Source organism: Rhodoligotrophos defluvii, from assembly GCF_005281615.1.
Taxonomy (GTDB): domain Bacteria; phylum Pseudomonadota; class Alphaproteobacteria; order Rhizobiales; family Im1; genus Rhodoligotrophos; species Rhodoligotrophos defluvii.
This window is the reverse complement of the sequence record NZ_SZZM01000005.1, coordinates 113,536-168,847: the sequence shown is the minus strand read 5'-3', so window position 1 is coordinate 168,847 and position 55,312 is coordinate 113,536. Positions and strand designations below refer to the sequence as shown.

The following is a 55,312-nucleotide window of genomic DNA, read 5'->3' as shown; positions in this document are numbered from 1 at the left end:
CGAGAAGGGCTATCTCGACGGCTCCAAGATGTTCAACACCTTCAACATCCTGCGGGCGAACGATCTCTTCTGGTCCTATGTGGTGAGCAACTATCTGCTCGGTCGGGACCCGGCCCCGTTCGACATGCTCTATTGGAATGCGGATGCCACCCGCATGCCGGCCGCGCTGCACAGCTATCTCCTGCGGGAATGCTATCTGAACAACCGGTTGTCGAAGGGCGAGTTGATGTTGGCAGGCGTGCGGCTCGATCTCTCCGAGGTGAACATCCCCATCTACAACTTGGCGGCGCGCGAGGACCATATCGCGCCGCTCCCTTCCGTCTTCCGGGTGGGTCGATCCTTCGGCGGCACAACCCGCCTCGTCGTGGCCGGGTCGGGCCACATCGCTGGGGTGATCAATCCGCCGGATGCCGGCCGATATTCCTACTGGATCAGCGACCAGGATGCGGACAACCCGGAGGAATGGCTTGCGAATGCCACGGAGCACAAGGGCTCCTGGTGGCCGGACTGGGCGGCATGGCTCGCGGCCCATGGGGGGCCCAAGCTTGCGGCGCGGCAGCCTGGCGATGGTCCGCTGAAGCCGATCGAGGACGCCCCGGGTTCCTATGTCCTGGTCCGATCGGACTAGTTGCGGGAACAGGCGGCGGGATGGCCGGCCCGAGACGGTAATTCGAGGAGGCCACTCCAAACCGCGTCGAGGCCGGCCGACGCGAGATCGTCAGGTGTTGCGGCGGTCCTGACGCCTCGCGTTAACTCGTTGAAGTCGCCAGGCGCATCTGCTGGCCTGTATGGTCGGAAGGTGTGGCAACCCCGCCCAGCTGTTCAACAGAAACAGCCGGCTTTCGTAAACCGTTAAGCTTAATTCCGATCAGGAGGGCTCAGGCCGCGCTGCACATGACCCGATCGCGCCCGCTGCGTTTGGCTTCATAAAGCGCCTGGTCGGCGCGCTTCAGCAGGAGCTCGGGGGTGTCCTCCGGGGTATTGAGGCCGGCAACCCCGATCGACACGGTGATCGCCACCGGGATCCTGCCCTCGCCAATGAAGAAGGGGGTCTGGCCGATCGATCGCCGCAACCGCTCGGCAATGTTTCGGGCAACGGCTTCCGGCGTATCGGGCAGGATGACGATGAATTCTTCACCACCCACCCGGCACGGCAGGTCGAGATTGCGGATGGCGCTGCGCAGGCGGACCGCGCATTCGCGCAGGATCATGTCGCCAGCGTCATGGCCGAACGTGTCGTTGATGGATTTGAAATAATCGATGTCGATGGCCAGCACGCTCGACGGCCGTGCCCGGTGCAGCGATTTCTCGATGAGCGTGCTCAGATGCGTTTCCATATAGCGGCGGTTGAAGAAGCCGGTAAGTTCATCGGTGATGGCCATTTCCATCGAGCGCTGCAGGCCGCGGCGCAAGCTCTCCGTATAGCGCCAGCGCCGGACTTGGGTATTGACGCGGGCCAGCAGCTCGTTGGTGTCGATGGGGCGCGTGAGGTAGTCGTTCACGCCCATGTCGAGAGCGCGCAGAATACGGCTGCCGTCGTCGGGTCCATGCACCACGAGGATCGGCAGATTGCGGGTGGCCGTGAGGGAGCGCAGTTGTGAGCAAAGCCTCAGGCCGTCAAACTCGCGCTGGTCCAGGTTGACCATGACCAGGTCGAAGGCGCCGGAGGCTGCCCTGTTCACCGCCTCCTGGGGTGCCTGTACCAGTGTGACCCGATGATGGCCTGCCAGTCCCTGGCTGATGCGACCTGCGAGCAGTCCACTGTCGTCGACCAACAAGACCTCGCCGGGACGGTCCAGCACATGCGCGAAGCTTCCGTCGATGAAGCCCATCCGCTCGCTGGTGGCCGCACGTGCCATCAGCTCGTCAGTGAGCATCTTCAGCCGGACCAGATTGCGCAGCCGCGAGAACAGGGCCGTGTCGTCGACCGGCTTGGTGAGAAAATCGTCCGCCCCGGCCGCCAGGCCCCGCACCCTGTCTTCGGGCTGATCAAGGGCGGTGACCATGATGACGGGAATATGTCTGGAGCGTGGATTGGCCTTGAGACGCTGGCAAACCTCGATGCCATCCATGCTGGGCATCATGACATCGAGCAGGACGATGTCCGGCGCATACCGTTCAACCATCTCAAGAGCCTGAACGCCGCTCATGGCGGTCAGCGTCTCGAAATATTCTGCCGTCAGCTTTGCTTCGAGCAGTTTGACATTCGCGCGGACATCATCGACGACGAGCACCCGAGCGGTCATTCCCCGTCCTTCAAAAAGCTATCGATGGTCGCAAGAAATCCATTAACCGATATTGGCTTCGAAATATAGGCTTCACAACCGCCTTCGCGAATCCTTTCCTCGTCCCCTTTCATGGCAAAGGCGGTCACGGCGATGACAGGAATTCGCCGCAGATTGTCATCTTCTTTTAGCCATTTCGTTACTTCCAGACCTGAGACTTCCGGTAGCTGGATGTCCATCAGGATGAGGTCGGGCTGGTGTTCGCGGGCAATATCGAGTGCGGAGAGACCGTCGCGCGTCTGCAGTGTCCGGTAGCCATGCGCTTCCAACAGGTCGTTGAACAGTTTCATGTTCAACTCGTTGTCCTCGACGATGAGAACCGTTTTGGCCATCCGCCTCTCCAAACTCCTCGTCAACGCCGGGGCTTGGCTTTGACGTGCGACAGCGGCTTTCTTTGAACACCCCGGAAAGACGCCGAAGCGAAAAGCGTTGTGCCTTTCACTGCCGTGGGATGCATTATACAGTCCCGGGGTTATTAGCTGTTAAACGCCAAATCAGGCCGCTTTGAAGCACAAATCGCATGCGAAAGCCAGTCATGAGTGGGGAGGAGGCGGAGGCCTTGGCCCTGCGCGCGGTCGCCTTTTTGGCGGCGGAACCCGAGCGGTTCGGCCGCTTCCTCGCTCTGACCGGCCTTGGGCCGGCCGAGATCAGGACGCAGGTGAAAGACCCCGCTTTTCTTGGCGCGGTTCTTGACTATCTCTTGGGTGACGAAATTCTTCTGCTGGCCTTCTGTGCGGCTGAGAACGTTGACCCGAACCTACCCGGGGTGGCGCGCGTTCGCCTGCCCGGTGCTCCAGTTTCTGATTGATCGATGACCATTTCTCCTGAGACACAACAGCAAATCGCTGCCCTCACCCTCGCCCATCATAAGCCGTTGATCGTCTGCGACGTCGACGAGGTGGTCGTGCATTTCCTGCGCGCCTTCGAGGCGTGGCTCGACGAGCATGACTGCTGGCTCGATCCGGCCAGCTTCGCCCTCAACGGCAACGTGAAGCGCAGGTCCGACGGCCAGCCCATCAGCACCGAGGAGCTCTCCCATCACTTCCGGGAGTTTCTGGCCGCGCGCACGGCCGAGTTCGAGGAAATCGAGAATGCCTCCAAGAGCTTGCGGCATTTGAGCGAAATCGCCGATGTGGTGATGCTGACCAACCTGCCGCAGGCCTATTACGCGGACCGGCAGCGCAATCTGCGCGCGCTCGGCATGCCCTACCCAATCGTGGTCAACGAGGGCCCGAAGGGACCGGCCATGCAGCAGATCACGGCGGCGTCCCAGGCGCCGGTGATCTTCATCGACGACACGCCGACCAATGTGGCCTCGGTGTGCCAGACGCTGCCGGAGGTGCATGTGGTGCACTTCATGCAGGATCCGCGCTTCAGCCGCCATTGTGCTCTGATCGAAGGCATTTCGCTGCGGTCGGACAATTGGAACGAGACGGCCGACCACATCGCCCGCCTGATCGAGGTTGAAGGGCTCGACCGGTGAGCCCGGGCCGGCTGCGGATCGGGATCGATCTCGGCGGAACCAAGATCGCCGCGTTCGCTCTCGATGAAACCGGCCGGTCAATCATCACCTTGCGGCGCCCCACCCCGCGTTTCGATTACGGCGCCACCCTGCGCGAAATCGCTGACATGGTGGCTGCGATCGAGGCTCAGGTCGGCACCCGCGGCATGGTCGGCATCGGCATGCCGGGCTCGCTCTCCCCGCGTACTGGCCGGGTGCGCAACGCCAATTCGACCTGGCTCAATGACCGGCCTTTCGGCGCCGATCTCTGCCGTATCCTTGCCCGGGAAATCCGCTTCGCCAATGACGCCAACTGCTTTGCCCTGTCGGAAGCCGCAGACGGCGCGGGACAGGGCTTCCGCTGCGTGTTCGGCGTCATCATCGGCACCGGATGCGGCGCGGGGGTCGTGGTCGACGGCAGCATCCTGGAGGGCCGCCATGGCATCGCCGGGGAATGGGGCCATACGCCCCTGCCCTGGCCAAAGGCCGACGAATTTCCCGGTCCCGAATGCTGGTGCGGCCGGCGCGGCTGCCTGGAGACCTGGCTCTCCGGGCCTGGCTTTGCAGCCGATCATGAGCGGGTCACCGGCCAACGATCGGACGCGCGCGCCATCGTCGTCGCGGCCAGGCGGGGTGAGCCCGCCGCACAGGCCAGCCTCGCGCGCTATTGCGACCGGCTCGCCCGCGCCCTCGCTGTCGTGACCGACATGCTCGATCCCGATCTAATCGTGCTGGGCGGCGGCCTGTCGGAGATCGAGGAGATCTATGCGATGGTCCCGCGGGCGGTCACGCCGCACCTGTTCTCGGACTACGGCGATGTGCTGATCCTGCCGCCCCGGCATGGCGCCGACAGCGGCGGCAGAGGTGCGGCGCGGCTGTGGGATAGCTGACGGATCACCGCCCTCATCGGCGGCGATTGCCGTACTGCCGCCGGCAGCCTAGAATCATGACCGGGCAGGCGAAGGTCGGTAGCTTCCATGGCTGGGCTGATGGAAAGGCGGGGCGGCGCGGCAGGCCTTTGCCGCGACTGTTTCAGCGGCGTGCCGGCGCAGGATCGGCGTTGCCGGGCGTGCGGCAGCCCGCGAGTCCTGCACCATCCGGAGCTGCATGGGCTCGCCATTGCCCATATCGATTGCGACGCCTTCTATGCGGCCATCGAGAAGCGCGATGACCCCTCCTTGCGCGACAAGCCGGTCATCGTGGGCGGCGGCAGGCGCGGGGTGGTGTCCACCGCCTGCTATATCGCGCGGATTTCCGGGGTTCACTCGGCCATGCCCATGTTCAAGGCGCTCAGGCTGTGCCCGGACGCGGTGGTGATTCGCCCCAACATGCAGAAATATGTCGAGGTGGGCCGGGCGGTCCGCGGTTTCATGCAGGCGCTCACCCCCTTGGTGCAGCCCCTGTCGATCGACGAGGCTTTCCTCGATCTCAGCGGCACCGCACGGCTGCACGGCCACAGCCCGGCCGTGGCCCTGGCACGGCTTGCGCGGCGCATCGAGGACGAACTCGGCATCACCGTGTCCATCGGTCTCTCGCATAATAAGTTCCTGGCCAAGGTGGCCTCCGACCTCGACAAGCCACGCGGCTTCTCCGTCATCGGCCGGACCGAGACCATGAGCTTCCTCGCGGAAAAGCCCGTGAGCCTGATCTGGGGCGTTGGCAAGGCGATGCAGGCGCGGCTCGCCAAGGACGGGATCCGCAGCATCGGCCGGCTGCAGACCATGGAGCTTTCCGAGCTCATGCGGCGCTATGGCAGCATTGGCAGCCGGCTTTATCACCTGGCGCGCGGGCAGGACAACCGGGTGGTGGAGCCGCGGGGCGAGGTCAAGAGCGTGAGCAGCGAAACCACGTTCAACGAGGACATCGCGGATTTCGCGGCGCTGGAGCCGATCCTGTGGCGGATGTGCGAGCGGGTCTCGCAACGGGCGAAGGCATCCGATCTCGGCGGCCGCACCGTGGTGCTCAAGCTCAAGACGACCGATTTCAAGATCCGCACCCGCAATGCCCGGCTCTCCGAGCCGACCCAGCTCGCGATCCGCATCTTTCAGGCGGCGCGGCCACTGCTCAAGCAGGCGGCTGCGGGTCCGGCCTTCCGGCTGCTGGGCGTCGGCATCTCAGACCTCACCCCCGGTTCCGAAGCCGACCCGGTGAGGGCGCTGGATCCGGCCGCTACCCGACAGGCGGAGGCGGAGCGCGCCTTGGACAAGCTGCGGGCCAAGTTCGGCGCTGCCGCCGTCAACAAAGGACTTGCGCTCAGAGCCGCCAAGCGCCCATGAGGCGGCGATCCGCTAGACCCTTTGCTTGAGCATGATCTTTTCCGAAAACCGGTATCCACTTTTCGGGATCATGCTCTAAACCCGGTCAACGGGTGGGGCAGCCGTCCTGCGGGAGAAAATCGAGCTGGATGAGGTCGCCCTTCAGGGTGAAGTCGCCATAGTCGAGGATCAGGTCGGTGGCGACCGAGTTCTCGAACATGGTGAAGCTCACCTGGTGCTCCGGCATCTGCTCGCCGTCCGCATCCGGGTCGGGCGTATTCTTGAAGTAGCCGATGGTCACCGGCCAGGAGGCGAGCTTGGGTAGCTCCGCCGCGCCCTTGGCCTCGGTCTTGACCTCCACCGTGTTCGGCGCGTTGCGATTGCCGATGAAGGTGATGGCGGTCAGCACCTGCTGGTCCTCGTTGCCATCATAGACCATGGTCGAGTCGCGCTTGTTCCCGTTCAGGGCGGCCGCAAGGATCCGCCGGGTGTGCTCCACCGGGAAAACGGTGCCGGCGGGAAGCTCGGTCTCGGAGGGCTGCGGCAGCTCCAGCCTCACGACACCGCCGTTCTCGCCATGTTCGGCGCGGCCTCGCAGATCGAGTTCCTGCTCTCCGTTGACGAAGCGCTGGGTGGTGAATTCCATACTGTCCCCGGGGCCCGACTCCCACGAGCTCGAACGGGTGTCGAGCAGGCTGACCTTGCCGGTACGGGAGTCGAGCCGATTGACCACCCGCATGTTCGATGTCCAGCCCTCGCAGGCGGACCCGGCAACCTCCAGCACGAGCTTGCCTTGCACATCGTTGAGGCCGGCCTTGGTTTCGGCATGAGCCAGAGAAAGGCTGTAGACTGCCCGGTGAGCCGCAAGCTGCGGGACCGCCGCGGGCGATGCCGAAGCGTCGCCTGTCAGTGCCAGCAGGATCAGTAGGCTTATTCTGGTTGCAGCTGAACGCATCGTTGACAATCCTTGCATACCGCGTCCAATGGCGCCGTCGACTTCCGCCGGATCTGGCCTCCTCACTATGCTCTTCCAGAATTGAGGCAAGACTGCAATGGCCGCGCGATCGCCACTTGCGAAAGTTTTCATATCACAAAAGCTCCCGGCCGAGGTGGAAGCAAGGCTCGCCACCCATTATGACGCCCGGTTCACCCCGGAGGACGTGAGCTATGACGCCGAGGGCCTTATCGCGGGTGCGGCGGAATGCGACGGCCTGCTGGTCACGCCCGTGGACAAGCTCACGGCCGAGGTGATTGAGGCCCTGCCGGGAACGATCCGCATCATCGCCACCTTCTCGGTGGGCTATGATCACATCGACATCGCCGCCGCCCAGCGCCGCGCCATCGTGGTGACCAATACGCCGGACGTGCTGACGGATGCCACCGCTGACATCGCCATGCTGCTGATGCTGGGTGCCGCCCGCGGCGCCTATTGGGGCGAGCGCATGGTGCGCGAGCGGCGCTGGGCGCGCTGGGCACCCACCAAGCCGCTGGGCATCCAAGTCACGGGCAAGCGGCTGGGTATTTTTGGCATGGGGCGGATCGGCCAGGCGGTGGCCAAGCGTGCCCGCGCCTTCGACATGGAGATCCACTATCACAGTCGCACGCGGCTTACTTCCGACCGTGAGCATGGCTACCATTTCCACGCTGTTCTCGATGACATGCTGCCCCATTGCGATTTCCTGTCGGTGAACTGCGCCTCAACCCCTGAAACGCGCGGTGCGATCGATCGGCGCCGCATCGGCCTGCTGCCGGAAAAGGCCATCATCGTGAACACCGCCCGGGGGGAGATCATCGACGATGATGCGTTGATCGCAGCGCTCGAGAGCGGCAAGCTCGCCGGCGCCGGCCTCGATGTATTCAAGGGCGAGCCCGATATCGACCCCCGGTACCGCGATCTTGAGAACGTGTTCCTGTTGCCGCATCTGGGCAGCGCCACCCTCGAAACGCGCAACGCCATGGGCCATCGTGCGGTTGATAATCTCGACGCCTTCTTCAAGGGCGAGCAGCCCAGGGACCTCCTGGTCGGCCCGCCCGTGCCAAGTCCTCAACCCCTAGCGTAACGGAGATTGCATCATCATGGGTCAGATCGACGCCAAACTTCAGCAGCTCGGCATCACACTGCCCGAACCGGCCGCACCCGTGGCCAATTACGTGGGCTATGTCATCACCGGCAATCTCGTGTTCGTGTCCGGCCAAGTGCCGTTCAAGAACGGCAAGCTCGACTATATCGGCAAGGTGGGCCGCGAGCTTACCTTGGAGCAGGGCGCGGAAGCGGCGCGCTGGTGCGCCATTAACATCCTCGCCCAGGTGAAGGCGGCCTGCGGCGGCAATCTCGACCGCGTGAAGCGCTGCGTGAAGCTCGGCGGCTTCGTGAATGCGGTGCCCGAATTCACCGACCATCCCAAGGTGATCAATGGGGCTTCCGATCTGATGGTGGAGGTCCTGGGCGACAAGGGCCGGCACGCGCGCTTCGCGCTCGGCGCCGGCTCGCTGCCCGCCAATACCGCCGTTGAAATCGACGCGGTGTTCGAGATCGCGTAAGCCCATGCGCGGGTCGGCCGGGGCGCAGCATCTGTCGTGGCTGGTGGCGCGCCCCGTCGCCCATCGGGGGCTGCATGACCGCGCCTCCGGCGTCATCGAGAACACGGCCTCGGCGGTGGCGGCCGCCATCGCCAATGGCTATGGCATCGAGGTCGACCTGCAGCGCACCGGCGACGGCGAGGCCATCGTCTTCCACGACGCCACGCTCGACCGGCTGACCAATGGCCGCGGCGCGGTCGTGGCCCATACGCTCCAAGAGCTGAAGAAGCTCGCGATCACCGGCTCCGAGGACCGCATCCAGACCCTCGGCGAGCTGCTGGACCAGGTCGCGGGTCGGACAACCCTGGTGCTCGAGCTGAAAAGCCTGTGGGATGGCTGCGGTCCCCTGGAGAAGCGCGTGGCGCAAGTTCTCGCCGGCTATGTCGGCCCGGTGGCGGTCATGTCGTTCGATCCGGACAGCGTGGCGGCGCTGGCCCATTACACGCCGAACACGCCGCGCGGCTTCACCTGCGGCAGGGACGGCCAGGTGACCGACGGCGAGCATCTCTCTGTGAGGCGCCGCCGCGCCGTGAGCACGCCGGCTATTCTCGACCGGCTCCAACCCGATTTCCTGGCCCACCACGTGCGCTCCCTGCCCTCGCCGCTCACCCGCTGGGCGCGCCGCCACCACCGCCCGGTGCTGACCTGGACGGTGCGGACGGCCAGCGACCGGCGGCAAGCCGCTCTGTTTGCGGACCAGATGATCTTCGAAGGTTTTCGTCCGTGAGCCTGGTAGCCGGGGTTGAAACGGGCTGGCTCCCTCCCGATCTTGCAGAACCGTGACCGGTCCGGACAGCAGCATGGGCGACCCAGCAGAACGGGTGATCAGCGTCGAGAGCGCGATTGCCGATATCGCGCCAGCCCAGTGGGATGCCTGCGCCAACCCGCCCGGGCGGCCATATAATCCCTTCGTCTCTCATGCCTTTCTGAAGGCGCTGGAGGCGTCCGGCAGCGTCGGGGCCGAGGCGGGCTGGCTGCCGCGGCACTTGGTGCTGCGCGGCTCGGATGGTGAGATTGCCGGCTGCATGCCGTGCTACCTCAAGAGCCACAGCCAGGGCGAATATGTGTTCGATCACGGCTGGGCCGATGCCTATGAGCGCGCCGGCGGGCGCTATTACCCCAAGCTGCAGGTGAGCGTGCCCTTCACCCCGGCGACGGGGCCGCGCCTGCTGGTGCCCGACGTGCCCGATGCAGAGGCGCGACGCCAGGCGCTGGTGGCCGGGGCCATGGAGCTCGTACGCCGCGGCAGGCTCTCGTCGGCCCATTTCACCTTCCTCTCCGAGCAGGACCGGTCGACCCTTGCCGGGCTCGGGCTGCTCATGCGGAGCGACCAGCAGTTCCACTGGTTGAACGAGGGGTATCGCACCTTCGATGACTTCCTTGCCGCGCTGCAGTCGCGCAAGCGCAAGACCCTGCGCAAGGAGCGGCAGCAGGCGGTCGCCCCCGGCGTGACGATCGAGTGGGTCACCGGCCGCGATCTCACCGAGGCGCACTGGGATGCATTCTTCGCGTTCTACATGGACACGGGCTCGCGCAAATGGGGGCGGCCTTATCTGAACCGCCGTTTCTTCAGCCTGGTCTCAGAGGCCATGGCCAACGATATCCTGCTGGTGATGTGCAAGCGCGCAGGCCGCTATATCGCGGGCGCGCTGAACTTCATCGGCTCGGACACGCTCTATGGCCGCTACTGGGGCGCCATCGAGCACCTGCCCTTTCTCCATTTCGAGACCTGCTATTATCAGGCGATCGCGTTCGCCATCGACCGGGGCCTCGCGCGGGTGGAAGCCGGCGCGCAGGGCGAGCACAAGCTGGCGCGGGGCTACCTGCCGCACACGACCTGGTCGGCACACTACATCGCGGATAGAGCCTTCGCCCGGGCGGTGGCCGATTACCTCGAACGGGAGCGGCGGCATGTGGACGAGATGAGCCACGTGCTCTGCGAGTTCTCCCCATTCCGGCAAGGGACTTGACGGGAGCTCTTTGGTGGGTCTGTTAAGGCGGAGCGCGTTTCGGGGAGATCACCGCATGACCGCCTATGATCCCAACAACATCTTCGCCAAGATCCTGCGGGGCGAGATGCCCTGCCACAAGGTCTATGAGGACGAGAAAACCATCTGCTTCATGGACATCATGCCGCGCACGGACGGGCATGCGCTCGTGCTGCCCAAGGCGCCCTCACGCAACATTCTCGACATCGCGCCCGAGGATCTGGCGGCGGTGATGGCAACGGTGCAGAAGGTTGCCCGCGCGGCCATGCGCGCCTTCAACGCCGAGGGGGTCACCGTCCAGCAGTTCAACGAGAGCGCCGGCGGACAGATGGTGTTCCACACCCATGTGCATGTGCTGCCGCGGCATAGCGGTGTCGCACTCAAGCCCCATGGCAGCGGGATGGCCGACCCGGAGGTGCTGAAGGCCCATGCGGCCAGGCTGAAAGCCGCGTTGGACGGCGCCTGATCCTTCAGGTCAGGCGCAGGCCGATCGCCTCCAGGCAGACCAGAGTGAGCAGCGCCGCCACGATGGCCAGCGGCTGATGGCGCCTGAGGGTCACCATCAGCGCCAGTCCTATCCCGAGCGCGATGAAGCGGTTGGCGATGTCGGTGGTGGCGAGCACGCCGGGCGGCTGGATCATCAGCTTGGTGACGAGGGCGGCGACCAGGCCGGTGGCGATGGCGCGCACCAGCATCAGCGCCGAGCCGTGAGGGTCGAGTCGCCGCACCAGCACGACACCCGCGAGCCGCCAGCAATAAGTGCTCATCCCGCCAATGAGCAGCACCAGAAGCCAATCTGGAACACTGTGGACCGTCATGATCAGCGCCGGCGCCTCCGCCGCGGATGGAGGAGAAGAAAGGCTGCGAGCCCGCCCACAACGCCGGCAAACAGCAGGTCGACCTGCGGGAAATAGATCATGCCCACCGGGGTCAGCGCGGCTGCGAGCCCTATGGCGAGGTAGTCGAAGGCGTAGCTCGCCCCGCCCACCAGCGAAAGGCCGAAGAACGTCGGCGTCATGAAGACGAGGGCGATGGCCACCAGGGGTGGAAGGGCTTCAGAGAGATAGAAACCCGCCGTCAGCGTCATCAGCATGGCGAGGATCATGGCTGTCCCAATCCCCATCACCCATGGCAGGCGCTGCTCGCGCGGCACACGATCCAGCGACCGGTCTGCAATGACCCACAGCGTGATGGCGATCAGATGAGCCGCGAGATATTCCGGCCAGCGCGGCTGCCCCTCCAAACGCGACTTCGACAGGACCAGCATGACCATGGGCAGGAGCCGCACGGCGGTGAGGGTGACAGCGAGAGCAATCGCGATGAGCCCCGCGCCCTGAGCCAGCATGGTGAGGAAGACCACCTGTCCCGGCAGCGCCCAGATGAACAGGGTCGTGTACCAGCCGAGATCGACCTGCAGCCCGAGGCTGCGCACGAACGCACCAAACCCGAGGAACGACGATATCATCACCAGGCCCGGTATCCCGAACAGGGCGCGCATGCCGACGGGAAAGCCGCGCCAGTCATAGCTGCTCACGGTCGGGTTGCCAGGAATGTCGCGGGTCAACACGCGGCTGGGACTTTGTTCACACGAAAACGGCTCGTGCTTTGCGACTAATGCAGCCGTGGCGCCCTGGCAAGCGTGAAATTGACCGTCGGCTCAAGCCGCACAGCGCTTCGCTGCCGCGCCTTCGATGCCCAGCAGCGCACAGATGGCAAAGACGAGATCCGCACGGTTGAGGGTGTAGAAGTGGAACTGACGAACCCCTTGTTCCCGCAGGGCAGTAACCTGCTCGGCTGCCACCTCGGCAGCAACGGCCATGTGCCGTTCGGGGTCATTGTCGCAACCTGAAAAGCGGTCTGCCAGTCTGGTGGGAACGGTCGCGCCGCATTTCTCGGCGAAACTGCGGATCCGAGCGAAGCTCACAATGGGCATGATGCCGGGAACCACGGGCACGGTAATGCCGCGCGCCCGCACCCGGTCGAGATAGCGGTAGAAAAGGTCGTTGTCGAAGAAGAACTGGGTGATCGCCCGGTTGGCGCCGTTGTCCACCTTGGCGCGCAGCATGTCGAGATCGGTGGCGATATCGGGCGACTGCGGATGCTTTTCCGGATAGGCGGCAACCGAGATCTCGATCTCGGTGATCGCGCGGATGCCTTTCACCAGGGCCGCCGCATTGGCGTAGCCCTCGGGATGCGGCACGAAGGGCTGGTCGAGCCCGCCCTGGGGATCACCGCGCAACGCCACGATATGGCGCACGCCGGCCTGCAGATAACGCCCTACCATCTCGTTGACCGCCGAACGGGGCGCGCCGACACAGGTGAGGTGGCCCGCCGCGGGCACTTTGGCATTCACCAAGTGCTGGAGCATTCCCAGCGTGCGGTCCTGGGTGGTGCCGCCCGCGCCATAGGTCACCGACATGAAGCGCGGCTTGAGACGGGAAAGCTGATCCACCGTCTCGTGCAAGGCGGTCTCGGCCTCCGGGGTTCGCGCGGGAAAGAGCTCGAAGGAGAGGTCGATCGCATGCTGTGCGGCCGGGGTTTCGCTGGAAGACGGGTGATGCTGCATTGGTCACGTCCTTGCTCAATCCACGCCCACGCTGTTTGCTTGGCGCTGGTCGCCGGGCTGGCCGATCTCGCCGGCGGCGCCCAGCGACGGCTCGGCTGGCGCCTGCCCACGGGCCAGCCAGATGGTCACGGTCAATCCCTGCTCTATTTCCGGTGGCGGCGGCAGCGTTTTCGCCTCCACGTGCTCCAGGCCGAGGTGATGACACCAGCTCGCGAATTGCTGCGTGGAAATGCCCAAACGGCGATGGGCCTGCGTCTCGCGCAGGAATTCGAGCTCATGGGGCGCGAAGTCGACCACCAGCAGCCGCCCTTCCGGCTTGAGCACGCGGACCGCCTCCGCGAGCGCACGTTCGGGCTCGTCCAGGAAATGCAGCACCTGGTGGATCGTGACCACATCGATCGAGCCGCTGGCATAAGGCAGATGGTAGATGTCGCCCTGGCGGATCTGACAATGCTTGAGCCCCGCAGCATCCAACCTGGCGCGGGCCAGGGCCAGCATCTCGCGGCTCATGTCGATGCCGATGCCCTGCCGCGCCTGGGGTGCGAGCAGCTCCAGGATGCGGCCGGTGCCCGTGCCGATATCGAGCAGGGTGTCGACCGGCTCGGGCCCGAGAATGCGCCGCATCTCGTCTTCCACCCGCTGCTCGGATACATGCAGCGAGCGGATTCGGTCCCATTCTCCCGCGATGGCCCGGAAATAGGCCGATGCGGCGGCAGCCCGCTCTGCCCGCACCGCCTCGAGCCGCGCCAGGTCGCGCGCCAGCACCGGGTCATCGGCCGGCAGCAGGTCGGCGATCATGCGCGCCAGCGCGCCGCCGAGGTCGCGCTCGGGATGATCCCGGTCGGCCAGGCGGAACAGCACCCAGCTGCCTTCCCGGTGCCGCTCGATCAGCCGCGCATCCACGAGCAGTTTCAGGTGGCGGCTGACGCGCGGCTGGCTCTGGCCGAGGATCTGGGTCAGCTCGGTCACATTGAACTCGCCATGGGAAATGATGAAGAGCAGCCTCAGACGGCTGGATTCGGCCACGGCGCGCAGCGCTGCCAGGAGCTGTTCGGTTCTGCTATCTTCGGCCATGGCTTCTTTCCGCTGCTGGTTATATGGAACATATAAACATATCTTTATATGGTGGCAATGGCTCCCTTCAGTCATAGGCCTGTTTGCCTTATGACCGGTACGGCAGTCGGGCAGCTCGCCAGATTGCCGCCGCAAAGATTGGTTTAGGCTTCTGATCAGAATTCGTGGTCATATCTTGCTCGCCGGTGATCGCCGCAGCGGCAGCCTACATTGAGGGGCAGGACGGGGACGACATCATCATGAGATACGTGCATGGAAGCCTTGCTGTGGCACTCATCATAGGAGGGTTCGGCCACGCCGCGCCGGTTGCCAAGGCGCAATCTTCCATCGTGTCCGCCAGCTATTACGATGCGGAGCTGGAGGCTGCCGTGCGGGCGCTTACCGAGCCCGAGCCGGTGGTCGGCCATGATGCGACGGTCAATCCGGCTGGCGACCTCGGACCTCCCGAGGCAGAGGACGCGGCCCTGCGGCGTTTCGATGACCGGCTGGAGGCATTCAACCGCGTGATGTTCACGGTGAACGATGTGCTAGACGTGACCGTGCTGAAGCCCACGGCGCAAGCCTATCGCCTCATCGTGCCGACCCATCTCCGCCAGGGCATAGCCAATGTGCTGGCCAATGCGGCCTCGCCGGTGACCCTTCTGAATGACGTCCTGCAGGGCGAAGGCAAGCGGGCACAGATCACGCTCGTGCGGTTCGCGATCAATTCGACCGTCGGTGTCGGCGGATTGCTGGACGTCGCAGGCCAGAACGGGTTCCCAAGGCATAGCGAGGATTTCGACCAGACCTTGGCGGTCTACGGTATCAAGGCCGGGCCCTATATCGTGCTGCCTCTGTTCGGGCCGACGACGTTGCGGCACATGGTCGGGCGCGCGGTCGATGCCGCCGTCAATCCGACCACATGGCTGCTCATGGACGCGGCGACCATCGAAAGCCTGTCGCCGACCATGATGCAGACAGTCGCATCGCGTGAATCTGCTCTTGACCAAATCGAAAGTCTGCGCCAGACGTCCCCTGACTATTATGCTGCCGTGCGCGAGCTCTACTTTCAGTATAGGGAGGCGGAAATTCGCAACGGCCGGGTTGATATCGAGGAACTTCCCGATATTCCAGATGTTTCGGAATGACCCCCGAGATCTGAGATCTAACAAGATCGCATGCCTGAAAGGACTTCGCATATGACAACCTCCTCGGCAGCTGTTTCCCGAAGGGCCTTCCTCAGCGCGGTGGGCACCGGCCTCCTGGCTGCTGCAGTCTTCGTTCACGACCCTGCTGCGGCCCTGGCCGATCCCCGCGCCGAACAGTTCGTGGCCTCCATAGGCGACGCAGTGCTGGCCGCGGCCCGCGCCGGCTCCGAAAGCCAGTTCCGCGCTGTCATGCGCCGCAGCGCGGATATCCCCACCATCGCCAATTACAGCCTGGGGCGCTACCGCAGCCGACTTCCGGCAAACCAGCGGCAGGAATATTACCGGCTGTTCGAAGGCTATATCGCCAATGTGTTCTTGGCGAACGCCAACAAGATCAGCGGTTCGAAGCTCAACATCACGGGATCACAATCGCGCTCGGACAGCGTGATCGTGACCAGCCAGGTCGAGTTCAGCGACGGCCGTCCGGCTATGCCGGTGCTGTGGCGTCTGGTGAAATCGGGCGGCGGCTACAAGATCTTCGATGTCAATGTCCAGGGCGTGTGGCTCGCGGGGCTCACCCAGCAAAGCTTCGTGTCGGTGATCAGCCAAAACAATGGCGACATGACCTCGCTGATCAACTTCCTGAAGAAATAGTCTTTAGATCCTCTCGGATTGTTGAGCGGCCTTCAACGGCCGCTCTTTTTTTTGGCTCGAAATTCCTATAGACCTGCACGCTCGGCAGGGGCGGATCATCACGGGTGCGTGCGGCGCACCGTTGACTTGAGGGGTAATCTGATGAATCGCAATGATACGAGCGTGTTGGGAGGATGCAGCCGGAAGCTCCTGCACACACTCGCTGTCGTGCTCACGATCGGGGTGGCGATGGCTGCGGCCGGCGCCGCACGGGCGCAGGATGCAGCCGCCTGCGTTCAGCGCATCGGCGCCGACACGCTCCAGGCCGCCCAGAGCGGCACGGCGCAGGCCTTCTACGCCGTGGTCGACAAGCATGCCGATACCCAGCAAATCGCATTGTTTGCGCTGGGCCAGTACCGGAGGCTGCTGACACCCGACCGCCAGCAGGAATATGTGAGGCTGGTTGAGCGCTTCATCGCCCAGACCCTTGCCGACAACTACCGCAAGTTCCGCGCGAGCGACTTGAAGGTGACCGGCGCAAAGCCGCAGGGCGAATCGGTCAATGTGGAGACGACCCTGATCTTCCTCGGCGGGCGGCCCTCGCAGAAGGTCATCTGGCGCGTCGTGCCCGCCACCTGCAAGGTCATCGACGTGAACGTGACCAATGTCTGGCTGGGCCAGCTTTTGCGCACGTCCATCACCTCGGCCATTCAGAAGGGCGGGCAGACGATCAACGCGGCCTTCGTGTTCCTGCAGCCGAGCCAAGGCGTCACTGACGTGAAGGTCAACCGATAACGTCTGCCAAGCCTAGAGCGGCAACTCGGCTGGCAAGGGCGCGAAATATGCATCGACCATGGCCGGAGACACTTCGGCCAGGGATGCGGGCTGCCATTTCGGCTCCTGGTCCTTGTCGATGATCACCGCCCGCACGCCTTCATAGAAGTCGTGCCCCTCGAACACCCGGTTCACCAGCCGGTATTCCAGCCGCATGCAGTCGTCGAACCCGAGCTTGGCACCCTCCTTAAGCTGGCGGTGGGCGATCTTGAGGCTGGTGGGCGACTTGCCCCGCAGGGCTCGCGCATTTTGCTGGGCCCACTCGCCCGGGTCGCTTTCGAGGCTCGCGAGGATCGCCTCGACGCTGTCGCCGCGGAAGTGGCGATCGATGCTGTCGCGCATCGCCGCCAGCGGCGCCTCTGCCGGCGGCCGGGCATAGGCGGCAAGGGCGTCCTCGACATCGGTGGCCTCGGTCAGCCGCTCGAGCAACGCCGGCAGGTCGGCCGAGGCAGCCGCATGCGTCGCAATGCCAGCATTGAGCGCGTCAGCCGCCTTGATGCGCGCACCGGTCAGGCCGAGATACATGCCGACCGCCCCCGGACAACGCGGCAGGAAATAAGTGCCGCCGACATCCGGAAACAGGCCGATGCCGGTCTCGGGCATGGCGAAAGTCAGCCGCTCCGTGGCGACCCTGTGGCTGCCGTGAACGGAAAGGCCCACACCGCCGCCCATGGTGATGCCGTCGAGCAGCGCGATATACGGCTTGGGAAAGTGCTTGATGAAGGCGTTGAGCTGATATTCCTCGCGATAGAAGTCCAGGAACTCCGGCGCTCGTGCCCGCCCCCAGTCGTGCAGCGCGCGGATGTCGCCGCCGGCGCAGAAGGCGCGGTCTCCCGCCGCCCTGATGATGACGCGCGCGATCCGCGGATCCCCAGCCCAGGCCTTCAGCTTGGGACGGATCTCGCGCACCATGTCCAGGGTCAGCGCATTGAGCGCCTTGGGGCGGTTGAGCGTGATCACCCCCGCCAGCCCAATTTCCTCGAACAGAACGTCCGCTTCCCCGCTCACCTTCGCTTACCCCTTCAACAGCTTGCGGGATATGACCACCCGCATGATCTCGTTGGTACCCTCCAGGATCTGGTGGACACGCAAATCGCGTAAATACCGCTCGATGCCGAAGTCGCGGAGATAACCGTAGCCGCCATGCAGCTGCAGGGCCTCGTTGACCACGTCGAAACCCACGTCCGTCGCCTTGCGCTTGGCCATGGCCGCATAGAGGGTGGCATCCGGCGCCTTCTCCGTCACCTTGATGGCCGCCTTGTGCAGCAGGAGCCGTGCCGCCTCGAGCTCGGTCGCCATATCGGCGATGCGGAACTGCAGGGCCTGGAACTCGGCCAACGGCCTGCCGAACTGCTTGCGCTCATTGAGATATGTGATCGCCTTGTTGAGACAGGCTTGGGCCGCGCCGAGCGAGCAGGCACCGATATTGAGGCGGCCGCCATCGAGTCCGGCCATGGCGATGGCAAAGCCCTGGCCCTCGTTGCCGATCAGGTTCTCCGCCGAGACCTGCGCGTCGTCGAACAGCACCGCGGCGGTCGGCTGGCTATGCCAGCCGAGTTTCTTCTCCTGGGCGCCGAACGACAGGCCCGGCGTATCCTTGGGGATCGCAAGGCAGGAGATGCCGGATGGTCCTTCGCCGCCAGTCCTCGCCATGGTGACGTAGAGGTCCGAGGCGCCGCCCCCCGAGATGAAGGCCTTGCCGCCAGTGACCCGGTAGGTCGCGTTGCCGTCCTTCACCGCCCGGGTGCGCAGGGACGCCGCATCCGATCCGGAGCTCGGCTCGGTGAGGCAGTAGCTGGCGATCATTTCCATGGTCACCAGCTTGGGCAGCAGCCGGTGACGCTGCTCGTCAGTGCCGAACCGGTCGATCATCCAGGCGGCCATGTTGTGAATGGAAATGAAGGCGGCCGTGGAGGGGCAGGCCTTGGCGAGCTCCTCGAAGATGATGGCCGCATCGAGCCGGGTCAGCCCGGAGCCCCCCACGTCCTCGCGCACGTAAAGGCCACCGAAGCCGAGCTCGGCTGCCTTCACCAGAACGTCACGGGGAAAGATGTGCTTTTCGTCCCATTCGTCGGCATAGGGGGCGATGTGCTCGGCGGCAAAGCCGGCCGCGACCTCCTTGAACGCGCGCTGCTCTTCGCTGAGCTCGAAATCCATTCTGCCCTTCCCTGGTAAAATTCTTGGACTGCGGCAGCCAATCCAGCCTCTCGTTCGGTATTATCTTCGACGGATAGAAGTGGTGACGCAGCTGGTCAAGGCCTGGGATCGCCGGCGGCGACACTTGACGTCAAAAGGAGGAACAGCCCTGCCCTCTTCCGCCCGCCAGACAAGTGTCCCGGCTGCGGCTCTGCTGGTGCTTCTAGCCGGTTCGGCCGTGGCTGCAGAGGATCGGCCAGTCCCCAAGCCGAAGCCTGAGGTGCCCCACGCGCCCGCCTCGCCGGCCGAGGCGCATTGGGCGCATGTTCCCGTGCCCAAACCGGCGCCCAACCCGAAGACGCTCGAGGAAACCGCACCAGTCCGGCCGCGGGAAAAGCCGGTTCACCCGCCCTCCGCACCCGAAATGGCGCCGGTGCCGCGGCCGCCGGTCACGGAGGAACCTGCCCCTAGAGCCTGGTCAGACGCGGAGATTGCCGCCGCCAAGGCGGAATGCGGCTCTCTGCTGTCGGGGCTGGATCTGGACTACAAGCCGCTTGCGCCGCTGGGCGCACCCGGCGGATGCGGTGCCCCCGCTCCCATCGAAGTGACGCGCGTCGCCGGGGTGAGCATTGCGCCCGCCGCCACCTTGACCTGCAAGATAACGGCTGCGCTGCACACATGGATCGTGCGTTCCGTCCAGCCGGAAGCTGCCAAGAGCATGGGCGAGCCGGTCGCTGCGATCGCGAATGCCAGTGCCTATGTCTGCCGCCGGCGCAACGGGGCGGCCACAGGCAAGATGAGCGAGCATGCTTATGCGGCCGCTTTCGATGTAGGCGCTTTCACCTTCTCTTCCGGCCGCAAGGTGCCCGTCATGGACGCGCCGCCGCTGGCCAAAGCCGGGCAAGAGGTTAACGCGGCGGCGTTTCTCGCCGGCGTGCGCGCGGGGGCCTGCCGCTATTTCTCGACCGTGCTGGGCCCGGGATCCAATGCTGCCCATGCCTACCACTTCCATTTCGATCTGGCGCGCGGCGGCCGCTATCTCATTTGCGAGTGACGATGCAGATGCGACATTGAATTAGTCGACGTCGAATGTGGGCTGGCCTAATGTGCCAGCAAACAACAATGGACTGGAGCTTGCCGATGGCCGGCTGGGAAGGAAAACCTGCATCGCTGCGGCATGCGCGCGCCATGCCGAGCCCGGCGGCGGAAATGCCGCAGGCGGGCTATCCGGCCACACGGCTGCGCCGCAATCGCAAGGCGGAATGGACCAGGCGGCTGACGCGCGAACATACCCTCTCGGTCGATGATCTGATCTGGCCGATCTTCGTGACCGGCGGCCGCGATGCCGAGCAGCCGGTGCCCTCGATGCCCGGGGTCGCCCGCCTCTCGATCGACCGTGCGGTGCGCGCGGCCGAGGCGGCGGCCAATCTCGGCGTCCCGGTCATCGCGCTGTTCCCCTATACGGATCCGTCGCTGCGCACGGCCGACGGGCGCGAGGCATTCAACCCCGAAAATCTCGTCTGTTCCGCCGTACGGGCCATCAAGCGGGAGGTGCCCGAGCTGGGCATCCTCTGCGATGTCGCCCTCGACCCCTATACGAGCCATGGCCATGACGGGCTGGTCGAAGGCTTCGAGATCCTCAACGATGAGACCGTCGAGGTGCTGGTGCAGCAGGCGCTGGTCCAGGCCGAGGCGGGCTGCGACATCATCGCTCCCTCGGACATGATGGATGGGCGGGTAGGCGCCATCCGCGCGGCGCTGGAGGCCCATGGGCACAAGAATGTGCAGATCATGGCTTATGCCGCCAAATATGCCTCGGGCTATTACGGACCTTTCCGCGATGCGGTGGGTTCGTCGGGCGCGCTGAAGGGCGACAAGCGCAGTTATCAGATGGATCCGGCCAACACCGATGAGGCGCTGCGCGAAGTGCGCATGGATCTCGAAGAGGGCGCCGACATGGTCATGGTGAAACCCGGCCTGCCCTATTTGGACGTCATCCATCGGGTCAAGAGTACCTTCGGGGTGCCGACCTTCGCCTATCAGGTGTCGGGCGAGTATGCGATGCTCAAAGGCGCCTGCGACAATGGCTGGCTGGATGCGGACCGGGTGGTGCTGGAGACCTTGATGGCGTTCAAGCGCGCCGGCGCCGACGGCATCCTCACCTATTTCGCCATGGACGCGGCCCGCCGCCTCAAGGCGGAGCGCGTCTGAGGAAGCAGCAGCCCCGCTCAGCACGTCAATGACTTGAGTCATTGCCGCGCTTGGCACGGCAATCCACGGGCGGCCAGGGAGAACGCCTGCGTCAGTAGCCCGAAAAGCTCCTTGACGAGCCATACTCTTCGGTCATCCTGAGACAATGCCGGGGGGCTATGTCTACATTCTGGCGAGCTCACGAAACGGTACGCTTTATGTCGGCGTGACCGCAGATCTGCCCGCGCGCATCGGACAGCATCGCCGGGAGTCGGGTTCGCAGTTCACCACCCGCTATAAGGTGAGCCGTCTCGTCTTCTATGAGACATTCGACGACATTCGGATTGCTATTCGACGAGAGAAAGCTCTTAAGCGGTGGCCGCGTGCGTGGAAGTTAGCACTCATCGAGCGCAGCAACCCACAATGGCGCGACTTGTACGACCAGCTCAACTATTGAGAAACAGCTCTCTCGCCGTGTGGCCCTGGATGCCCCGGTCAGAGCCGGGGCATGACGATGGAGTTTAAATTCAGCCACTTCCGTCATTGCCGCGCTTGACGCGGCAATCCAGGGGCCGAGCGGAACGCCCGTGCCGTGTGGCCCTGGATGCCCCGGTCAGAGCCGGGGCATGACGACTAGTTTTTCGGTGTCAACACCTTCTGGGCACGCGCAATGCACTCACTCATCGCTCCAACCGCGCGATGAGGCTGGAGGTGTCCCAGCGCTGGCCGCCCATCGTCTGCACCTCGGAATAGAACTGGTCCACGAGGGCGGTGACCGGCAGATGGGCGCCGGTGCGCCGAGCCTCGGCCAGGCAGATGGCAAGGTCCTTGCGCATCCAGTCCACGGCGAAGCCGAAGTCGAAGGTACCGGCGAGCATGGTCTTGTAGCGGTTCTCCATCTGCCAGGACTGGGCGGCACCCTTGGAAATGACCTCGATCACCGCCTCCATGTCGAGGCCGGCCTTCCTGCCGAAATGCAAGCCCTCGGCCAGGGCCTGCACCAGTCCGGCGATGCAGATCTGGTTCACCATCTTGGCAAGCTGGCCCGCACCCGACGGGCCGAGCAGCCGGCGCATCCTGGAGAAGCAGGCGATCAGCGGCTCGGCCCTGGCGTAGACATCGCCGTCGCCCCCCGCCATCACCGTCAGGGTGCCGTTCTCCGCGCCTGCTTGCCCGCCGGAGACCGGCGCGTCGAGAAATCCGACGCCCCGCGCCTTGCCGAGGCCATGAAGCTCGCGTGCGACATCCGCCGAGGCGGTGGTATGATCGATGAAGATGCTGCCAGGCTTCATGGCGGCAAAGGCCCCCTCGTCGCCGGTGACCACGGCGCGCAGGTCGTCGTCATTGCCGACGCAGGCAAACACGAACTCCGCATCGCGCGCGGCTTGGGCCGGCGTGGGCGCCGCGCGGCCACCATATTGGGCGACCCATTTCTCCGCCTTGGCCGCCGTGCGATTATAGACGGTGACGTCGTGACCTGCTTTTATGAGATACCCGGCCATGGGATAGCCCATTACGCCCAATCCCAGCCATGCCACCTTCTCACCCATTTTCGTGTCTCCCTGTCGCTCTCAACGATGCGGTTGCCGATTCTCAAGTGGGCAAAACGGCGTCAACCGCAGATCATGGTCCGGTAACTTCTCAAGAACAGCCCACGCGAGGCCCCTTCGATGGTTGTGACGCTCCAAGATATCCAGCAGGCGAACGCGCTCCTCGAAGGCGAAATCGTCCGCACGCCGCTGCTTGCCGCTCCGAAGCTGTCAGACCTGACCGGAGCGGAGGTCTTCGTCAAGCTGGAGAATCTCCAGGTGACGAATTCCTTCAAGGACCGCGGCGCCTTCGTGAAGCTGGCAAGCCTCTCGGAAGCGGAAAAGGCCAGAGGCGTCGTCGCCATGTCGGCCGGCAACCATGCCCAGTCGGTGGCCTATCACGCCAAGCGCTTAGGGATCCCGGCCACCATCGTCATGCCAGTCACCACCCCTTTCACCAAGGTCGAACGCACCCGGGCCCATGGCGCGGACATCGTGCTCGCGGGGGAGACCCTGGCGGAGAGCCAGCAGCGCACCATGGAGATCATCGCGGAGCGCAACCTGACCCTGGTGCACCCTTACGATGACGACCGCATCATCGCCGGCCAGGGCACCGTCGCGCTCGAAATGCTCGCCGCGCAGCCTGATCTCGACACCCTCGTCATCCCGATCGGCGGTGGCGGCCTGATTTCGGGCAATGCCATCGCGGCCAAGGCGCTCAAGCCCGAAATCCGCATCGTTGGCGTCGAGGCGGCGCTCTACCCTTCGATGTACAGCGCGTTGCGGGGCGAGCCAGCCCATTGCGGCGGCGCCACCCTGGCGGAAGGCATCGCGGTCAAGAACGTTGCGGAGCGGACGGTGGAGTACTGCCGGGCGCTGGTCGACGACATCCGGCTGGTCAGCGAAACGCGCATCGAGCAGGCGGTGAACGCCTTCCTCATCCATCAGCGGGTCGTGGCGGAAGGCGCCGGCGCGGCCGGGCTCGCAGCCCTGATCGATCATCCCGCCGCCTTCGCCGGCCGCAAGGTGGGCCTCATCCTGTGCGGCGGCAATATCGACCGGCGGATCCTTGCCTCGCTCATCTATCGCGAGCTGAGCCGCGACCGCCGCATCGTCTCGCTGCGCATCGAGATCGACGACCGGCCCGGCATTCTCGGCAGGATCGCCTCGCTCATCGGCCAGCACGGGGCGAATATCCTGGAGGTGTGGCATCGCCGCATGTTCCTTGAAGTTCCGGCCAAGCGGGCCGATCTTGAGGTGATGATCGAAACGCGGGACGCAACCCATGCCGACGAGATCATCCGCGCGATCGAGGACCAAGGCTTCATGGTCGAGGTTCTGGACGCACCGGCTGGGCGTGCGGCACCGCGCCTGCATGGCGATCTCTGAGACAAGTCTCAGGACAAGCTTTTTTCCCGGGCCCGGCTTTCGTAATATGGGGCAGCGTCTCATGATCAGGTTAGGAACCTGTGCTATGATGAGACGAGGCGCCATTCGGAACGCCGAGGCCTTAGTGCTGTTGTGGTTTGGCATTGCCTCAATGGAGCAGGATACGCGGTGTACGAGGGTCGTAAATTTCCGCAGTTCTATATTACGGCGTCCTCTCCTTGCCCCTATCTGGTGGGGAGGATGGAGCGCAAAGTCTTCACACATCTCATCGGCGAGGATGCCGCCAGGCTCAACGACACCCTGAGCCAGGGCGGGTTCCGCCGCAGTCAGAACATCGCGTATCGTCCGGCCTGCGAGCAGTGCAGCTCGTGCATCTCCGTCCGCATCGTGGTCGACCAGTTTCACCCGTCGCGCACCTACCGCCGCATTCTCGGCCGCAACCGCGACTTGGTCCGGTTGGAGGTGGAATCGCGCGCCACCTCCGAGCAGTATTCCCTCTTCCGCCGCTATATCGACAGCCGCCACAGCGATGGCGGCATGGCGGAGATGACCGTCCTCGACTACGCCGCCATGGTCGAGGACAGTTTCGTCAACACCCACATGGTGGAGTACCGGCTCAAGCCCCGCATCCGCCTCGCCGGGCCTGATCCCCGCAAGGGCGAGCTGGTGGCGGCGGCCTTGACCGACCGCCTGGCCGACGGCCTGTCCATGATCTACAGCTTCTATGACGTGGATCTGAGCCACCGCAGCCTCGGAACCTTCATGATCCTCGATCATGTGGAGCGCGCCCGTGCGCTGGGCCTGCCTTACGTCTATCTCGGCTACTGGGTGCCCGGCTCCGACAAGATGGGCTACAAGGAGCGTTTCCGCCCGCAGGAGCGCCTGACGCCCGAGGGTTGGCGCCTGGCGGAGTAGACGGATCGCGGGTGAACCTGGTCCCGCCTCGCAACTTGCCTTTCCCTGCCCTCCTCCGATAGAGATCATGGGAGCGGGATCTGGGTCTCGCCCATCTCTGCCTATGAGGGCGCAGCAAAATGGCCTCAGTCACCGCGGCTTCCATGGATCATCGCCGGGGCCTGCTGATCGCCTCCGTGGGCGGCCTGGTCATGACGTTCGATGCGCCGCTTCTGCGTCTCGCCGGCGTCGATGTGTTCACCGCCACCTTCTGGCGCGGCGTGTTCGTGTTCACCGCCATGTGCGGCATCTGGGCCTTCCTGCGCTACGTGCAGCGCACGCCGATGCCGCTGCTCAACGGTCGCGACGGGGTGATCCTCGCGGTCCTGCATTGCATGGCCAACCTGCTGTTCATGGTGGCGCTGTTCAACACCACGGTGGCCAATCTGGTGTTCATCCTGGCGCTCAATCCGCTGTCTGCCGCCCTGTTCTCATTGGTCTGGCTGAGAGAGCGCATCGCGCCCGCGACCTGGGCGGCGATCTTCTCCGGCATTATCGGCGTCACCATCATCGTCATGGACGGTGCCCAGGTGGGGAGCCTGTTTGGCGACTTGGCCGCGCTCGGCGCCGTGCTGGTGATCGGCTTCGGCCTCACCTTCGTGCGCCGCAGCGGCAAGAACCTCACGCTGGCACCCGGCCCCGGCGCTTTGCTCGCGGCCTGCATCGTCCTGCCCTTTACCGGCTCGATCGCGGTGCCGCTGGACCAGCTGATGTTCATCGCCGCCAATGGGCTGATCGTGATGCCCTTTGCCTCGGCCATGCTGGTCACCGGGCCGCGCTATCTCACTGCGGCGGAGGTGGCCATGTTCTTCCTGCTGGAAACGGTGCTGGCGCCGATCTGGGTCTGGCTGTTCCTCGGCGAGGTGCCGAGCACCAACTCCCTGATCGGCGGCGCGATCATCCTGATCACGCTCGGCTGCCACGCCGCCTATCGGCTCAGCCGGCGCGCGCCCGAGCATCAGCACTGAGTTAAAAGGGGCTCACCCGAACCGGTTGGTGCGTGGGAAGCCCTTAGGCGGAATGCGGCCGGCCTGGGCGCGGGCACCGAGCCAGTCGCCGAGATCGTTCACCGTCCACAGGCGGCCGGAACTGTCGGTCCAGGTGAGCCCTTCGGCGAGCGGGAACGCCTTGGCATCGGCAAGCCCGCCGCCGCGATAGCTCTGCAACTTGACCCCGCGGCCGCGGCCCATCTCCGGCAGTTCGGCAATGGGAAAGATCAGCAGCTTGCGGTTCTCGCCGATGACGGCCACATGGTCGGCGCCATCGGGCACCCGGCGGCAAACCTGCGCCTCCACCGGCGCCGAGACGTTCAGCACCTGCTTGCCCTTGCGGGTATTGGCGATCACCTCGTCCTCCGGCACCAGGAAACCGCGGCCATCGCTGGCGGCCACCAGCAGCTTGCCGCCCGGCCTGTGCACGAACAGGGCGACCACGTCGTCGGCCGTATCGAGATCGCAGATCAGCCGCAAAGGCTCGCCGTGGCCGCGCCCGCCCGGCAGCTTATCGGCCCCGATGGTGAAGAACTTGCCGGAGGACGAGAACACCATGATCTTGTCGGTGGTCTCGGCCGGGAAGTGGAACTTGGCCTTGTCGCCCTCCTTGAAGCTCAAGGTCGAGGCATCGGTGAGATGGCCCTTGAGGGCGCGGATCCAGCCCTTCGCCGAGAGCACTACCGTGATCGGCTCGCGCTCGATCATCACCTGGTTGAGGTCCACCTCGACGGTCGGCATCTCGGCGAATTGGGTGCGCCGACGGCCAAGCTCCGTCGATTTGCCGAACTTGGCGCGCGCCGCGCGGATCTCCTCGGCGATCCTCGCCCACTGCCTGTCGTCGGAGCCCAGCAGGGCGGACAACTCCTCGCGCTCGGCGAGCAGGGCCTCGTGCTCGCGGCGGATCTCCATTTCCTCGAGCTTGCGCAGGGAGCGCAGGCGCATGTTGAGGATGGCCTCCGCCTGGTTGTCGGTGAGCTGGAAGGTGCCGATCAGCTCGGCCTTGGGCTCGTCCTCCTCGCGGATGATGCGGATCACCTCATCGAGATTGAGATAGGCGATGAGGTAGCCTTCGAGGATCTCGAGCCGCTTGGCGATCTGCTCCAGCCGGAAGCGCGAGCGGCGGACCAGCACCTCCTTGCGGTGGTCGAGCCAGTGGCGCAAGGCTTCCGGCAGCGACAACACCCGCGGAACGCGGCCGGCGGTCAGCACATTCATGTTGAGGGAAATGCGCGTCTCCAGCTCGGTCAGCCGGAACATCTGCTCCATGAGCACGGTGGGATCCACCGTGCGGCTGCGCGGCTCGAGAACGAGGCGCACGTCCTCGGCGGATTCGTCGCGCACATCCACCAGCAAAGGCAACTTGCGGCTGTTGATGAGGTCGGCGATCTTCTCGACCAGCTTGCCCTTCTGCACCTGGAACGGCATCTCGGTGATGACGATCTGCCAGGTGCCGTGCTTGAGCTCCTCCACCGCCCATTTGGCGCGCACGCGAAAGGCGCCGCGGCCGGTGCGGTAGGTCTCGCGGATCGTAGCGGCATCGTCGATGATCACGCCGCCGGTGGGGAAATCGGGCCCGGGCACCAGCTCCACGATCTTGTCGATGCTGGCATTGGGATATTTGATCAGGTGCAGGGCCGCGTCGCACAGCTCATGCGCGTTGTGCGGAGGGATCGAGGTCGCCATTCCCACGGCAATGCCGGACGAGCCGTTCGCCAGCAGGTTGGGAAAGGCGCCGGGCAGCACCACCGGCTCGCTGTCCTCGCCGTCATAGGTGTCGCGGAAATCGACGGTGTCCTCGTCGAGGCCGTCGAGCAGCGCCTGGGCCACCTCGGTGAGCCGCGCTTCCGTGTAGCGCATGGCGGCCGGGTTATCGCCGTCGATATTGCCGAAATTGCCCTGGCCGTCCACCAGCGGGTAGCGCACGGCAAAATCTTGGGCGAGGCGCACCAGGGCGTCATAGACCGACTGGTCGCCATGGGGGTGGTAGCGACCGATGACGTCGCCCACCACGCGGGCGCATTTCTTGAAGCCGGAGCTGGGGTCGAGCCGCAATTGCCGCATGGCATAGAGCAGCCGGCGGTGCACCGGCTTGAGCCCGTCGCGCACATCGGGCAGGGCCCGATGCATGATCGTCGATAGCGCATAGGCAAGGTAGCGCTCTTCCAGCGCCTCGCGCAGGGCAATCGGTTCAACGCCACCGGGCACGGCGGGCGGGCTATGCTCGCTCATTTCTCAACCACGCTGTTGCAACGTGGTTTACGTCATAGCAGAGCCTGGCCGCCAGCGCACCCCTCGTGCCCCTGGAGCGGCCGCCGGTCACACGCGGTGCAGCAGCACCTTGCACACGGGCTTCTTGCCCCAGGCCATGTTCACCGCGCGGCGCACGTTCTGGCTGATCATCTGCTCGAGGGCGTCGTTCCGGCTCTCGCGCCGGCGCACGCTGGGCACGCCGTCCAAAACATCCTCAACCGCTGTGCGAACGATTTCGGGCATCTCGCTGCCGTTGCCGTCGAAATAGGGCACGCCATCCAGCGCGATCTGCGGCTGGCCCACCAGTCGCCCATCCCGATCCACCACCAGGGAGACCATGACCGCGCCGACGAAGGAGAGCTTGCGGCGGGCCCTGACCAACCCGACGTCGGCGGGCACCATGATCTGGCCGTCGAGATAGACGCGGCCGACCGGCGCCTCGCCGACCATGGCAGGCTCGCCGGGCGCGAGCCGCATGATCTCGCCGTTGCAGACCACCTCGGCCCGCGGCACGCCCCGTTCAAGCGCGAACAGCTTGTGCTCCAGCAGATGGCGCTTTTCGCCATGCATGGGAATGAGCAGCTTGGGCCTCAGCCAGGCATACATCTGGGAGAGCTCGCCGCGGCGGGGATGGCCGGTCACATGCACGAGATGCTCGTCATTGGTGATTACCTGCACGCCACGAGCCGCGAGGTTGTTTTCGATGGCGATCACCGCCTTCTCGTTGCCCGGGATGGTCTTGGAGGAGAAGATGACGAGATCGCCGTCTTCCAGGGAAATGGTCGGATGGGTGTCCTCGGCAATTCGCGCCAATGCGGCGCGCGGCTCGCCCTGGCTGCCGGTGCACAGGCACACCACCTTGTCGGGCGGCAGATAGCCGAAGGCCTCGTCATCGACGATGGGGGGTAGATCCTTGAGATAGCCCGCATTACGGGCGGCAGCGATGGTCGCGTGCATGGCGCGGCCGACCACCACCACCTGCCGGCCTACCGCCTCGGCGGCCTTGGCCACCGTTTCGATGCGGCCCACATGGGAGGCGAAGGTGGTCACCGCCACCCGGCCGCGGGCAGAGCGGATGATTCGGTTGAGGCTGTCGGCCACTTCCTGCTCGGTCGGCGATATGCCTTCACGCAGCACGTTGGTCGAATCGCAAATGAAGGCGTCGCAGCCCTCGTCGCCCAGCTCGCGGAAGCGGATCTCGTCAATGCGCGGGCCGAACACGGGCGCATTGTCGATCTTCCAGTCGCCGGAGTGCACCGCCATGCCGGCTGGGGTGCGGATCACCAGGGCCTGCGGCTCGGGGATGGAGTGGTTGACGGTGACCAGTTCCAGGTCGAACGGGCCGATACTGAACCGGCCGTCCACCGGCACCACCTCCAGGTTCACCTCCTCGATCAGCCCGCGCTCATGCAGTCGCACGCTCAGCAGCGACGCGGTGAACGGGGTCGCATAGACCGGCACCCTCAGGCTGGGCCAGAGATAGCCAACCGCGCCGAAATGATCCTCATGCGCGTGGGTCAGGACGATGGCGAGCAGCCGGTCGCCCAGGCTGGTGGCAAAGGAGAGGTCGGGCAGCACCACGTCGATGCCGGGCTCGTGGTCCTCGCTGAACTTCACGCCCAGGTCGACCATGATCCACACGCGGTCATTGGCCGGGCCGAAGCCGTAGAGATAGGTGTTCATCCCGATCTCCCCTGCCCCGCCCAGCGGCAAGAATACGAATTCCGGTTCTCCCCGCGAACGGCCAGCCCGCCCTTTGCTCATCTGCCACGTCTCCTTGGGTCTTGTGCTCCTATCGCAAGAAAACGTCGCCCGCGAGGATTTTGCGCCTTTGGCCATTGCTCAAAAGCAGCACCAACGCGCCATCGTCGTCCAGATCCTCGAAAATGCCGTGGATCGTCTCGCCCTGCAGCTTCACCTCTATGGGTGCGCCCACCCCTTGTGCCCGCGCGAGCCAGGCCTCGCGCACGGGCGCGAAGCCGCGCGGCCCCGTCCACGTGCGGTGCCAATGGTCGAATCGCTCGGCCAGCAGCTGGAGCAGCCCGCCGGGCGTCACCGTCACCCCGTGCTCGGCCAGAAAGGTTGCCGCATAGGGGAGCGCGAGGGACGGACGATGGTCGATATTCACGCCGAAGCCCAGGGCCAGGGCAAGCTCGCGGCTGTTGGGCAGCGGCTGGGCCTCCAGCAGAATGCCGGAGGTCTTGGCGCCGGCGATCAGCAGGTCGTTGGGCCATTTGAGGCGAAGCTGCGAGCGTGCCGGCTCGTCCAACAGCTGCGCCACCGCGTCGGATAGAGCCAGAGCGGCGACGAAGCTGAGATTGGCGAGCCTCGCGTGAGCAGCCGGGGCCGTCATCATGAGCGAGGTGTAGAGATTGCCTGGTTCAGAGACCCAATGGCGGCCATAGCGGCCGCGGCCGCCGGTCTGGCGGCGGGCCATCAGCCACAGGGGGCCATGGTCGCCCGCCAGCGCGCGGCGCATCGCTTCCGCATTGGTGGAATCGATCTCGTCGAGGACAGCGAGGCGATAGCCTTGCGGTACAGCCGGGGCGTTTGGCTCAGCCATTTAGAAGAGCGAAGCCGCGGCGGCTTCGGCTGCCGTGAGCACCGGGCGCGCGAAGAAAACAAAGCCCAGGATCACCACGGTGGAAAGGGCCATGACCAGCTTCACCTCGCCGGTGACAGGCGAGAACTTCTCCGCCGGCTCGTCGAAATACATGACCTTCACGATGCGCAAGTAGTAATAGGCGCCGACCACGCTGGTGACCACGCCGATGATGGCGAGGGCGATCAGCCCTGATTTCACCGCGGCGGCAAAGACGAAGAATTTGGCGAAGAAGCCTGCCAGCGGCGGAATGCCCGCTAGGGAGAACATCATGGCTGCCATGACGAAGGCCATGCCACTGTTCTGCCGGGCGAGGCCCGCCAGGTCGGCGATGGTGTCCACCGGCTCGCCCGCCCGGCGCATGGCGATGATCACCGCAAAGCTGCCCAGGGTCATGAACAGGTAAATGGCCATATAGATGATCAGGCTCTGCACCCCGGCAACGCCGCCGGCCGCCAGCCCGATCATGGCATAGCCCATATTGGCAATGGACGAGTAGGCCATCAGCCGCTTGATGCTGGTCTGGCCGATGGCGCCGAAGGAGCCGAGCGCCATGGAGGCGATGGACAGGAACACGACGATCTGCTGCCAGTCGGGGGTGATCTCGGCGAAGGGCACGATCAGCGCCCGCATGAACACAGCGGCCGCCGCCACCTTGGGCGCTGAGGCAAAGAAGGCGGTGACCGGGGTCGGCGCCCCCTGATAGACGTCGGGCGTCCACATGTGGAACGGCACCAGCGATGTCTTGAAGGCGAAGCCGGCGATCATGAAGCACAGGCCGATCAGCAGGCCGATCATGGTGGCCGTATGCGCGCCCTCGCTGGCGGCAACCGCGTTGCGGATGCCCTCGAAGGAGACCGTGCCGGTGAAGCCGTAGATGAGCGAGGCGCCATAGAGGAGCATGCCGGACGACAGCGCTCCCAACACGAAATACTTGAGCCCGGCCTCCGACGAGCGCGCGGAATCCCGGTTGATGGCGGCAAGCACGTAGAGCGCCAAGCTCATCATCTCGAGCCCGAGATAGACGGCGATCAGGTCATTGGCCGAGATCAGCACCAGCATGCCCAGGGTGGACAGGAGGATCAGCACCGGGAATTCCGAGCGCATCATCCGCTCGCCCTTGACGAACTGCACCGAAAGAAGGATCGCCGCGGCCGAGCCGAAGATCGCCAGGATTTTCATGAAGCTGCCGAAGGCGTCGGTGACGATGCTGCCGCCAAACGCCACCCGGCGGAGCGCAGGCTCGTGCAGCAGGATAACGGCGCCCACCAGCCCCAGGAGGACAATGGCGAGCGACGAGACCAGGTCGACCGGATCGTCGCGCCGGAACACGGCCAGCATCAGAAGCGCCATGCTGCCCACCGCCAAAACCAGCTCGGGCAAGACCGCCAGGATGTCCGCAGATGCGATTGCATTCGCCATGGGCGCATGAGCTCCGTTATTTCGCGGCGGCGACCGCTGCCTGCTTTATGGCATCAAGCGAGGCATGGTAATTGTTGATCAGGTGATCCACTGAAACGGCGAACACATCCAGGATGGGGCTCGGATAGACGCCGAAGAAGACCGTCAGCAGGATGAGCGGCACCAGCACCGCCACCTCGCGCCAATCCATGTCCTTGATGGACTTCAGGCTCTCCTTCTCCAGCCGCCCGAACACCACCCGGCGGTAGAGCCAAAGGGCATAGGGCGCGGAGAGGATGAGGCCCAGGCAGGCGAAGAAGGCCACCCAGGTGTTCACCTGGAAGGCGCCGGACAGGGTCAGGAACTCGCCGACGAAGCCGCTGGTGCCGGGCAGCCCCACATTGGCCATGGTGAACACCATGAAGGTGAAGGCATAGATCGGCATCCGGTCGACCAGGCCGCCATAGGCCGCAATCTCGCGGGTGTGCATGCGGTCATAGACAACGCCCACGCAGAGGAAGAGCGCGCCGGAGACAAGCCCGTGGCTGATCATGGTGAACAGGCCGCCCTGTACCCCTTGTTGGGTCAGGGTGAACAGGCCCATGGTGACGAAGCCCATATGCGCCACCGAGGAATAGGCGATGAGCTTCTTCATGTCCTCCTGCACCAGCGCCACCAGCGAAGTGTAGACGATGGCGACCACGGAGAGGGCGAACACCAGCGGTGCGAACATCTCGCTCGCCGCAGGGAACATGGGGATGGAGAAGCGCAGGAAGCCATAGCCACCCATCTTCAGCAGGATCGCCGCCAGGATGACCGAGCCGGCCGTGGGCGCTTCCACGTGGGCGTCAGGCAGCCACGTGTGCACCGGCCACATGGGCATCTTCACCGCGAAGGAGGCGAAGAAGGCGAGCCATAGCCAGGTCTGCAGGTGCGGAGGAAAGCCGTGGTTCAGCAGGGTCACGATGTTTGTGGTGCCCGCCTCCCAATACATGGCGATGATGGCCAAGAGCATCAGCACCGAGCCGAGCAGCGTGTAGAGGAAGAACTTGAAGCTGGCATAGACCCGGCGCGGGCCGCCCCAGATGCCGATGATCAGGAACATCGGGATGAGGCCCGCCTCGAAGAACAGGTAGAACAGCACCAGGTCGAGCGCGCAGAACACGCCGATCATCATGGTCTCGAGGACCAGGAAGGCGATCATGTATTCCTTCACGCGCCGGGTGACGCCCCAGCTGGCGATGATGCAGGCGGGCATCAGGAAGGTGGTCAGGATGACGAACAGCATGGAGATGCCGTCCACACCCATGTGATAGGTGATCGTGCCGCCTAGCCAGTTCGCCTGCTCTACGAACTGGAAGTTCGGGGTCGAGGGGTCGAAATTGGCCCAGATCAGCAGCGAGACGATGAAGGTGATGATCGTGGTCCACAGCGCCACGTAGCGGGCGGAGCGATAGGCCTGCTCGTCATCGCCGCGGATCACCAGGATGAACAGCGCCCCGACCAGCGGCAGGAAGGTAACGACCGAGAGGATATGCGGGATTTCCATGGACTTCACGCTCCCGCATACATCAGCCAGGTGACCAGGGCGGCAATGCCGATCAGCATGGCAAAGGCATAGTGGTAGAGATAGCCGCTCTGCAGCTTCACCACCCCGCGCGTCACGTCAAGCACGCGGGCGGAGATACCGTCGGGCCCCAGGCCATCGATGAGCTGGCCGTCGCCGCGCTTCCAGAAGATGCGGCCCAGCGCCAGCGCGCCGCGCACGAAGATGAAGTCGTAGAGCTCGTCGAAATACCACTTGTTGAGCAGGAACTTGTAGAGCGGCTCGTGCAGCTCGGCCAGCCGCTTGGGCGCCTCCGGGTTGACGATGTAGAAGTAGAACGCGACCAGGAAGCCCAAGACCATCATGACCGTGGGCGAGATCACCACCCAGAACGGAACGTGATGCATCTCCTCGACAATGTGGTTGTCTGGCCCGCGGAACAGCGCCGCGCCCCAGAACGCGGCCTCGTCGTGGCCGATGAAATAGGGGGCGAACACGAAGCCCGCGGCGATCGAGCCGACCGCCAGCACATAGAGCGGGATGAGCATCACGTTCGGGCTTTCGTGCACGTGATGCAACACCTCCTTGGGCGCGCGCGAGCGGCCGTGGAAGGTCAGGAACATCACCCGCCAGGAGTAGAAGGCGGTGAGCGCCGCGGCCAGCACCGTCAGGATGAAGGCGTACATGCCGATGCCGGAATGGGCGGCATAGGTCGACTCGATGATCGCATCCTTCGAATAGTAGCCCGCCGTGATGATCGGGAAGCCGGTCAGCGCGAGCGTGCCGATCAGCATCATCGCCCAAGTGATCTTCATGTGCGGGAACAGGCCGCCCATCTTGCGCATGTCCTGCTCGTCGCTCATGCCGTGGATGACCGAGCCGGACCCTAAGAACAGCAACGCCTTGAAGAAGGCGTGGGTGAAGAGGTGGAAGATGCCCACCCCGTAGGCGCCGACCCCCAGGGCCGCGAACATGTAGCCGAGCTGGGAACAGGTGGAATAGGCGATCACCCGCTTGATGTCGTTCTGCACGAGGCCGATGGTGGCGGCAAAAAAGCAGGTGGTGGCACCGATGAAGGTGACGAACCACAGGGCGGCCGGCGCATGCTCGAAAATGGGCGACATGCGCGCCACCAGGAACACGCCGGCGGTGACCATGGTCGCCGCATGGATCAAGGCCGAGACCGGGGTCGGGCCTTCCATGGCGTCGGGCAACCAGGTGTGCAGCAGGAACTGGGCCGACTTGCCCATCGCGCCCATGAACAAGAGCAGCGAGATCAGGGTCAGCGTGTCGATGTTCCAGCCGAGGAAATTCAGGGTCTTGCCTGCCTGCCCCGCCGCGTTGGCGAAGATCGTGTCGAACTCGATCGAGCCGAAGGCAACGAAGGCGGCGAAAATGCCGAGGGCGAAGCCGAAGTCGCCGACGCGGTTGACGACAAAGGCTTTGATGGCCGCGGCATTGGCCGAGTCCTTGTGGTACCAGAAGCCGATGAGCAGGTAGGAGGCAAGCCCGACACCCTCCCAGCCGAAGAACAGCTGCAGCAGGTTGTCGGAGGTCACCAGCATCAGCATGGCGAAGGTGAACAGGGAGAGATAGGCGAAGAACCGCGTCGGATGCGGATCGTGCGCCATGTAGCCGATGGAGTAGATGTGCACGACCGAGGACACGGTCGTTACCACCACCAGCATCACCGCGGTGAGCGTGTCGATGCGGAAGGCCCAGTCGGCGATCAGGGTGCCGGAATGGACCCAGGTCAGCACATGCACCTTGTCGGTCGTATGGCCCAGGGCGACTTGGAAGAAGGCGACCCACGCCAAGACGGCGCAGACCACCAAGAAGGAGCAGGTGACCACCTGGGCTGCGCGCGCGCCGATGAAGCGGCCGCCGAAGCCGGCGATGAGCGCGCCAATCAGCGGCAGGAAGACGATCAACGAATACATGGCGTCCCCGGTCAGCCTTTCATCAGATTGATGTCTTCAACGTCGATCGAGCCGCGATTGCGGAAATGCACGACCAGAATGGCAAGCCCGATCGCGGCCTCCGCCGCCGCCACGGTGAGCACCAGCAGGGCGAAGACCTGGCCGACCAGATCGCCCAACGAGGCGGAGAAAGCGACGAGATTGATGTTCACGGCGAGCAGCATGAGCTCGATCGACATCAGGATGATGATCACGTTCTTCCGGTTGAGGAAGATGCCGAAGATCCCGATGGTGAACAGGATGGCGGCGACCACCAGATAGTGCGTGAGACCGATCTCCATGCGCTCAGATCCCCTGCCCCGGCTTGACCTTGCGGATTTCGATGGCTGTCGCCGGCCCGCGCGCCACCTGCTGCGGGATCGACTGGCGCTTCACATGCGGCTTGTGCCGCAGGGTGAGCACGATGGCGCCGATCATGGCGATCAGCAGCACGATGCCCGCCGCCTGGAAGAAGAAGACATAGCGCGTGTAGATCAGCCGTCCGAGCGCTTCCGTGTTGGTTAGCGCCGTCAGGGCCGGCGCGGGCGCCGCCTTGAGGCCCAGGGCATCCGGCGCAAAGCTCCAGGTGCCGACCACCATGATCAGCTCCACCAGCAGGATGAGCCCCAAGGTGGCCCCGATCGGCAGATATTGCAGCATGCCGTGGCGCAGGGCGGCGAAGTCGATGTCGAGCATCATGACCACGAACAGGAACAGCACGGCCACCGCGCCCACATAGACCACCACCAGGATCATGGCGAGGAACTCGGCGCCCAAGAGCAGGAAGAGGCCTGCGCCGTTGAAGAAGGCGACGATCAGGAACAGCACGGAATGGACGGGATTGCGCGCGGCGATCACCATCACCGCAGAGGCGATCGCCACGGCCGAAAACAGGTAAAAGAACAGCGCGGCTACCGCCATGATCCACAATCCCGCTCAGACATCGTTTTCCCGCTGCGCCCGTTTAGCGGTAGGGCGCATCCAGCGCAATATTGCGTGCCAATTCCCGCTCCCACCGGTCCCCGTTGGCGAGCAGCCGCTCCTTCGTGTACAGCAGCTCTTCGCGGGTCTCGGTGGCAAACTCGTAATTCGGCCCTTCGACGATCGCATCGACGGGGCAGGCTTCCTGACAGAAGCCGCAATAGATGCACTTCACCATGTCGATGTCATAGCGGGTCGTGCGCCGCGTGCCGTCGTTGCGGCGCGGACCGGCCTCGATGGTGATGGCCTGGGCCGGGCAGATCGCCTCGCACAGCTTGCAGGCGATGCAGCGCTCCTCCCCGTTGGGATAGCGGCGCAAGGCATGCTCGCCCCGGAAGCGCGGCGAAAGCTGCCCCTTCTCGAAGGGGTAGTTGATGGTCGGCTTCGGCTTGAAGAAATAGCGCATGGACAGGAAGAATGCCGAGACGAATTCGGAAAGGAAGATCGACCGGGCTGTTTGCGTTAGTGTCATTGTCTTTGCTCAGATCCAATTCGTCCGAAGACCAACGGCGTCAAGCGTCGGTCATCACCATGCTTCCCAGATAGAAGCCAAGCACCGGCATCGCAACGAGGCCGATCAGCTTGGCCACTGTGAGCAGCACGGAAGGGTTGATTCCGTGCGTCCCGGTCACCTTTGTCTGTTCATACCGCCAGCGGAGCCGCGGATAGATCAGGCGGTTGACCGCCGCATATTCGAGAAGGCCCAGCCACAGGAACAGGAAGCCGTAGATAAAGCTGTACACTGTTACCGTCACGGGGCCTCTCCCGCATCACGGCGCCCAACCGAACGCCACCAGCACGCCTGCCACCAGCACCACGTAGAGGAGCGAGAACGGCAGGAACACCTTCCAACCCAAGCGCATCAACTGGTCATAGCGGTAGCGCGGCACCATCGCCTTGACCATGGCGATCAGGAAGAAAAACAGGCACACCTTGAGGGTGAACCAGATCACGCCCGGTACCCAGGTGAAGGGCGCGAAGTCGAACGGCGGCAGCCAGCCCCCCAGGAACATGATGGTCATCAGCGCGCACATCAGCACGATGGCGACATACTCGCCGAGCATGAACAGGAGGAACGGGGTCGAGGAATATTCCACCATGAAGCCCGCCACCAGCTCCGATTCCGCTTCCGGCAGATCGAAGGGCGGCCGGTTCGTCTCGGCGAGCGCCGAGATGAAGAATACTACGAACATCGGCAGCAGCGGCAGCCAGTACCAGTTGAGGAACGACAGCCACGGCAGACCGATGGCGCTGGCAAGGCCGGTGCTCTGGGAACGCACGATCTCGGTGAGGTTGAGCGAGCCCGCGCAGAGCAGCACGGTGATGATCACGAAGCCGATGGAGACCTCGTAGGACACCATCTGCGCGGCCGAGCGCAGCGATCCCAGGAACGGGTATTTCGAGTTGGACGCCCAGCCGCCCATGATCACGCCATAGACGCCGAGCGAGGAGATGGCGAAGATGAAGAGGATGCCCACATTGATGTCGGCGATCACCCAGCCGTCGGACAGGGGCACCACCGCCCAGGCGGACAAGGCGAGCACGCAGGTGATGAGTGGCGCCAGCAGGAACACGCCTTTGTTGGCGCCAGCCGGGATCACCACCTCCTTGAACACGAATTTGAGCAGATCGGCGAAGGACTGCAGCAGGCCCCAGGGCCCGACCACGTTCGGCCCCTTGCGCAGCTGCACCGCCGCCCAGACCTTGCGGTCGGCATAGAGCAGATAGGCGATGAAGACGAGCAGGCAGATCAGCAGCGCCAGGCTCTGGGCGACGATGATCACCACCGGCAGGCCATATGTGTAGAGAAAGTCGCCCATCGTCCTATTCCGCTGCCACCAGCCGCTCCGCGCCTGTGCGCAGAGCGCTGCACTCGGCCATCACCTTGGATGCCCGCGCGATCGGATTGCTGAGATAGAAGTCCTGCACCCGGCTCACGAAGGGTGCCTTGTCGAGCGTGCCGCCGAGCGCCGCCAGCGGGGCCAACCCTTCCGGATTTGCGGGCACGACCATGTCAGTCTCGGCGAGATGCGGCACCGCCTCATAGATGCGGGCGCGCAGCTCGTCCAGGGTGTTATAGTCCAAGGTATGGCCCAGCACGTCGGAGAGCGCCCTGAGGATCGCCCAGTCCTCGCGGGCATCCCCGGGCGGGAACGAGGCCCGGCCGGCAATCTGCGGCCGCCCTTCGGTGTTGACGAAGATCCCGGACTTCTCGGTATAGGTGGCGCCCGGCAGGATGACGTCGGCCCGGTGCGCGCCGCGATCGCCATGGGTACCCTGATAGATCACGAAGGTATTGCCCAGCCGGCTGGTGTCGATCTCGTCGGCGCCGAGCAGGAACAGCACGTCCAGCTCTCCCGCTTCCGCCGCCTGCAGAATGGCCGGTGTGGCCTTGCCAGCCTCGGCCGGCACGCAGCCGACATCCAGTCCGCCGACCCGGGCGGCCGCATCGTGCAGCACGGAAAAGCCGTTCCACCCGTCCTTGATGGCGCCCACGTCCTGGGCAAGCTTCACCGCGCGCCCGAGAATGGCGAGGCCGTCCGGCCGGGCGGTCGCCGCAGCGCCCAAGATGATCAGCGGATGCTGGGCGCCGCGCAGCACGTCGAGAAAGCCGTGCTCGCCACGGGCCAGCCCGTCGAGGCTGTCCGGCCCGGCGCCGATATAGGCGTGGTCATAGGACAGGTCGCCGTGCTCGCCGACCACGGCGATGCGGGCCTTGCGCTGGCGCCAGGCCTTGCGGATCCGGGCGTTGAGGACCGCCGCCTCCTTGCGCGGATTGGTGCCGATGAGCAGGATTGCGTCGGCCTGATCGATGCCGGCGATCGTGGCATTGAAGATATAGCCGGCGCGGCCGCCTACCTCGGCCAGGCGGGAACCATCCTGCCGGCAGTCGACGCTGGCCACGCCCAGGCGGGTCATCAGGTCCTTGAGCGCATAGAGCTCCTCGACCGCCTGCAGGTCGCCGGCAATGGCCGCGACGCGCTCGGGCCTTGCCGCCCCGATCCGCTCGGCGATGAGATTGAAGGCCTGCGCCCAGTTCGCCGGCCGCAGCTTGCCATTCTCGCGCACATAGGGCCGGTCGAGGCGCTGGGTCCGCAACCCGTCCCAGATGAAGCGGGTCTTGTCGGAGATCCATTCCTCGTTGATGTCCTCGTTGAGGCGCGGCAGGATGCGCATCACCTCGCGGCCGCGGCAATCGACCCGAATGTTCGAGCCGACCGCGTCCATGGCATCGACAGTCTCGGTCTTGCGCAGCTCCCAGGGGCGCGCCTGGAAGGCATAGGGCTTGGAGGTGAGCGCACCCACCGGGCATAGGTCGATCACATTGCCCTGCAGCTCCGAGCCCATGGCGTGCTCGAGATAGGTGGTGATCTCCATGTCCTCGCCGCGGCCAATGGCGCCGAGATCGGGCACCCCTGCCACTTCCGCGCCAAAGCGCACGCAGCGGGTGCAGTGGATGCACCGGTTCATGGAGGTCTTGACCAGCGGGCCGAGATACTTGTCCTCGACTGCCCGCTTGTTCTCGGCATAGCGGCTGGCATCCACCCCGTAGGCCATGGCCTGGTCCTGCAGATCGCATTCGCCGCCCTGGTCGCAGATCGGGCAGTCCAGCGGATGGTTGATGAGCAGGAACTCCATCACCCCTTCCCGCGCCTTCTTCACGGTGTTGGAGCGGGTGATGATCTCCGGCGGCTCGCCATTGGGGCCCGGCCGCAGGTCATTGACCGAAAGCGCGCAGGAGGCCTGGGGCTTGGGCATGCCCTTCACCTCGATGAGGCACATCCGGCAGTTGCCGGCAATCGTCAACCGGTCGTGATAGCAGAAGCGCGGGATCTCGACGCCGGCCAGCTCGCAGGCCTGCAGCACGGTCAGCCCGTTTTCGACTTCGATGTCCTTGCCGTCGATAATCAGCTTTGGCATCAGCGATCCTTCACAAACCCGCTCCCGCGAGATCAAGCCGCCGTTCGATGCGGTCGAGCCGCTCCTCAATCCGGTCGATACGCCTGTTTGTGGTTGCAGCCGAACGCTCGACACCCGCCAGACGCTCTTCAAGCGCCGTCATACGCACTTTCAGCTCACGGATATCCTCGGCCATGCGGTCGACCTTCTCGTCGAGCCTGCGGAGATAAACGAGGACGATGTTGTCGGGTTCTTCGGCCATGATCAGCCCTCCTACTCCGCGGCGACCAGCGCGGGCTCGCTGGTCGGGTTGGCGGTATAGGCATCGATGCGCCGCTCGATCTCCGGGCGGAAGTGGCGGATCAGGCCCTGCACCGGCCAGGCCGCCGCATCGCCCAGGGCGCAGATGGTGTGACCCTCGATCTGGTAGCTCACGTCCAGCAGCTGGTCGATCTCGCGCTTGTGCGCCTGGCCGCGTGCCATGCGCTCCAGCACCCGCCACATCCAGCCTGTGCCCTCGCGGCAGGGCGTGCATTGGCCGCAGGACTCGTGCTTGTAGAAATAGGAGATCCTGGCGATCGCCCGGACGACATCGGTGGACTTGTCCATGACGATCACCGCCGCGGTGCCGAGACCCGATTTCAGCGCCCGCAGGCTATCGAAATCCATGGGCAGGTCTTCGCATTGTTCGGCCGGGATCAAGGGCACCGACGAGCCGCCCGGAATCACCGCCAGGAGATTGTTCCAGCCGCCGCGCACCCCGCCGCCATGCCTTTCGACGAGCTCGCGGAACGGGATGCCCATCTCCTCTTCCACATTGCAGGGCGTATTCACATGGCCCGAGATGCAGAACAGCTTGGTACCGGTGTTGTTGGGCCGCCCGAGCCCGGCGAACCACGCCGCGCCACGGCGCAGGATGGTGCCGGCCACCGCGATCGATTCCACGTTGTTGACCGTGGTGGGCGCGCCATAGAGGCCGACATTGGCCGGGAATGGCGGCTTGAGCCGCGGCATGCCCTTCTTGCCCTCGAGGCTTTCGAGCATGGCCGTCTCCTCGCCGCAGATATAGGCCCCGGCCCCATGGTGGATATAGAGGTCGAAGTCCCAACCATGGATGTTGTTCTTGCCGATGAGCCGCGCCGCATAAGCTTCGTCCACCGCCCGCTGGAGCGCCTCGCGCTCGCGGATGAACTCGCCGCGGATATAGACGTAAGCCACATGCGCGCGCATGGCGAAGGAGGCAATCAGCGCCCCCTCCACCAGCAGATGCGGATCATGGCGCAGGATCTCGCGGTCCTTGCAGGTGCCGGGCTCGGATTCATCCGCGTTGATCACGAGATAATGCGGCCGTTCACCGATTTGCTTGGGCATGAACGACCATTTGAGGCCGGTGGGGAAGCCCGCGCCGCCGCGGCCGCGCAGGCCCGAGGCCTTCATCTGGTCGATGATCCAATCCTGCCCCTGCTCCAGGATGCCCTTGGTGCCGTCCCAGGCGCCGCGCAGCATCGCAGCCTTCAGGTCGGGGCTGTGGATCCCATACAGGTTGGTGAAGATGCGGTCCCTGTCAGTCAGCATGCGCGCCGCTCCTCATTCCTTGCCTCCGGCCTGGGGGGCAGCGCCAGGCGGCGTGGGCGTTCCCGCCGGCACATCGGCCACGCCCCGGCGCGCCTCGTCCACCTTGGACGCGTCCGTCCCGCGCGGCTCGCCCTTCGGCATGCGCTCGCCGGTTTGCACGGACGCGGGCTTCGCCTTCTTGATCGGCGCCTGGTCGTCGCCATTGGCCACGAGCTCTTCTCCGGCCCAAACCTTACGGTAATTGCCGTTGTAGAGATTGGGGTTCTGCAGGGTCTTCGGTCCGCCGAGCGGGGCGGAGTTGATGCGGCCGTTCTGCGGCCCGGGCTTGGGCACCCGCCCTGCCTTGAGCTCATCGAGGATCTTCGTCAGGCTGTCGGCGTCGAGATCCTCGTAATAATCCGCGTTGATCTGCACCATGGGCGCGTTCGTGCAGGCACCCAGGCACTCGACCTCCTGCCAGGAGAACAGGCCGTCGGGCGTCACATGGCCGGGCTCGCCGATCTGCTTGCGGCACACGGCCTTGAGCGCGTCGGCGCCGCTGAGCCAACATGGCGTCGTCCCGCAGAGCTGGACGTAATAGCGGCCGACCGGGGACAAGTTGAACATGGTGTAGAAGGTCGCAACCTCCAGCACCCGGATATAGGCCATGGACAAGAGGTCGGCCACATAGCGAATGGCCGGCTCGGGCAGCCAGCCGCCGGACTGCTCCTGCGCGCGCCACAACAGCGAGATCACCGCGGAGGCCTGGCGTCCCTCCGGATATTTGGCGATGATCTGCTTGGCCCACTCCAGGTTCTCAGGGGTGAAGACGAAGGCCTCCGGCTGGATCGGATCAAGGCGCCGTACCGACATCAGCGGCCTCCACTCATTCGAACTGCACCGCTCATCGGTCCACCTCGCCGAAGACGATGTCGAGAGAACCGAGGATGGCGGATACATCCGCCAGCAAATGGCCGCGGCTCATGTAATCCATGCCCTGCAAATGCGCGAAACCAGGCGCGCGGATCTTGCAGCGATAGGGCTTGTTGGTGCCGTCGGAGATGAGGTAGACCCCGAACTCGCCCTTCGGTGCCTCGACCGCCGCGTAAACCTCGCCCTCGGGCACGTGATAGCCTTCCGTGTAAAGCTTGAAGTGATGGATGAGCGCCTCCATGGAGCGCTTCATCTCGCTGCGCTTCGGCGGCACCACCTTGCGGTTCTCGACCGAGACCGGCCCCTGTCCCCCGGGCGAGCGCAGCCGCTCCAGGCACTGCTTCATGATCTTCACAGATTCCCGCATCTCCTGCATGCGGATGAGGTAACGGTCGTAGCAGTCGCCGTTCTTGCCCACGGGAATGTCGAAGTCGAAATCCGCATAGCACTCGTAGGGTTGCGCCTTGCGCAGGTCCCAGGCGGCGCCTGAGCCGCGCACCATCACGCCGGTGAAGCCCCAGGCGAAGCAATCCTCAAGGCTGATCACGCCGATATCCACATTGCGCTGCTTGAAGATGCGGTTCTCGGTGAGCAGGCCCTCGATGTCGTCCAGCACCTTCGGGTGGTTCTCGCAGAACGCCCAGATGTCGTCCAGCAAAGCCTCCGGCAGGTCCTGATGCACGCCGCCCGGGCGGAAATAGGCGGCATGCATGCGCGAGCCCGAGGCACGCTCATAGAACAACATGAGCTTCTCGCGCTCTTCGAAGCCCCAAAGCGGCGGTGTGAGGGCGCCGACGTCCATGGCCTGGGTGGTGACGTTCAGGAGATGGGAGAGCAGCCGGCTGATCTCCGCATAGAGCACCCGGATCAGCTGGCCGCGCATGGGCACCTCGATCCCGAGCAGCCTTTCGGTGGCCAGGGCGAAGGCGTGCTCCTGGCTCATGGGCGCAACATAGTCCAGCCGGTCGAAATACGGCACGGCTTGGAGATAGGTCTTGTACTCGATGAGCTTTTCGGTGCCGCGGTGCAGCAGGCCGATATGCGGATCGACCCGCTCGACCACCTCGCCGTCGAGTTCCAGCACCAGGCGCAGCACGCCATGGGCAGCCGGGTGCTGCGGCCCGAAATTGATCGTGAAGTTGCGGATGTCGTGCTCTGCCATGATCAGCTCGGCTGCTTTGCCTTCTCGTCGCCAGGCAGGAGGTATTCCGCACCCTCCCACGGACTCGTGAAATCGAAGTTGCGAAATTCCTGCTGCAACTTGACGGGCTCGTAGACCACCCGCTTCTGGTCCTCGTCGTAGCGCAGCTCAACATAGCCGGTCAGCGGGAAGTCCTTGCGCAGGGGGTGGCCCTGGAAGCCGTAGTCCGTCAGGATGCGCCTGAGGTCCGGATGGCCGGTGAACAGGATACCGTAGAGGTCGTAGGCCTCTCGCTCGTACCAGTTGGCATTGGGGAACAGGTCGACCGCGCTCGGTATCGGCGTGTCCTCGTCGGTTTCGACCTTGATGCGGATCCGGGCATTCTGATGAAGGCTCAGGAGGTGGTAGACCACATCGAAGCGCCGCGCGCGGCCCGGATGGTCCACGCCGCACAGGTCGATCAGGGTCGTGAACCACAACCGCGCCTCATCGCGCAGGAACCGCAATACCCGCAGAAGCTGGTCCAGTCCCACGGTCAGCGTCAGCTCGCCGTAATCCGTCTTCGTCTCGAGAATGGTGCTGCCCAGCTCGCTCGAGATCACCTCGAGGATCTCGGTGAGGGTGTCGTCAAGCTGCCCCGGATCGTTGGCCATGACCTGTCCTAGCGCTCGATGGTGCCGGTGCGGCGGATTTTCCGCTGCAGCTGCAGCACGCCGTAGAGCAGCGCCTCGGCCGTGGGCGGACATCCCGGAACGTAGATATCCACCGGCACGATGCGGTCGCAGCCGCGCACCACCGAATAGGAATAGTGGTAATAGCCGCCGCCATTGGCGCAGGAGCCCATGGAGATCACGTAGCGCGGCTCCGGCATCTGGTCGTAGACCTTGCGGAAGGCGGGGGCCATCTTGTTGCAGAGGGTGCCGGCCACGATGATCACGTCCGACTGGCGCGGGGTGGCGCGCGGGGCGAAGCCAAATCGCTCGCAGTCGTAGCGGGGCATGGCCATCTGCATCATCTCGACCGCGCAGCAGGCGAGCCCGAAGGTCATCCAGTGCAGCGAGCCGGTGCGCGCCCAGTTGATGAGGTCATGGGAGGCCGTCACCAAAAAGCCGCGATCGGCCAGTTCATTGGAGATGTTGGTGAAGAACGGATCGGGCATCTGCCCGCCGGCCGGCGCCGGCCTCGTCTCGGCGGTGGCGGCGCTGCTGTTTGGTGTACTGATCAATCCCATTCCAGGGCTCCTTTGCGCCACTCATAGACGAACCCGATGGTCAGGACCGCCAGAAACACCATCATCGACCAGAAACCGGCGACGCCGATCTCGCCCAGGGTAATGGCCCAGGGAAACAGGAATGCGACCTCCAGGTCGAAGATGATGAAGAGAATGGCGACGAGATAGAAGCGAACGTCGAACTTCATGCGGGCATCGTCGAAGGGTGCGAAGCCGCATTCGTACGGAGAAACTTTTTCGGGGTCCGGCTTGCGGATGGCGATGATGAAGGCCGACAGCATGAGCGCCAGCCCGATCACCAGGCACAGCCCCATGAAGATCACAATCGGCAGATATTCAGAGAGAAGGTCCAGCATCTGCGCAAACCTGTCGGTCCCAAAAAGGCCGCCACCCGGCGGAATTACGAGCCGTCCTAGCGCAGGCGCCGTGGGGGCGCAACCCCCATCGCCGGCCGCACTTCTGCGTTCCATCCCTCGATACTCGGCCGATCTTTGCAGGCTTTCGAGCCTCGGCTCGGCAACCCTCGTCAGCCTTCCCCGTAGCTAAACCCTGTCGCGGCAGATTGGAAGGGTTTCAAACTGCGCGGCAACCCATGCCCGATCTGCGCTGGGTGCAAAGCTACTGTGCAGCCCAGTTGTTACGTGGTGTTGCCGCAGGCTGCGGCGCAGCCTGCGTCTCCTGCGACACTTTTGCCGCCAACAAGGCATCCTGGCACTTCTTGGAGACCACCTTGCGGTGATCGATAAGGCATTGCAGCGCCTTCATGCCATCGCCCGTGGGCGGCACGGCCGCGCATACACGCATATAATCGGCGCCACACGCCTTTTTTACCATGCTGCGCACACTTTCCGCATGGCCGGGATTCGAAGCGGCGGTCAGAACGGTCACAACGAGAATCAGTCGCGGGATCATGGCATTCCATTCTTAGGCACGGGGGGCCGGCTCTCTGGACTGCACCAGTTTTCGTTAGGCGATCATGAAGAAGTCGGGTGCATTCTCTGCCATAGCGGCTTGACCTTCGCCGCACAACTCTCTTGCGGAGCCCGGAAAATGCCCGGCATCTTCGGCTTTAGCTGGTGGATGGGGTAGTCGCGATGACCTTGGAGACGGCGGATCGGCGGCAGGGAGCGCAGCCGGTGCCGGCTTCCGCGAGTGCAGCGCCGGTCGTTCCTGAGAGACCACCGGGCGGGGAAGCTGCTCCAGAAGCACCAGCCTCGAGCAGGCGGCGCTGGTGGATTGCCAGCGGTGTGGTTCTCGGCCTGGTCGCGGCCTATTTCATCATGGGCGCGTTCGTCGGCTACACGCAGGACGCCTATGTCCGCTCCGATCTGGTCGCCATCGCGCCGGAAGTATCTGGGATCATCCAGTCGGTGGCCGTAGAGGACAATGCGCGGGTCAAGGCCGGTGACTTCCTCGCAGTGATCGACCCCAAGCCCTTTGAGCTCGACGTCGCGCTGAAGACGCAGCGCGTGGCCGAAGCCAAGGCCGCGGCTGTAACCCAGCAAACGGCGGAGGCGGCGAGCAAGGCGGCCGTCGACGCGGCGCAGGCAGCGCTTCAGCTCGCCCAGACCGACTTTTCCCGGGCCCAGCAACTCACCCGCGAGCAGTTCGAGGCTCAGGCGGTCTTGGACAAGGCAACGGCCGATCTCAAGTCGGCGGAGGATGCCCTGGCTCGAGCGCAGGCGGAAGCGCGGGTCAGCGCCAGCCGCACGGCCGACGCCAATGTGGACATCGCCGTTGCCGAGGCGGAACTGGCCATCGCGCAATACGCGTTGTCGCGGACCCGACTCACCGCGCCTGTTTCCGGCTATATCAACAACCTCACCTTGCGGCCCGGCGCCTATGTGGCGGCCGGCCAGGCGGTGATCGGCATCGTGGATGACAGCCAATGGCGCGTCATCGCCAATTTCAAGGAGGATGTCGCATCCGGGGCAAAGCCGGGAACGCGGGTGTGGGTGTGGCTCGACAGTGATCCCGGCCGCCTTTACCGCGGCAAGGTCCAGGGGGTCGGCCGGGCCATCGCCCGCAGCACCGGCCCGGCCGAGCTTCTCCCCTATGTAGCGCCGACGACCGATTGGATCAGGCTAAGGCGGCGCCTGCCGGTGACGATTTACCTGGACCCGCCCCTGCCGGAGCGCGGCTTGTTCATGGGGGCCGACGCGCGTGTGTTCTTCTTCCGCTGAGGAGGGGCAATGATCTCTGCGATCGCCCGGCTTGGCGCGGCGCTCCGGGAGGATTTCCGTTCGTGCCTTGATCTGGACGAGCGCGGCTGGCTGGCACTGCGCACGGCCGTCGCCGCGGTGATCGCCATCCTGCTCGCCTGCCTGCTGCAGCTTGAGAACCCGTGGTGGGCGGGCATCACCGTCCTCGGCGTCGCACAAACCAGGCCCCGGGCCACATTGCGCCGCGGGCTCGACCGCGCGCTGGGCACCATTGTTGGCGCGGTGATCGGGTTTCTGTCGGTGGCCTTCGTCTATGATCACCTGCTGCTGCTCACCATCCTCGTAACCTGCACCGCCTTCTCCATCTACAGCCAAGAACGCAGCGACCACGGCTATGCGCTGCTGCTGGGCGGCGTCACCATGATGCTGGTGGTGTTCGGCTCGCTGTCCGATCCCGAACAGAGCTATCACCTCGCGGTCTACCGTGCGCTCGAGGTTTTGCTCGGGATCGCGGTTTCGGTCGGCATGGAAGTCACCTTCGCCAAGCGAGAGGGTGCCGCCGACCCTTCCGCAGCCAAGCCTGGGGTGTTTACCCGTCCCGTGGATCTCAGCCTGCTTTCGGCCGCCCTGACCGGCGGTTGTGCCATTGCCTCGATCCCGCTGATCTGGAACGCGCTCGAGCTGCCGGGCCTCGCGCAGACGCCCATCACAGCCTTCGTGATCGTCACCGCCTTGCGCAACGATCCCACGACGAAAGGGCTGAATCGCCTGGTCGGGTGCATTCTGGGCGGCGGCTTCGGGCTGATCGCGGCCGCGCTCGTTGGCGATGCGTTCTTTTTGTGGCTCGTTCTTCTGTCGATCGGTCTCTACGGCTTCAGCTACATGAAGAACGGTGCGGTCGACGCGCAATATGCCGGACACCAGGCGGGCGTCGCGCTGATCCTCGCCATGGTCGAGGGCAGCGGCCCTTCCTCGGATATTGCGCCGGCGATCGAGCGCCTGGTCGGCATCTTCGGCGGAATTCTGGTGGTTGCCCTTTTCCAGATCACCGTGATGCCAGCAATTGACCGTATTCTTGCCTGGATCGCCAGCAATTCGGAAGACGTCCGGGCAGAAAGCGGACCCCAAACATAAAATCACTCATGTCTTTTCCCTGCCCGGAGAGCTCACAGACAGTGCGGCCACCGGAGCTGACCCCTTTCGGTGCCATCATTGCGCATTGATTTCAGTCGGTTCTTGTCCGGCGTGGCCAGAACCGCGCCTAAAGGTGATTGCGGGATGACACGACAGAATATCGAACCTGCCGATGCCCGTCGGCGCATCAAGGCCATTTTCATCGGATCGATCGGCAATCTCGTGGAGTGGTACGATTTCTACGCCTATACCGCCTTTTCCCTCTATTTTGCCGCCGCCTTCTTTCCGGCCGAATCGCCGGTCGTGCAGCAGCTGAACGCCGCCATCCTGTTCGCGGCAGGGTTCATCGTCCGCCCGCTGGGCGGCTGGCTGTTCGGGCATATCGCCGACCGCTACGGACGGCGCATGTCGCTCACCCTGTCGGTGGCGATGATGTGCGCGGGCTCGCTGATCATCGCCTGCACGCCGACCTACGCGACCATCGGCTTTGCGGCCCCGATGCTGCTGGCGGCGGCACGGCTGATCGAAGGCCTCAGCCTCGGCGGGGAATATGGCGCCAGCGCCACTTACCTGAGCGAGGTGGCGGACCCCAAGCATCGCGGCTTCTATTCGAGCTTCCAGTACGTGACCCTGATCGGTGGCCAGCTCGCCGCCATTCTCGTGCTGCTGCTCCTGCAGAACCTGTTCCTCACCCACGAGCAGCTGGTGGATTGGGGCTGGCGCATTCCTTTCGTGATCGGCGCCCTGCTGGCGGTTTTCGCCGCAGTGATGCGACGCGACCTTCATGAGACCGACGCCTTCGTGGCCGCCAAGCCGGGCCTGAAGAAGCATGGGGCATTGCGCGAGCTGTTCCAATATCCGCGGGAGATCGCGCTGGTGGTTGGGCTCACCGCCGGGGGCACCGCCGCCTTCTACACGTTCACCACATATATGCAGGTCTTCGTGCGGCAGACGGTGGGCCTCTCCGACACCACAACCACCTATGTCATTGCCGGATCGCTGATTTTCGCCGCGCTGCTGCAGCCGATCTACGGGGCGGTCTCGGACCGCATCGGCCGCAAGCCGCTGCTGGTGTTCTTCGGCATTGCCGGCAGCGCGCTCACGGTGCCTATTCTGATGTCTCTGTCGCAAACGGATTCGCCGCTCACAGCGCTCCTGCTGATCTGCGGCGCATGGATCTTCACCGCGGGCTACACCTCGATCAACGCCGTGGTGAAGGCCGAGCTGTTCCCCACTTCGATCCGCGCGACCGGCGTGGCCCTGCCTTATGCGGTGACGGTATCGGTGTTCGGCGGCACCGCGCCGGCCATCGCGCTATGGTGCAAGGACATGGGCCACGAGCACTGGTTCTTCTACTACCTCGCAGGCGTGATCCTGATGTCGCTCACGGTCTATGCGACCATGCGCGACACCAAGCGCGTCTCGGCGATGGAGGAAGCGCCGGCGCACTAGCCGGTCTTCAAGTCAGTCGTCGTCCACGTCGTCGGCGCTGTCGGCCTGGAGCTGGCCATAGTTCTGGACGCCCACCTTGGCCAGAAGGTCAAGCTGGGTCTCCAGGAAGTCGATATGGCCCTCCTCGTCGGCGAGCAGCTCCTCGAACAGCTTCATCGAGACGTAGTCGCCGGCATCATGGCAGATCACACGGGCTTCGCGATAGAGATCGCGCGCTCCGTATTCCGCCTTGAGATCGCACTCCAGCACCTCCTGGATGTTCTGCCCGATCATCAATGGGTCCAGCTGCTGCATGTTCGGCAGGCCTTCGAGAAAGATGATGCGGGTCGCGAGCTTGTCCGCATGATGCATCTCCTCGATCGACTCCTCGCGGGCCCGCTTGGCGAGCTTCGTGTATCCCCAGTCGTCGAGCAGCCGGTAATGGAGCCAGTACTGATTGATGGCGGTCAGCTCGGACCTCAGCGCCCTGTTCAGATATTCGATGACTTTGGGGTCGCCCTTCATGCTCTGCTCCATCTCGGCGGAAATCGAATAGGCCGCACACTACACCCGGCGTCGCTGACGTCAAGTACTTTGGAATGATTCTAATCAAGATGCCGGCGGCAAAAAGCGCCCCCCTCAGGGAGCGCTTCGTGCGGTGCGGCCCAGGATGCCGAGGTTCTAGAACGCCACCCGGTCGGCGCCCTTGAGCTGCAGGATCTCGCGGGCGTCGTTCGGCGTCGCCACCTCGCGGCCCAATCCCTCGATGATCTTGCGCACCTGGGCCACCTGCTCCGCATTGGAGGTGGCAAGGCGCCCCTTCCCGATCCAGAGCGAATCTTCGAGGCCGACGCGCACATTGCCCCCCATCGCCGCGGCCATGGCGGCGATCGGCATCTGGTTGCGGCCGGCGCCCAGCACCGACCAGCGATAGTCGTTGCCGAACAGACGGTCGGCGGTGCGCTTCATGTGCATGACGTCGTCCGGATGCGGGCCGATGCCGCCCAGGATGCCGAACACGCTCTGCACGAAGAAGGGCGGCTTGACGAGGCCCCGGTCCACGAAATGGGCGAGCGTGTAGAGGTGGCCGATGTCATAGCACTCGATCTCGAACCGGGTGCCGTTCTCGGCGCAGGTGGTCAGGATCTTCTCGATATCGGCGAAGGTGTTCTTGAAGATGCGCTCGCGCGAGCCTTCGAGATAGCCATATTCCCAGTCATGCTTCAGCTTGTCCTTGCCGAAGCGGGCGAGCATCGGAAACAGACCGAAATTCATCGTGCCCATGTTGAGGGAGGCGACCTCGGGCTTGAAGGTGGCAACCGGCGCCAGCCGCTCGTCGATGGTCATGGTGGCGGCGCCGCCGGTGGTGATGTTAACCACGCAATCGGTCCGCTGCTTGATCACCTTGAGGAACGGTTCGAAGCGCTCGATGCTCTGGTCCGGCCGTCCATCGCGCGGGTCGCGGGCATGCAGGTGCACGATGGCGGCACCCGCCTCGGCGGCGCCGATGGCCGCTTCCGCGATCTCCTCCGCGGTGATCGGCAGATGCGGCGACATGGACGGCGTGTGGATGGAGCCGGTCACCGCGCAAGTGATGATGGTCTTGTTCTGAGACACCTCGTTTTCCTCCTTCAAAATCGGGCGCCGGCTGGCGTTCCGAGATGATTTGTGCGTCCCGTCAGGCCAGCACCTGCTGGCGCGTCTCCACGTCGATCAGCCAGGTGGCGATTGCCGCCCCCACCAGGAACACGGCGAATGCGGCGACGGCCGCTGCCAGGCTGTGAGCCACCACCGGCGCCAGCACCGAGGGCGCCAGCAGACCGCCGACGCGCGCCATGGCGCCGGCCGTGCCCATGCCCGTGGCGCGGGCACCGGTCGGGTAGATCTCGGGCGTGAAGGCATAGAGCGCACCCCAGGTGCCGAGCAGGGCAAAGCTCATGAGCAGGATGGCGGCGCCCACCACCACTGGCGTGCCCGCGACCACGAACAGGAAGCAGCCGGCGGCGCTTAGCAGCGCGAAGCCGAACAGGGTGGGCTTGCGGCCCCATTGCTCCACCCCGTAGGCGGCGAGCGCATAGCCTGGGATCTGCGCCAGCGCCACCAGGACGAGGAAGCCATAGCCGCGCACGAAGCCGAAGCCCTCGCTGGCAAGCCGCGCCGGGATCCACACGAACACCCCGTAATAGGACAGTGAGACCAGGAACCACACTGCCAGGATCAGTAGGGTGCGGCGGCGCAGACCGGGCGAGAGCAGTCCTTCGGACTTCGGCTGGTCCCCAGGGGCAAGCCGGGAAGCGCCGAGGCTTGCCTGCCCATTGGCGACAAGCACCTGGTTGACCACGGCGGTGGCTTCCTTGGCGCGGCCGACGCGCAGGAGATAGCGCGGCGATTCCGGCAGCCATAGGCGCAGCCAGATGCCGATCGCTGCCGGCAGGGCGGTGAACACGAAGATCCAGCGCCAGGCATTGGCCACACCCAGAAGGCTCAACGCCCAGGCCGCGAGCGCCACCGCCAGCGTGCCCACTGCCCAGAAGCCTTCCAGCGCCACCAGCCAGCGGCCCCGGTTCCGAGCCGGCAGGAACTCCGCCATCATGGCATAGTCCACCGGCAAGGTGCCGCCCACCGCGAGCCCCGTGAGGAAACGGAACGCCAGCAGAAACCAGAAATCAGGGGCGAGTGCCGACAGCAGGCCGAACACGCCGTCCAGCGCCACGGTGACCAGCAGGATGGTTCTGCGCCCGAAGCGGTCCGCCAGCCGGCCGAAGATCGCCGCGCCGAACATCATGCCCAGGAAGAAGGCGGTCCCCGTCTGCAGGGCGACCGGCACCGTGAGGCCAAATTCCTGCGCAATGGTCGGCGCCGTGAAGCCGACGCTCAGCACCTGCATGGCGTCCGCGGCCCAGACCAGGCCGAAAATGCCAAGCAGGCGATATTGGAACGGCCCCGTTCCGGCTTTGTCGAAGGCGGCATCCACAGTGGTCATCGCGGCTATCCCACGAGAAGGACGTCAGGCCTGGGCAGGCTCGGCCATGAGACCCGGCATGGCAAAACCCACTTGCGCCAGCTGCTCTTTGAGGCTCTGCCGCTGCGCCGGCGAGAGCGCCACCAGCGGCGGCCGCACCGTGAGCCAGGCATCGTCATGCGCAAACTGGGCGATCGTGGCCTTGAGGGCGGGAATCATCGGCATGGACTGGATAACCTGCCGGGTTTCCGTAAGCGCGGCCTGCGCTTGATCCGCATCCGCTGCCTGCCAGTTCTGGAAAAGGCGGACGATCGCTGCCGGATTCACATTGGCGGTGGCGCTGATGCAGCCGACCCCGCCGGCCCGCATATTGGCGAGCAGGAAGGCTTCGCTGCCCACGAAAACATCGAATTGCGGGAACTGCTCGAGCATCGCCTGGGTGTTGGACCAGTCGCCGGAACTGTCCTTGATGCCGACGACCGTACCGGGATAGGCCTGGAGCAGCCTCTCGATCAGCGAAAGGCTGATGCCCACCTGGGCGACCGGCGGTATATGGTAGAGATAGACCTTGAGCCGGCGGTCCCCCACCCGCTGGATCACCTCCGAGAAATAGGCGAACAGCCCGTCATCGCTCACGCCCTTGTAGTAGAAGGGCGGCAGCATCAGCACGCCGGCGCAGCCGAGCCCCACCGCATGGGCCGTCAGCCGCACAGTGTCGGGCAGCGCCGCGCAGCCCGTGCCCGGCATCATCATGGCGGTCGGCAGGCCCGCCTCGACCACCGCCTCCAGCAGGCCCATGCGCTCGTCGACCGACTGGGAATTGGCCTCGCTGTTGGTGCCGAACAGGGCGAGCCCGCAGCCCTGCCCGACCAGCCAGCGGCAATGGGCGACGAGCCGCCCCGCATCCGGTGCGAGATCGGCCCGAAACGGTGTCACCACCGGCGCGAGGACGCCGCTCATCATTCCTGCCGGCTGTCTCATGACGAACACTCCATCGTTCCGACCCCGCCTGTTCCAAACGACTGATCAGCGCCCCGTTCCGGTGGTGTAGCCCCCATCCACCGTGTAAATGCCGCCCGTGCAGTAGCCGGCCGCGTCGCTGGCGAGGAAAGCGATCATCTCCGCCACCTCTTCCGGTTTGCCATAGCGCCCCATGGGGATGCCGGCAACCAGTTTGGCGCGGATCGCGTCGGGATCATCGGGCCGGATGCCCGCTTCGAGGGCGCGGATCATGCGGGTATCGACCGGCGCCGGGTTCACGGTGTTCACCCGGATATTATGGCGCGCCCCTTCCAGCGCCGCCGATTTCATCAGCCCCACGGCCGCATGCTTGCTGGCCACATAGGCCGCAAGGCCGGCGCTTCCGCGAATGCCGGCCACCGACGAGGTGATCACGATGGCGCCGCCGCCTTGGCGGCGCATCAACGGCATGAGCAGCGACAAGCCCAGGAACACGCCGCGCACGTTCACCGCCATCACGCGGTCGAAATCGGCGACGGCAAGCTCGCCCAGCGGTGCAATCTTGCCCTCGATCCCGGCATTGAGAAGCCCCATGTCGATGCGCCCGAACCGGGCCGTAGCCGCCTCCACTGCGCGCGCCATGCCTGCTTCGTCGGAAACGTCCGCCACCGCCCAGCCCGTTTCATCGCCCAACGCCTCCGACTGGGCGCGCAGCGCCTGCTCGTCGAGGTCCACCAAGAACACCTTGGCGCCGTCGTCCATGAGCCGGCGCACGACGGCCATGCCAATGCCACCGGTCGCGCCTGTGACCAAGGCAACCTTACCCTGCGACCTCCGCATTCGGTCCTCGCTGATGCTAGATCGGCAGCTGCGCGGCAGCCGCCAAGCCAATCACGACATGTACTGCGCGAGCAGAACCACCGCCAGAATCAGCAGGATGATGGCGATCCAGCGGGAGGCTCCGCCGAGCGCTGGGCCGGGCTTTGTGTCGGCGCGGTTGCCGCCGATCGGCGGCGCCGGCGTGGCGGATGCGGGCGGAACCTTGGTTGCCGCAGGCGCTTCGCTGGGCTTGGCTGCCGGTGCGGCCGATGCCGCCGGCGCGGATGCGGCGGGGCTCGGCTCCACCGGTATGG

Annotated in this window: 57 protein-coding genes (1 of these 57 cut by a window edge); 22 read left to right on the top strand and 35 right to left on the bottom strand. The window is 64.8% G+C overall.

Features of this window, described 5'->3' with window-relative positions; all coding sequences use genetic code 11:
* On the top strand, positions 1-628 hold the 3' portion of the coding sequence (locus E4P09_RS19890) for a PHA/PHB synthase family protein (RefSeq protein WP_137391383.1). The gene continues 1,172 nt to the left of window position 1, outside the view; only the last 628 of its 1,800 coding nucleotides appear in the window; its start codon lies off the left edge, out of view; the stop codon is at positions 626-628.
* A 250-nt stretch (positions 629-878) separates the two neighbouring features.
* Here the strand turns inward: E4P09_RS19890 and E4P09_RS19885 are convergent, their stop codons facing one another.
* On the bottom strand, positions 879-2,246 hold the full coding sequence (locus E4P09_RS19885; protein ID WP_137391382.1) for a PleD family two-component system response regulator: 1,368 nt from the start codon (positions 2,244-2,246) through the stop codon (positions 879-881).
* Positions 2,243-2,617, bottom strand: a complete 375-nt coding sequence (locus E4P09_RS19880) for a response regulator (RefSeq protein ID WP_137391381.1) — start codon at positions 2,615-2,617, stop codon at positions 2,243-2,245. The genes E4P09_RS19885 and E4P09_RS19880 overlap by 4 nt, the downstream gene beginning before the upstream one ends.
* A 188-nt stretch (positions 2,618-2,805) precedes the next feature.
* Here E4P09_RS19880 and E4P09_RS19875 point away from each other — a divergent pair, with 188 nt between their 5' ends.
* The 4 genes from E4P09_RS19875 (at position 2,806) to E4P09_RS19860 (ending at position 6,062) form a co-directional block, all read left to right on the top strand.
* A complete protein-coding gene (locus E4P09_RS19875; RefSeq protein WP_137391380.1) occupies positions 2,806-3,093 on the top strand; it encodes a DUF3572 domain-containing protein in 288 nt (95 codons plus the stop codon).
* A 3-nt stretch (positions 3,094-3,096) separates the two neighbouring features.
* A complete protein-coding gene (locus tag E4P09_RS19870) occupies positions 3,097-3,768 on the top strand; it encodes a hypothetical protein (RefSeq protein WP_137391379.1) in 672 nt (223 codons plus the stop codon).
* On the top strand, positions 3,765-4,676 hold the full coding sequence (locus tag E4P09_RS19865; RefSeq protein WP_205042203.1) for an ROK family protein: 912 nt from the start codon (positions 3,765-3,767) through the stop codon (positions 4,674-4,676). The genes E4P09_RS19870 and E4P09_RS19865 overlap by 4 nt, the downstream gene beginning before the upstream one ends.
* Before the next feature lie 87 nt (positions 4,677-4,763).
* A complete protein-coding gene (locus E4P09_RS19860; RefSeq protein WP_170984521.1) occupies positions 4,764-6,062 on the top strand; it encodes a DNA polymerase IV in 1,299 nt (432 codons plus the stop codon).
* Between the two features lie 85 nt (positions 6,063-6,147).
* Here E4P09_RS19860 and E4P09_RS19855 read toward each other — a convergent pair whose 3' ends face one another.
* Positions 6,148-6,996 carry a cell envelope integrity EipB family protein gene (locus E4P09_RS19855; protein ID WP_170984520.1) on the bottom strand — a complete coding sequence of 283 codons (849 nt, stop codon included), beginning with the start codon at positions 6,994-6,996 and terminating at the stop codon, positions 6,148-6,150.
* A gap of 97 nt (positions 6,997-7,093) precedes the next feature.
* Here E4P09_RS19855 and E4P09_RS19850 point away from each other — a divergent pair, with 97 nt between their 5' ends.
* The 5 genes from E4P09_RS19850 (at position 7,094) to E4P09_RS19830 (ending at position 11,075) form a co-directional block, all read left to right on the top strand.
* On the top strand, positions 7,094-8,101 hold the full coding sequence (locus E4P09_RS19850; RefSeq protein ID WP_137391377.1) for a 2-hydroxyacid dehydrogenase: 1,008 nt from the start codon (positions 7,094-7,096) through the stop codon (positions 8,099-8,101).
* A gap of 16 nt (positions 8,102-8,117) precedes the next feature.
* Positions 8,118-8,582, top strand: a complete 465-nt coding sequence (locus E4P09_RS19845; protein ID WP_428977731.1) for a RidA family protein — start codon at positions 8,118-8,120, stop codon at positions 8,580-8,582.
* A gap of 4 nt (positions 8,583-8,586) precedes the next feature.
* Positions 8,587-9,348 carry a glycerophosphodiester phosphodiesterase family protein gene (locus E4P09_RS19840; RefSeq protein ID WP_137391375.1) on the top strand — a complete coding sequence of 254 codons (762 nt, stop codon included), beginning with the start codon at positions 8,587-8,589 and terminating at the stop codon, positions 9,346-9,348.
* Between the two features lie 73 nt (positions 9,349-9,421).
* Entirely contained in the window at positions 9,422-10,591 is a 1,170-nt protein-coding gene (locus tag E4P09_RS19835; protein ID WP_137391374.1) for a GNAT family N-acetyltransferase, read from the top strand.
* Between the two features lie 55 nt (positions 10,592-10,646).
* Positions 10,647-11,075: an HIT family protein gene (locus E4P09_RS19830; RefSeq protein WP_137391373.1), complete on the top strand. Its 429-nt coding sequence runs from the start codon at positions 10,647-10,649 to the stop codon at positions 11,073-11,075.
* A 4-nt stretch (positions 11,076-11,079) separates the two neighbouring features.
* On the opposite strand, the gene E4P09_RS19825 is transcribed toward E4P09_RS19830, so the two are convergent.
* The 4 genes from E4P09_RS19825 to E4P09_RS19810 form a co-directional block, all read right to left on the bottom strand.
* Positions 11,080-11,427, bottom strand: coding sequence for an AzlD domain-containing protein (locus E4P09_RS19825; protein ID WP_137391372.1), 348 nt, complete (start codon positions 11,425-11,427; stop codon positions 11,080-11,082).
* Positions 11,428-11,429: 2 nt separating this feature from the next.
* A complete protein-coding gene (locus E4P09_RS19820) occupies positions 11,430-12,143 on the bottom strand; it encodes an AzlC family ABC transporter permease (RefSeq protein WP_137391371.1) in 714 nt (237 codons plus the stop codon).
* A gap of 123 nt (positions 12,144-12,266) precedes the next feature.
* Positions 12,267-13,175, bottom strand: coding sequence for a methylenetetrahydrofolate reductase [NAD(P)H] (metF, locus tag E4P09_RS19815; protein WP_137391370.1), 909 nt, complete (start codon positions 13,173-13,175; stop codon positions 12,267-12,269).
* Positions 13,176-13,190: 15 nt separating this feature from the next.
* The gene (locus tag E4P09_RS19810; protein WP_137391369.1) at positions 13,191-14,249 is read right to left on the bottom strand and encodes an ArsR/SmtB family transcription factor; all 1,059 of its coding nucleotides are present in this window, start codon (positions 14,247-14,249) and stop codon (positions 13,191-13,193) included.
* A gap of 239 nt (positions 14,250-14,488) precedes the next feature.
* On the opposite strand from E4P09_RS19810, the gene E4P09_RS19805 reads away from it, so the two are divergent.
* The 3 genes from E4P09_RS19805 (at position 14,489) to E4P09_RS19795 (ending at position 16,804) form a co-directional block, all read left to right on the top strand.
* The gene (locus E4P09_RS19805; RefSeq protein ID WP_137391368.1) at positions 14,489-15,376 is read left to right on the top strand and encodes an MlaA family lipoprotein; all 888 of its coding nucleotides are present in this window, start codon (positions 14,489-14,491) and stop codon (positions 15,374-15,376) included.
* A 51-nt stretch (positions 15,377-15,427) separates the two neighbouring features.
* The gene (locus tag E4P09_RS19800; RefSeq protein ID WP_170984519.1) at positions 15,428-16,030 is read left to right on the top strand and encodes an MlaC/ttg2D family ABC transporter substrate-binding protein; all 603 of its coding nucleotides are present in this window, start codon (positions 15,428-15,430) and stop codon (positions 16,028-16,030) included.
* A gap of 141 nt (positions 16,031-16,171) precedes the next feature.
* Positions 16,172-16,804 (top strand): Tgt2/MlaC family protein, encoded by a 633-nt coding sequence (locus tag E4P09_RS19795; protein ID WP_137391366.1) that lies wholly within the window; start codon positions 16,172-16,174, stop codon positions 16,802-16,804.
* Between the two features lie 12 nt (positions 16,805-16,816).
* On the opposite strand, the gene E4P09_RS19790 is transcribed toward E4P09_RS19795, so the two are convergent.
* Together E4P09_RS19790 and E4P09_RS19785 are read right to left on the bottom strand one after the other, a co-directional pair.
* A complete protein-coding gene (locus tag E4P09_RS19790) occupies positions 16,817-17,851 on the bottom strand; it encodes an enoyl-CoA hydratase/isomerase family protein (protein ID WP_137391365.1) in 1,035 nt (344 codons plus the stop codon).
* A gap of 6 nt (positions 17,852-17,857) precedes the next feature.
* Positions 17,858-19,000, bottom strand: coding sequence for an acyl-CoA dehydrogenase family protein (locus tag E4P09_RS19785; protein ID WP_137391364.1), 1,143 nt, complete (start codon positions 18,998-19,000; stop codon positions 17,858-17,860).
* A gap of 217 nt (positions 19,001-19,217) precedes the next feature.
* On the opposite strand from E4P09_RS19785, the gene E4P09_RS19780 reads away from it, so the two are divergent.
* The 3 genes from E4P09_RS19780 (at position 19,218) to E4P09_RS19770 (ending at position 21,626) form a co-directional block, all read left to right on the top strand.
* Complete coding sequence (locus tag E4P09_RS19780) at positions 19,218-20,033, top strand: extensin-like domain-containing protein (protein ID WP_170984518.1); 816 nt, start codon at positions 19,218-19,220, stop codon at positions 20,031-20,033.
* Between the two features lie 134 nt (positions 20,034-20,167).
* Positions 20,168-21,190, top strand: a complete 1,023-nt coding sequence (gene hemB / locus E4P09_RS19775; RefSeq protein ID WP_428977735.1) for a porphobilinogen synthase — start codon at positions 20,168-20,170, stop codon at positions 21,188-21,190.
* A gap of 145 nt (positions 21,191-21,335) precedes the next feature.
* Positions 21,336-21,626, top strand: a complete 291-nt coding sequence (locus E4P09_RS19770; protein ID WP_137391362.1) for a GIY-YIG nuclease family protein — start codon at positions 21,336-21,338, stop codon at positions 21,624-21,626.
* A gap of 223 nt (positions 21,627-21,849) precedes the next feature.
* Here E4P09_RS19770 and E4P09_RS19765 read toward each other — a convergent pair whose 3' ends face one another.
* Entirely contained in the window at positions 21,850-22,719 is an 870-nt protein-coding gene (locus E4P09_RS19765) for an NAD(P)-dependent oxidoreductase (RefSeq protein WP_137391361.1), read from the bottom strand.
* Positions 22,720-22,839: 120 nt separating this feature from the next.
* Here E4P09_RS19765 and E4P09_RS19760 point away from each other — a divergent pair, with 120 nt between their 5' ends.
* The 3 genes from E4P09_RS19760 (at position 22,840) to E4P09_RS19750 (ending at position 26,009) form a co-directional block, all read left to right on the top strand.
* Complete coding sequence (locus E4P09_RS19760; RefSeq protein ID WP_137391360.1) at positions 22,840-24,087, top strand: threonine ammonia-lyase; 1,248 nt, start codon at positions 22,840-22,842, stop codon at positions 24,085-24,087.
* Between the two features lie 168 nt (positions 24,088-24,255).
* Complete coding sequence (locus E4P09_RS19755) at positions 24,256-25,002, top strand: arginyltransferase (RefSeq protein WP_137391359.1); 747 nt, start codon at positions 24,256-24,258, stop codon at positions 25,000-25,002.
* Positions 25,003-25,121: 119 nt separating this feature from the next.
* Positions 25,122-26,009 (top strand): DMT family transporter, encoded by an 888-nt coding sequence (locus E4P09_RS19750; protein ID WP_137391358.1) that lies wholly within the window; start codon positions 25,122-25,124, stop codon positions 26,007-26,009.
* A gap of 12 nt (positions 26,010-26,021) precedes the next feature.
* Here the strand turns inward: E4P09_RS19750 and parC are convergent, their stop codons facing one another.
* The 20 genes from parC to E4P09_RS19650 form a co-directional block, all read right to left on the bottom strand.
* The gene (parC, locus tag E4P09_RS19745) at positions 26,022-28,262 is read right to left on the bottom strand and encodes a DNA topoisomerase IV subunit A (protein WP_137391357.1); all 2,241 of its coding nucleotides are present in this window, start codon (positions 28,260-28,262) and stop codon (positions 26,022-26,024) included.
* A gap of 87 nt (positions 28,263-28,349) precedes the next feature.
* Positions 28,350-30,047 carry a ribonuclease J gene (locus E4P09_RS19740; protein WP_137391356.1) on the bottom strand — a complete coding sequence of 566 codons (1,698 nt, stop codon included), beginning with the start codon at positions 30,045-30,047 and terminating at the stop codon, positions 28,350-28,352.
* Positions 30,048-30,075: 28 nt separating this feature from the next.
* Positions 30,076-30,846, bottom strand: coding sequence for a biotin--[acetyl-CoA-carboxylase] ligase (locus E4P09_RS19735; RefSeq protein WP_137391355.1), 771 nt, complete (start codon positions 30,844-30,846; stop codon positions 30,076-30,078).
* A complete protein-coding gene (gene nuoN, locus E4P09_RS19730) occupies positions 30,847-32,307 on the bottom strand; it encodes an NADH-quinone oxidoreductase subunit NuoN (protein WP_137391354.1) in 1,461 nt (486 codons plus the stop codon).
* Positions 32,308-32,323: 16 nt separating this feature from the next.
* Entirely contained in the window at positions 32,324-33,835 is a 1,512-nt protein-coding gene (locus tag E4P09_RS19725) for an NADH-quinone oxidoreductase subunit M (protein WP_137391353.1), read from the bottom strand.
* Between the two features lie 5 nt (positions 33,836-33,840).
* Positions 33,841-35,772, bottom strand: a complete 1,932-nt coding sequence (gene nuoL, locus E4P09_RS19720) for an NADH-quinone oxidoreductase subunit L (protein WP_137391352.1) — start codon at positions 35,770-35,772, stop codon at positions 33,841-33,843.
* An 11-nt stretch (positions 35,773-35,783) separates the two neighbouring features.
* Positions 35,784-36,092, bottom strand: coding sequence for an NADH-quinone oxidoreductase subunit NuoK (gene nuoK, locus E4P09_RS19715; RefSeq protein WP_137391351.1), 309 nt, complete (start codon positions 36,090-36,092; stop codon positions 35,784-35,786).
* Between the two features lie 4 nt (positions 36,093-36,096).
* Entirely contained in the window at positions 36,097-36,711 is a 615-nt protein-coding gene (locus tag E4P09_RS19710) for an NADH-quinone oxidoreductase subunit J (RefSeq protein WP_137391350.1), read from the bottom strand.
* 43 nt (positions 36,712-36,754) lie between these two features.
* On the bottom strand, positions 36,755-37,243 hold the full coding sequence (gene nuoI / locus E4P09_RS19705) for an NADH-quinone oxidoreductase subunit NuoI (protein WP_137391349.1): 489 nt from the start codon (positions 37,241-37,243) through the stop codon (positions 36,755-36,757).
* Between the two features lie 40 nt (positions 37,244-37,283).
* Positions 37,284-37,526 carry a hypothetical protein gene (locus tag E4P09_RS19700; protein WP_137391348.1) on the bottom strand — a complete coding sequence of 81 codons (243 nt, stop codon included), beginning with the start codon at positions 37,524-37,526 and terminating at the stop codon, positions 37,284-37,286.
* 15 nt (positions 37,527-37,541) lie between these two features.
* Complete coding sequence (nuoH, locus tag E4P09_RS19695) at positions 37,542-38,591, bottom strand: NADH-quinone oxidoreductase subunit NuoH (protein WP_137391347.1); 1,050 nt, start codon at positions 38,589-38,591, stop codon at positions 37,542-37,544.
* Positions 38,592-38,595: 4 nt separating this feature from the next.
* A complete protein-coding gene (gene nuoG / locus E4P09_RS19690; RefSeq protein WP_137391346.1) occupies positions 38,596-40,692 on the bottom strand; it encodes an NADH-quinone oxidoreductase subunit NuoG in 2,097 nt (698 codons plus the stop codon).
* Between the two features lie 10 nt (positions 40,693-40,702).
* Positions 40,703-40,933, bottom strand: a complete 231-nt coding sequence (locus E4P09_RS19685; RefSeq protein WP_137391345.1) for a V-type ATPase 116kDa subunit family protein — start codon at positions 40,931-40,933, stop codon at positions 40,703-40,705.
* 11 nt (positions 40,934-40,944) lie between these two features.
* Positions 40,945-42,246: an NADH-quinone oxidoreductase subunit NuoF gene (nuoF, locus tag E4P09_RS19680; protein WP_137391344.1), complete on the bottom strand. Its 1,302-nt coding sequence runs from the start codon at positions 42,244-42,246 to the stop codon at positions 40,945-40,947.
* A 12-nt stretch (positions 42,247-42,258) separates the two neighbouring features.
* Positions 42,259-43,098, bottom strand: a complete 840-nt coding sequence (gene nuoE / locus E4P09_RS19675; protein WP_137391343.1) for an NADH-quinone oxidoreductase subunit NuoE — start codon at positions 43,096-43,098, stop codon at positions 42,259-42,261.
* A 31-nt stretch (positions 43,099-43,129) separates the two neighbouring features.
* Positions 43,130-44,320, bottom strand: a complete 1,191-nt coding sequence (locus E4P09_RS19670; protein ID WP_137391342.1) for an NADH-quinone oxidoreductase subunit D — start codon at positions 44,318-44,320, stop codon at positions 43,130-43,132.
* Positions 44,321-44,322: 2 nt separating this feature from the next.
* Positions 44,323-44,952: an NADH-quinone oxidoreductase subunit C gene (locus E4P09_RS19665; protein ID WP_137391341.1), complete on the bottom strand. Its 630-nt coding sequence runs from the start codon at positions 44,950-44,952 to the stop codon at positions 44,323-44,325.
* Between the two features lie 8 nt (positions 44,953-44,960).
* A complete protein-coding gene (locus tag E4P09_RS19660) occupies positions 44,961-45,524 on the bottom strand; it encodes a NuoB/complex I 20 kDa subunit family protein (protein WP_428977734.1) in 564 nt (187 codons plus the stop codon).
* Positions 45,521-45,886, bottom strand: a complete 366-nt coding sequence (locus tag E4P09_RS19655) for an NADH-quinone oxidoreductase subunit A (protein WP_137391339.1) — start codon at positions 45,884-45,886, stop codon at positions 45,521-45,523. Before E4P09_RS19655 ends, E4P09_RS19660 begins: the two co-directional genes overlap by 4 nt.
* Positions 45,887-46,148: 262 nt before the next feature.
* Positions 46,149-46,442 carry a hypothetical protein gene (locus E4P09_RS19650; protein ID WP_137391338.1) on the bottom strand — a complete coding sequence of 98 codons (294 nt, stop codon included), beginning with the start codon at positions 46,440-46,442 and terminating at the stop codon, positions 46,149-46,151.
* Between the two features lie 182 nt (positions 46,443-46,624).
* Here E4P09_RS19650 and E4P09_RS19645 point away from each other — a divergent pair, with 182 nt between their 5' ends.
* The 3 genes from E4P09_RS19645 (at position 46,625) to E4P09_RS19635 (ending at position 50,278) form a co-directional block, all read left to right on the top strand.
* Entirely contained in the window at positions 46,625-47,713 is a 1,089-nt protein-coding gene (locus tag E4P09_RS19645; protein ID WP_137391337.1) for an HlyD family secretion protein, read from the top strand.
* Between the two features lie 9 nt (positions 47,714-47,722).
* Complete coding sequence (locus tag E4P09_RS19640) at positions 47,723-48,826, top strand: FUSC family protein (RefSeq protein WP_137391336.1); 1,104 nt, start codon at positions 47,723-47,725, stop codon at positions 48,824-48,826.
* A 144-nt stretch (positions 48,827-48,970) separates the two neighbouring features.
* A complete protein-coding gene (locus E4P09_RS19635) occupies positions 48,971-50,278 on the top strand; it encodes an MFS transporter (protein WP_137391335.1) in 1,308 nt (435 codons plus the stop codon).
* Positions 50,279-50,290: 12 nt separating this feature from the next.
* On the opposite strand, the gene bfr is transcribed toward E4P09_RS19635, so the two are convergent.
* The 5 genes from bfr to E4P09_RS19610 form a co-directional block, all read right to left on the bottom strand.
* Complete coding sequence (gene bfr / locus E4P09_RS19630; RefSeq protein WP_137391334.1) at positions 50,291-50,782, bottom strand: bacterioferritin; 492 nt, start codon at positions 50,780-50,782, stop codon at positions 50,291-50,293.
* Between the two features lie 156 nt (positions 50,783-50,938).
* Positions 50,939-51,874, bottom strand: coding sequence for a 3,5-dioxohexanoate:acetyl-CoA acetone transferase (gene kce / locus E4P09_RS19625; RefSeq protein ID WP_137391333.1), 936 nt, complete (start codon positions 51,872-51,874; stop codon positions 50,939-50,941).
* A gap of 61 nt (positions 51,875-51,935) precedes the next feature.
* Complete coding sequence (locus E4P09_RS19620) at positions 51,936-53,240, bottom strand: MFS transporter (protein ID WP_137391332.1); 1,305 nt, start codon at positions 53,238-53,240, stop codon at positions 51,936-51,938.
* A 24-nt stretch (positions 53,241-53,264) separates the two neighbouring features.
* Positions 53,265-54,200 carry a dihydrodipicolinate synthase family protein gene (locus tag E4P09_RS19615; RefSeq protein WP_137391331.1) on the bottom strand — a complete coding sequence of 312 codons (936 nt, stop codon included), beginning with the start codon at positions 54,198-54,200 and terminating at the stop codon, positions 53,265-53,267.
* A 45-nt stretch (positions 54,201-54,245) separates the two neighbouring features.
* Positions 54,246-55,019, bottom strand: coding sequence for an SDR family NAD(P)-dependent oxidoreductase (locus E4P09_RS19610; RefSeq protein ID WP_137391330.1), 774 nt, complete (start codon positions 55,017-55,019; stop codon positions 54,246-54,248).
* Between the last annotated feature and the right edge of the window lie 293 nt (positions 55,020-55,312).

Excerpts from the sequence above, each read along its gene's own strand:
- E4P09_RS19885 (WP_137391382.1), bottom strand. The coding sequence starts at position 2,246 with ATGACCGCTCGGGTGCTCGTCGTCGATGATGTCCGCGCGAATGTCAAA.
- E4P09_RS19880 (WP_137391381.1), bottom strand. The coding sequence starts at position 2,617 with ATGGCCAAAACGGTTCTCATCGTCGAGGACAACGAGTTGAACATGAAA.
- E4P09_RS19875 (WP_137391380.1), top strand. The coding sequence starts at position 2,806 with ATGCGAAAGCCAGTCATGAGTGGGGAGGAGGCGGAGGCCTTGGCCCTG.
- E4P09_RS19870 (WP_137391379.1), top strand. The coding sequence starts at position 3,097 with ATGACCATTTCTCCTGAGACACAACAGCAAATCGCTGCCCTCACCCTC.
- E4P09_RS19860 (WP_170984521.1), top strand. The coding sequence starts at position 4,764 with ATGGCTGGGCTGATGGAAAGGCGGGGCGGCGCGGCAGGCCTTTGCCGC.
- E4P09_RS19855 (WP_170984520.1), bottom strand. The coding sequence starts at position 6,996 with ATGCGTTCAGCTGCAACCAGAATAAGCCTACTGATCCTGCTGGCACTG.
- E4P09_RS19850 (WP_137391377.1), top strand. The coding sequence starts at position 7,094 with ATGGCCGCGCGATCGCCACTTGCGAAAGTTTTCATATCACAAAAGCTC.
- E4P09_RS19845 (WP_428977731.1), top strand. The coding sequence starts at position 8,118 with ATGGGTCAGATCGACGCCAAACTTCAGCAGCTCGGCATCACACTGCCC.
- E4P09_RS19840 (WP_137391375.1), top strand. The coding sequence starts at position 8,587 with ATGCGCGGGTCGGCCGGGGCGCAGCATCTGTCGTGGCTGGTGGCGCGC.
- E4P09_RS19835 (WP_137391374.1), top strand. The coding sequence starts at position 9,422 with ATGGGCGACCCAGCAGAACGGGTGATCAGCGTCGAGAGCGCGATTGCC.
- E4P09_RS19830 (WP_137391373.1), top strand. The coding sequence starts at position 10,647 with ATGACCGCCTATGATCCCAACAACATCTTCGCCAAGATCCTGCGGGGC.
- E4P09_RS19825 (WP_137391372.1), bottom strand. The coding sequence starts at position 11,427 with ATGACGGTCCACAGTGTTCCAGATTGGCTTCTGGTGCTGCTCATTGGC.
- metF (WP_137391370.1), bottom strand. The coding sequence starts at position 13,175 with ATGCAGCATCACCCGTCTTCCAGCGAAACCCCGGCCGCACAGCATGCG.
- E4P09_RS19810 (WP_137391369.1), bottom strand. The coding sequence starts at position 14,249 with ATGGCCGAAGATAGCAGAACCGAACAGCTCCTGGCAGCGCTGCGCGCC.
- E4P09_RS19805 (WP_137391368.1), top strand. The coding sequence starts at position 14,489 with ATGAGATACGTGCATGGAAGCCTTGCTGTGGCACTCATCATAGGAGGG.
- E4P09_RS19800 (WP_170984519.1), top strand. The coding sequence starts at position 15,428 with ATGACAACCTCCTCGGCAGCTGTTTCCCGAAGGGCCTTCCTCAGCGCG.
- E4P09_RS19795 (WP_137391366.1), top strand. The coding sequence starts at position 16,172 with ATGAATCGCAATGATACGAGCGTGTTGGGAGGATGCAGCCGGAAGCTC.
- E4P09_RS19785 (WP_137391364.1), bottom strand. The coding sequence starts at position 19,000 with ATGGATTTCGAGCTCAGCGAAGAGCAGCGCGCGTTCAAGGAGGTCGCG.
- hemB (WP_428977735.1), top strand. The coding sequence starts at position 20,168 with ATGCCGAGCCCGGCGGCGGAAATGCCGCAGGCGGGCTATCCGGCCACA.
- E4P09_RS19770 (WP_137391362.1), top strand. The coding sequence starts at position 21,336 with ATGCCGGGGGGCTATGTCTACATTCTGGCGAGCTCACGAAACGGTACG.
- E4P09_RS19765 (WP_137391361.1), bottom strand. The coding sequence starts at position 22,719 with ATGGGTGAGAAGGTGGCATGGCTGGGATTGGGCGTAATGGGCTATCCC.
- E4P09_RS19760 (WP_137391360.1), top strand. The coding sequence starts at position 22,840 with ATGGTTGTGACGCTCCAAGATATCCAGCAGGCGAACGCGCTCCTCGAA.
- E4P09_RS19750 (WP_137391358.1), top strand. The coding sequence starts at position 25,122 with ATGGCCTCAGTCACCGCGGCTTCCATGGATCATCGCCGGGGCCTGCTG.
- parC (WP_137391357.1), bottom strand. The coding sequence starts at position 28,262 with ATGAGCGAGCATAGCCCGCCCGCCGTGCCCGGTGGCGTTGAACCGATT.
- E4P09_RS19740 (WP_137391356.1), bottom strand. The coding sequence starts at position 30,047 with ATGAGCAAAGGGCGGGCTGGCCGTTCGCGGGGAGAACCGGAATTCGTA.
- E4P09_RS19735 (WP_137391355.1), bottom strand. The coding sequence starts at position 30,846 with ATGGCTGAGCCAAACGCCCCGGCTGTACCGCAAGGCTATCGCCTCGCT.
- nuoN (WP_137391354.1), bottom strand. The coding sequence starts at position 32,307 with ATGGCGAATGCAATCGCATCTGCGGACATCCTGGCGGTCTTGCCCGAG.
- E4P09_RS19725 (WP_137391353.1), bottom strand. The coding sequence starts at position 33,835 with ATGGAAATCCCGCATATCCTCTCGGTCGTTACCTTCCTGCCGCTGGTC.
- nuoL (WP_137391352.1), bottom strand. The coding sequence starts at position 35,772 with ATGTATTCGTTGATCGTCTTCCTGCCGCTGATTGGCGCGCTCATCGCC.
- nuoK (WP_137391351.1), bottom strand. The coding sequence starts at position 36,092 with ATGGAGATCGGTCTCACGCACTATCTGGTGGTCGCCGCCATCCTGTTC.
- E4P09_RS19710 (WP_137391350.1), bottom strand. The coding sequence starts at position 36,711 with ATGGCGGTAGCCGCGCTGTTCTTTTACCTGTTTTCGGCCGTGGCGATC.
- nuoI (WP_137391349.1), bottom strand. The coding sequence starts at position 37,243 with ATGACACTAACGCAAACAGCCCGGTCGATCTTCCTTTCCGAATTCGTC.
- nuoH (WP_137391347.1), bottom strand. The coding sequence starts at position 38,591 with ATGGGCGACTTTCTCTACACATATGGCCTGCCGGTGGTGATCATCGTC.
- nuoG (WP_137391346.1), bottom strand. The coding sequence starts at position 40,692 with ATGCCAAAGCTGATTATCGACGGCAAGGACATCGAAGTCGAAAACGGG.
- E4P09_RS19685 (WP_137391345.1), bottom strand. The coding sequence starts at position 40,933 with ATGGCCGAAGAACCCGACAACATCGTCCTCGTTTATCTCCGCAGGCTC.
- nuoF (WP_137391344.1), bottom strand. The coding sequence starts at position 42,246 with ATGCTGACTGACAGGGACCGCATCTTCACCAACCTGTATGGGATCCAC.
- nuoE (WP_137391343.1), bottom strand. The coding sequence starts at position 43,098 with ATGTCGGTACGGCGCCTTGATCCGATCCAGCCGGAGGCCTTCGTCTTC.
- E4P09_RS19670 (WP_137391342.1), bottom strand. The coding sequence starts at position 44,320 with ATGGCAGAGCACGACATCCGCAACTTCACGATCAATTTCGGGCCGCAG.
- E4P09_RS19665 (WP_137391341.1), bottom strand. The coding sequence starts at position 44,952 with ATGGCCAACGATCCGGGGCAGCTTGACGACACCCTCACCGAGATCCTC.
- E4P09_RS19655 (WP_137391339.1), bottom strand. The coding sequence starts at position 45,886 with ATGCTGGACCTTCTCTCTGAATATCTGCCGATTGTGATCTTCATGGGG.
- E4P09_RS19650 (WP_137391338.1), bottom strand. The coding sequence starts at position 46,442 with ATGATCCCGCGACTGATTCTCGTTGTGACCGTTCTGACCGCCGCTTCG.
- E4P09_RS19645 (WP_137391337.1), top strand. The coding sequence starts at position 46,625 with ATGACCTTGGAGACGGCGGATCGGCGGCAGGGAGCGCAGCCGGTGCCG.
- E4P09_RS19640 (WP_137391336.1), top strand. The coding sequence starts at position 47,723 with ATGATCTCTGCGATCGCCCGGCTTGGCGCGGCGCTCCGGGAGGATTTC.
- E4P09_RS19635 (WP_137391335.1), top strand. The coding sequence starts at position 48,971 with ATGACACGACAGAATATCGAACCTGCCGATGCCCGTCGGCGCATCAAG.
- bfr (WP_137391334.1), bottom strand. The coding sequence starts at position 50,782 with ATGAAGGGCGACCCCAAAGTCATCGAATATCTGAACAGGGCGCTGAGG.
- E4P09_RS19620 (WP_137391332.1), bottom strand. The coding sequence starts at position 53,240 with ATGACCACTGTGGATGCCGCCTTCGACAAAGCCGGAACGGGGCCGTTC.
- E4P09_RS19615 (WP_137391331.1), bottom strand. The coding sequence starts at position 54,200 with ATGAGACAGCCGGCAGGAATGATGAGCGGCGTCCTCGCGCCGGTGGTG.
- E4P09_RS19610 (WP_137391330.1), bottom strand. The coding sequence starts at position 55,019 with ATGCGGAGGTCGCAGGGTAAGGTTGCCTTGGTCACAGGCGCGACCGGT.